General features: G+C 62.9%; 53 protein-coding genes, 1 tRNA gene, 1 pseudogene and 1 riboswitch (1 of these 56 only partly in view). Of the genes and pseudogenes, 37 read left to right on the top strand and 18 right to left on the bottom strand.

The features are described 5' to 3' along the window. The 9 genes from ACTIFE_RS17590 to ACTIFE_RS17550 all read left to right on the top strand — a co-directional run. On the top strand, window positions 1–462 hold the 3' portion of the coding sequence (locus ACTIFE_RS17590; protein ID WP_439530459.1) for a methyl-accepting chemotaxis protein. The gene continues 1,719 nt to the left of window position 1, outside the view; only the last 462 of its 2,181 coding nucleotides appear in the window; the start codon falls outside the window, past its left edge; its stop codon occupies window positions 460–462. Between the two features lie 102 nt (window positions 463–564). Further along, on the top strand, window positions 565–2,007 hold the full coding sequence (locus ACTIFE_RS17585) for a DegQ family serine endoprotease (RefSeq protein WP_439530458.1): 1,443 nt from the start codon (window positions 565–567) through the stop codon (window positions 2,005–2,007). 3 nt (window positions 2,008–2,010) lie between these two features. Then, on the top strand, window positions 2,011–3,318 hold the full coding sequence (locus ACTIFE_RS17580; RefSeq protein WP_439530457.1) for a replication-associated recombination protein A: 1,308 nt from the start codon (window positions 2,011–2,013) through the stop codon (window positions 3,316–3,318). 102 nt (window positions 3,319–3,420) lie between these two features. After that, a complete protein-coding gene (locus ACTIFE_RS17575) occupies window positions 3,421–5,805 on the top strand; it encodes a patatin-like protein (RefSeq protein WP_439530456.1) in 2,385 nt (794 codons plus the stop codon). Window positions 5,806–5,979: 174 nt separating this feature from the next. Then, window positions 5,980–6,771, top strand: coding sequence for a sterol desaturase family protein (locus ACTIFE_RS17570; RefSeq protein WP_439530455.1), 792 nt, complete (start codon window positions 5,980–5,982; stop codon window positions 6,769–6,771). Window positions 6,772–6,796: 25 nt separating this feature from the next. Then, complete coding sequence (gene crcB, locus ACTIFE_RS17565) at window positions 6,797–7,174, top strand: fluoride efflux transporter CrcB (protein WP_439530454.1); 378 nt, start codon at window positions 6,797–6,799, stop codon at window positions 7,172–7,174. Window positions 7,175–7,364: 190 nt separating this feature from the next. Next, entirely contained in the window at window positions 7,365–8,366 is a 1,002-nt protein-coding gene (locus tag ACTIFE_RS17560; RefSeq protein WP_106755184.1) for an RluA family pseudouridine synthase, read from the top strand. Between the two features lie 37 nt (window positions 8,367–8,403). Then, complete coding sequence (locus tag ACTIFE_RS17555) at window positions 8,404–9,084, top strand: HAD-IA family hydrolase (protein ID WP_439530453.1); 681 nt, start codon at window positions 8,404–8,406, stop codon at window positions 9,082–9,084. After that, entirely contained in the window at window positions 9,084–9,869 is a 786-nt protein-coding gene (locus ACTIFE_RS17550) for an ATP12 family chaperone protein (RefSeq protein ID WP_439530452.1), read from the top strand. Before ACTIFE_RS17555 ends, ACTIFE_RS17550 begins: the two co-directional genes overlap by 1 nt. A 68-nt stretch (window positions 9,870–9,937) precedes the next feature. On the opposite strand, the gene ACTIFE_RS17545 is transcribed toward ACTIFE_RS17550, so the two are convergent. Genes ACTIFE_RS17545 through ACTIFE_RS17530 form a run of 4 tightly spaced genes read right to left on the bottom strand, consistent with a single transcriptional unit; the run spans window position 9,938 to window position 13,934 of the window. Next, entirely contained in the window at window positions 9,938–10,669 is a 732-nt protein-coding gene (locus ACTIFE_RS17545) for a peptidase (protein ID WP_439530451.1), read from the bottom strand. A gap of 40 nt (window positions 10,670–10,709) precedes the next feature. After that, window positions 10,710–11,528 carry a transglutaminase family protein gene (locus tag ACTIFE_RS17540; protein ID WP_439530450.1) on the bottom strand — a complete coding sequence of 273 codons (819 nt, stop codon included), beginning with the start codon at window positions 11,526–11,528 and terminating at the stop codon, window positions 10,710–10,712. Between the two features lie 32 nt (window positions 11,529–11,560). After that, window positions 11,561–12,505, bottom strand: a complete 945-nt coding sequence (locus tag ACTIFE_RS17535) for an alpha-E domain-containing protein (protein WP_439530449.1) — start codon at window positions 12,503–12,505, stop codon at window positions 11,561–11,563. 4 nt (window positions 12,506–12,509) lie between these two features. After that, entirely contained in the window at window positions 12,510–13,934 is a 1,425-nt protein-coding gene (locus ACTIFE_RS17530; protein WP_439530448.1) for a circularly permuted type 2 ATP-grasp protein, read from the bottom strand. 230 nt (window positions 13,935–14,164) lie between these two features. On the opposite strand from ACTIFE_RS17530, the gene ACTIFE_RS17525 reads away from it, so the two are divergent. Continuing rightward, the gene (locus tag ACTIFE_RS17525; RefSeq protein WP_439530447.1) at window positions 14,165–15,697 is read left to right on the top strand and encodes an acyl-CoA carboxylase subunit beta; all 1,533 of its coding nucleotides are present in this window, start codon (window positions 14,165–14,167) and stop codon (window positions 15,695–15,697) included. Window positions 15,698–16,047: 350 nt separating this feature from the next. Here the strand turns inward: ACTIFE_RS17525 and ACTIFE_RS17520 are convergent, their stop codons facing one another. From ACTIFE_RS17520 to ACTIFE_RS17505, 4 genes are all read right to left on the bottom strand, one after another. Further along, the gene (locus tag ACTIFE_RS17520; protein WP_439530446.1) at window positions 16,048–17,838 is read right to left on the bottom strand and encodes a methyl-accepting chemotaxis protein; all 1,791 of its coding nucleotides are present in this window, start codon (window positions 17,836–17,838) and stop codon (window positions 16,048–16,050) included. Between the two features lie 309 nt (window positions 17,839–18,147). Next, complete coding sequence (locus ACTIFE_RS17515; RefSeq protein WP_439530445.1) at window positions 18,148–18,489, bottom strand: hypothetical protein; 342 nt, start codon at window positions 18,487–18,489, stop codon at window positions 18,148–18,150. Window positions 18,490–18,608: 119 nt separating this feature from the next. Next, the gene (gene folB, locus ACTIFE_RS17510) at window positions 18,609–18,974 is read right to left on the bottom strand and encodes a dihydroneopterin aldolase (RefSeq protein WP_439530444.1); all 366 of its coding nucleotides are present in this window, start codon (window positions 18,972–18,974) and stop codon (window positions 18,609–18,611) included. Window positions 18,975–19,117: 143 nt separating this feature from the next. Beyond that, complete coding sequence (locus ACTIFE_RS17505) at window positions 19,118–19,579, bottom strand: hypothetical protein (protein WP_439530443.1); 462 nt, start codon at window positions 19,577–19,579, stop codon at window positions 19,118–19,120. 227 nt (window positions 19,580–19,806) lie between these two features. Here ACTIFE_RS17505 and ACTIFE_RS17500 point away from each other — a divergent pair, with 227 nt between their 5' ends. The 4 genes from ACTIFE_RS17500 (at window position 19,807) to ACTIFE_RS17485 (ending at window position 24,686) form a co-directional block, all read left to right on the top strand. Then, window positions 19,807–21,819, top strand: a complete 2,013-nt coding sequence (locus ACTIFE_RS17500; protein ID WP_439530442.1) for an acetyl-CoA carboxylase biotin carboxylase subunit — start codon at window positions 19,807–19,809, stop codon at window positions 21,817–21,819. Then, window positions 21,816–22,496 (top strand): HAD hydrolase-like protein, encoded by a 681-nt coding sequence (locus tag ACTIFE_RS17495; protein WP_439530441.1) that lies wholly within the window; start codon window positions 21,816–21,818, stop codon window positions 22,494–22,496. The genes ACTIFE_RS17500 and ACTIFE_RS17495 overlap by 4 nt, the downstream gene beginning before the upstream one ends. A gap of 57 nt (window positions 22,497–22,553) precedes the next feature. Next, window positions 22,554–22,730, top strand: a riboswitch (FMN riboswitch). A 136-nt stretch (window positions 22,731–22,866) separates the two neighbouring features. Further along, complete coding sequence (locus tag ACTIFE_RS17490) at window positions 22,867–23,715, top strand: DMT family transporter (protein ID WP_439530468.1); 849 nt, start codon at window positions 22,867–22,869, stop codon at window positions 23,713–23,715. A 119-nt stretch (window positions 23,716–23,834) separates the two neighbouring features. Beyond that, window positions 23,835–24,686, top strand: coding sequence for a hypothetical protein (locus ACTIFE_RS17485; RefSeq protein WP_439530440.1), 852 nt, complete (start codon window positions 23,835–23,837; stop codon window positions 24,684–24,686). 503 nt (window positions 24,687–25,189) lie between these two features. Here the strand turns inward: ACTIFE_RS17485 and ACTIFE_RS17480 are convergent. The 4 genes from ACTIFE_RS17480 to lipB all read right to left on the bottom strand — a co-directional run bounded on the left by ACTIFE_RS17480 (window position 25,190) and on the right by lipB (window position 31,145). After that, entirely contained in the window at window positions 25,190–27,154 is a 1,965-nt protein-coding gene (locus ACTIFE_RS17480) for a methyl-accepting chemotaxis protein (RefSeq protein WP_439530439.1), read from the bottom strand. 240 nt (window positions 27,155–27,394) lie between these two features. Continuing rightward, window positions 27,395–28,036, bottom strand: coding sequence for a hypothetical protein (locus tag ACTIFE_RS17475; RefSeq protein ID WP_439530438.1), 642 nt, complete (start codon window positions 28,034–28,036; stop codon window positions 27,395–27,397). Window positions 28,037–28,213: 177 nt separating this feature from the next. Beyond that, entirely contained in the window at window positions 28,214–30,229 is a 2,016-nt protein-coding gene (locus ACTIFE_RS17470) for a bifunctional metallophosphatase/5'-nucleotidase (RefSeq protein ID WP_439530437.1), read from the bottom strand. Between the two features lie 202 nt (window positions 30,230–30,431). Then, entirely contained in the window at window positions 30,432–31,145 is a 714-nt protein-coding gene (lipB, locus tag ACTIFE_RS17465) for a lipoyl(octanoyl) transferase LipB (protein ID WP_439530436.1), read from the bottom strand. Window positions 31,146–31,273: 128 nt separating this feature from the next. Between lipB and ACTIFE_RS17460 the strand changes: the two genes are divergently transcribed. From ACTIFE_RS17460 to ACTIFE_RS17410, 11 genes and pseudogenes are all read left to right on the top strand, one after another. Next, on the top strand, window positions 31,274–31,540 hold the full coding sequence (locus ACTIFE_RS17460; protein ID WP_439530435.1) for a FliM/FliN family flagellar motor switch protein: 267 nt from the start codon (window positions 31,274–31,276) through the stop codon (window positions 31,538–31,540). A gap of 197 nt (window positions 31,541–31,737) precedes the next feature. Further along, a tRNA-Leu gene (locus tag ACTIFE_RS17455) sits at window positions 31,738–31,822 on the top strand. 139 nt (window positions 31,823–31,961) lie between these two features. Beyond that, on the top strand, window positions 31,962–32,297 hold the full coding sequence (locus tag ACTIFE_RS17450; RefSeq protein ID WP_439530434.1) for a YARHG domain-containing protein: 336 nt from the start codon (window positions 31,962–31,964) through the stop codon (window positions 32,295–32,297). Window positions 32,298–32,455: 158 nt separating this feature from the next. Beyond that, complete coding sequence (gene mgtE / locus ACTIFE_RS17445) at window positions 32,456–33,871, top strand: magnesium transporter (protein WP_439530433.1); 1,416 nt, start codon at window positions 32,456–32,458, stop codon at window positions 33,869–33,871. A 559-nt stretch (window positions 33,872–34,430) separates the two neighbouring features. Further along, window positions 34,431–34,841, top strand: a complete 411-nt coding sequence (locus tag ACTIFE_RS17440) for a MerR family transcriptional regulator (protein WP_106755324.1) — start codon at window positions 34,431–34,433, stop codon at window positions 34,839–34,841. Beyond that, complete coding sequence (locus tag ACTIFE_RS17435; RefSeq protein WP_439530432.1) at window positions 34,838–35,308, top strand: PaaI family thioesterase; 471 nt, start codon at window positions 34,838–34,840, stop codon at window positions 35,306–35,308. The genes ACTIFE_RS17440 and ACTIFE_RS17435 overlap by 4 nt, the downstream gene beginning before the upstream one ends. A 51-nt stretch (window positions 35,309–35,359) precedes the next feature. Next, window positions 35,360–36,532 (top strand): isovaleryl-CoA dehydrogenase, encoded by a 1,173-nt coding sequence (locus ACTIFE_RS17430; protein WP_439530431.1) that lies wholly within the window; start codon window positions 35,360–35,362, stop codon window positions 36,530–36,532. A 254-nt stretch (window positions 36,533–36,786) separates the two neighbouring features. Then, window positions 36,787–37,209 (top strand): annotated as a pseudogene (locus ACTIFE_RS17425) (DUF2867 domain-containing protein); the annotation flags it as partial. 137 nt (window positions 37,210–37,346) lie between these two features. Then, window positions 37,347–37,580, top strand: a complete 234-nt coding sequence (locus ACTIFE_RS17420; RefSeq protein WP_439530430.1) for a hypothetical protein — start codon at window positions 37,347–37,349, stop codon at window positions 37,578–37,580. Continuing rightward, a complete protein-coding gene (locus ACTIFE_RS17415; protein WP_439530429.1) occupies window positions 37,544–38,557 on the top strand; it encodes a GGDEF domain-containing protein in 1,014 nt (337 codons plus the stop codon). The genes ACTIFE_RS17420 and ACTIFE_RS17415 overlap by 37 nt, the downstream gene beginning before the upstream one ends. Before the next feature lie 194 nt (window positions 38,558–38,751). Beyond that, complete coding sequence (locus ACTIFE_RS17410; protein WP_439530428.1) at window positions 38,752–39,366, top strand: ATP-dependent Clp protease proteolytic subunit; 615 nt, start codon at window positions 38,752–38,754, stop codon at window positions 39,364–39,366. A 121-nt stretch (window positions 39,367–39,487) separates the two neighbouring features. Here ACTIFE_RS17410 and ACTIFE_RS17405 read toward each other — a convergent pair whose 3' ends face one another. Together ACTIFE_RS17405 and ACTIFE_RS17400 are read right to left on the bottom strand one after the other, a co-directional pair. After that, on the bottom strand, window positions 39,488–39,865 hold the full coding sequence (locus tag ACTIFE_RS17405; RefSeq protein ID WP_439530427.1) for a hypothetical protein: 378 nt from the start codon (window positions 39,863–39,865) through the stop codon (window positions 39,488–39,490). Between the two features lie 134 nt (window positions 39,866–39,999). Then, window positions 40,000–40,608 carry a thiamine phosphate synthase gene (locus tag ACTIFE_RS17400; RefSeq protein ID WP_439530426.1) on the bottom strand — a complete coding sequence of 203 codons (609 nt, stop codon included), beginning with the start codon at window positions 40,606–40,608 and terminating at the stop codon, window positions 40,000–40,002. A 57-nt stretch (window positions 40,609–40,665) separates the two neighbouring features. Between ACTIFE_RS17400 and ACTIFE_RS17395 the strand changes: the two genes are divergently transcribed. Further along, on the top strand, window positions 40,666–41,466 hold the full coding sequence (locus ACTIFE_RS17395) for a YdcF family protein (protein WP_439530425.1): 801 nt from the start codon (window positions 40,666–40,668) through the stop codon (window positions 41,464–41,466). 127 nt (window positions 41,467–41,593) lie between these two features. Continuing rightward, window positions 41,594–42,838 (top strand): adenylate/guanylate cyclase domain-containing protein, encoded by a 1,245-nt coding sequence (locus ACTIFE_RS17390; RefSeq protein ID WP_439530424.1) that lies wholly within the window; start codon window positions 41,594–41,596, stop codon window positions 42,836–42,838. Here the strand turns inward: ACTIFE_RS17390 and ACTIFE_RS17385 are convergent. Next, window positions 42,721–43,479: a DUF599 domain-containing protein gene (locus ACTIFE_RS17385; RefSeq protein ID WP_439530423.1), complete on the bottom strand. Its 759-nt coding sequence runs from the start codon at window positions 43,477–43,479 to the stop codon at window positions 42,721–42,723. The two genes, ACTIFE_RS17390 and ACTIFE_RS17385, sit on opposite strands and share 118 nt — an antisense overlap. Window positions 43,480–43,735: 256 nt before the next feature. On the opposite strand from ACTIFE_RS17385, the gene ACTIFE_RS17380 reads away from it, so the two are divergent. Further along, window positions 43,736–43,870 carry a hypothetical protein gene (locus ACTIFE_RS17380; RefSeq protein ID WP_439530422.1) on the top strand — a complete coding sequence of 45 codons (135 nt, stop codon included), beginning with the start codon at window positions 43,736–43,738 and terminating at the stop codon, window positions 43,868–43,870. 83 nt (window positions 43,871–43,953) lie between these two features. Here the strand turns inward: ACTIFE_RS17380 and ACTIFE_RS17375 are convergent, their stop codons facing one another. After that, window positions 43,954–44,508, bottom strand: a complete 555-nt coding sequence (locus tag ACTIFE_RS17375) for a hypothetical protein (protein WP_439530421.1) — start codon at window positions 44,506–44,508, stop codon at window positions 43,954–43,956. A 55-nt stretch (window positions 44,509–44,563) separates the two neighbouring features. Next, window positions 44,564–45,913 carry an NAD-dependent epimerase/dehydratase family protein gene (locus ACTIFE_RS17370; protein WP_439530420.1) on the bottom strand — a complete coding sequence of 450 codons (1,350 nt, stop codon included), beginning with the start codon at window positions 45,911–45,913 and terminating at the stop codon, window positions 44,564–44,566. A 135-nt stretch (window positions 45,914–46,048) separates the two neighbouring features. Between ACTIFE_RS17370 and ACTIFE_RS17365 the strand changes: the two genes are divergently transcribed. The 3 genes from ACTIFE_RS17365 (at window position 46,049) to ACTIFE_RS17355 (ending at window position 48,081) form a co-directional block, all read left to right on the top strand. Then, window positions 46,049–46,483, top strand: coding sequence for a DUF1489 family protein (locus ACTIFE_RS17365; protein ID WP_439530419.1), 435 nt, complete (start codon window positions 46,049–46,051; stop codon window positions 46,481–46,483). A 138-nt stretch (window positions 46,484–46,621) separates the two neighbouring features. Continuing rightward, a complete protein-coding gene (locus tag ACTIFE_RS17360; protein WP_439530418.1) occupies window positions 46,622–47,368 on the top strand; it encodes a VWA domain-containing protein in 747 nt (248 codons plus the stop codon). After that, on the top strand, window positions 47,368–48,081 hold the full coding sequence (locus tag ACTIFE_RS17355) for a DnaJ domain-containing protein (protein ID WP_439530417.1): 714 nt from the start codon (window positions 47,368–47,370) through the stop codon (window positions 48,079–48,081). Before ACTIFE_RS17360 ends, ACTIFE_RS17355 begins: the two co-directional genes overlap by 1 nt. Before the next feature lie 16 nt (window positions 48,082–48,097). On the opposite strand, the gene ACTIFE_RS17350 is transcribed toward ACTIFE_RS17355, so the two are convergent. Then, window positions 48,098–49,681: a serine hydrolase gene (locus ACTIFE_RS17350; RefSeq protein ID WP_439530416.1), complete on the bottom strand. Its 1,584-nt coding sequence runs from the start codon at window positions 49,679–49,681 to the stop codon at window positions 48,098–48,100. Window positions 49,682–50,014: 333 nt separating this feature from the next. Between ACTIFE_RS17350 and ACTIFE_RS17345 the strand changes: the two genes are divergently transcribed. The 6 genes from ACTIFE_RS17345 (at window position 50,015) to ACTIFE_RS17320 (ending at window position 56,117) form a co-directional block, all read left to right on the top strand. Further along, window positions 50,015–50,347, top strand: coding sequence for a phasin family protein (locus ACTIFE_RS17345; protein ID WP_106755309.1), 333 nt, complete (start codon window positions 50,015–50,017; stop codon window positions 50,345–50,347). Window positions 50,348–50,934: 587 nt separating this feature from the next. Beyond that, window positions 50,935–51,264: an ATP-dependent Clp protease adapter ClpS gene (gene clpS / locus ACTIFE_RS17340; protein WP_106755308.1), complete on the top strand. Its 330-nt coding sequence runs from the start codon at window positions 50,935–50,937 to the stop codon at window positions 51,262–51,264. Between the two features lie 12 nt (window positions 51,265–51,276). Beyond that, window positions 51,277–53,709 carry an ATP-dependent Clp protease ATP-binding subunit ClpA gene (gene clpA / locus ACTIFE_RS17335; RefSeq protein WP_439530415.1) on the top strand — a complete coding sequence of 811 codons (2,433 nt, stop codon included), beginning with the start codon at window positions 51,277–51,279 and terminating at the stop codon, window positions 53,707–53,709. 566 nt (window positions 53,710–54,275) lie between these two features. Beyond that, complete coding sequence (locus ACTIFE_RS17330) at window positions 54,276–55,049, top strand: AzlC family ABC transporter permease (protein ID WP_439530414.1); 774 nt, start codon at window positions 54,276–54,278, stop codon at window positions 55,047–55,049. Beyond that, window positions 55,046–55,396, top strand: coding sequence for an AzlD domain-containing protein (locus tag ACTIFE_RS17325; RefSeq protein ID WP_439530413.1), 351 nt, complete (start codon window positions 55,046–55,048; stop codon window positions 55,394–55,396). Before ACTIFE_RS17330 ends, ACTIFE_RS17325 begins: the two co-directional genes overlap by 4 nt. Window positions 55,397–55,466: 70 nt before the next feature. Beyond that, the gene (locus tag ACTIFE_RS17320; RefSeq protein ID WP_439530412.1) at window positions 55,467–56,117 is read left to right on the top strand and encodes a glutathione S-transferase family protein; all 651 of its coding nucleotides are present in this window, start codon (window positions 55,467–55,469) and stop codon (window positions 56,115–56,117) included. The last annotated feature ends 253 nt before the right edge of the window (window positions 56,118–56,370 follow it).

Raw genomic sequence — 56,370 nt, 5'->3', positions numbered from 1 at the left:
CTCCTGGCACTCAATGCCACAATCGAGGCCGCGCGCGCAGGTGAAGCCGGACGCGGCTTTGCGGTGGTTGCCTCCGAGGTCAAGGAACTGGCCTCCCAGACAGGTAAGGCTACCGGTGAAATCCAGCAGCAGATCGACGCGATCCGCTCGGCGACGGATGATGCCGTCTCTGCCATTTCCGATATTCAGGAGACAATCAACGAGATCACCATGTCGGTGACCGAGGTGTCTTCTGCAGTCGAGGAGCAGAGCGCTGCCACGCAGGGCATTGCCAACAACACCCAGCGCGCCGCGCGCGGCACGGCGGAAGTGTCCTCCAACATCCGGCGCGTCAACGAAGTGACGGATCGCACCGGGACGGCGGCGAGCGGATTTGTCGCCTCTGCCGACGAACTGTCGCAGCAGGCCAGTCATCTCGACCAGGAAGTGCGGGCCTTCCTGTCTCAGGTGCGGTCGGCCTGACATTCTCCATCCGCGCTTGGCATTGCGTCCGCGCGTTCCTATCTGGCATGTATCGAATCCGGCCTTGGCGGCCGGATTCGTCGTTCTGGAAGGAGAGTGTCGATGCGACTGGCCAAAACGATTGCGTCGGGTCTGAAGCTGACAGCTTGTGCCATCCTGGCGCTGGCGAGTGTCATTGCCGATCAGGTCCCCGCGTTTGCGCAGGAGCGGGTGGTTCCGGTCTCCGAGGCGCAGATCACGCTGTCCTTTGCCCCCATCGTCAAGGGCGTCGCTCCGGCGGTGGTCAACGTTTATGCCAGCCGTCTGGTGCAGCAGCCTGTATCGCCCTTCCTCGATGATCCCTTCTTCCGCCGTTTCTTCGGCGACCAGGTACCCGGTGGCAACCGGCCGCGGCAGCGGATGGAGTCCTCGCTCGGATCCGGCGTCATCATCTCCGCCGATGGCGTGATCATTACCAACCACCACGTCATCAAGGATGCCGACGAGGTGCGCGTCGCGCTTGCAGACCGCCGCGAATTCGACGCTGATATTATCCTGAAGGACGAGCGGACCGATCTTGCCGTCCTGCGCATTCGCGACGGGCAGGATGATTTTCCCAACGTTGAGTTCGCAGACTCCGACTCACTGGCTGTCGGCGACATAGTGCTGGCCATTGGCAACCCCTTCGGTGTTGGCCAGACTGTCACACAAGGCATCGTTTCGGCACTGGCCCGCACCCGGGTTGGCATCACTGACTACCAGTTCTTCATCCAGACCGATGCGGCCATCAACCCGGGCAATTCGGGCGGGGCGCTGGTCGACATGCAAGGCCGTCTGGTCGGCATCAACACGGCGATCTTTTCGCGCGGCGGCGGTTCCAACGGCATCGGCTTTGCCATTCCGGCCAACATGGTCAAGTTCGTCGCCAATTCCGCCGTCACCGCCGGCAAGATCCAGCGGCCCTGGCTTGGCGCCACCGTGCAGGTGGTCAGCGCCGAGATCGCCGAGGCGCTGGGGCTCGACCGGCCGCGCGGCGTGCTGGTGACCCGTGTCTTCCCGGGCGCACCGGCGGACAAGGCCGGGCTCAAGGTGGGGGATCTGATCACCGCCGTCGACGGCGTCGAAGTGCTCGATCCGGATTCCTTCGGCTATCGCTTCGCCACCAAGGCTGTCGGCGGAGAGACACGCTTCACGCTGCGCCGGGCCGGCAAGGACAGCGAGGCGGTGGTCGCCTTGAAGGTCGCGCCGGAAACCACGCCAAGGGATGCAAGGCTGATCCGCAGCTATTCGCCCTTCGAGGGCGCAACGGTGATGAATCTGTCGCCGGCAGTGGCGGAGGAACTGGGTCTGGAGGCGCTGGAGCAGGGCGTGGTCATTGCCGAGGTTGCGGACGGATCGCCGGCAGCGCGGGTTGGCCTGCAGGTTGGCGATATCGTCCTTGCAGTCAACGAGGAACGCATTGAGACAACGGCGATGCTCGAACGGGCGTCCAAACGCCAACCCCGGCTGTGGCGGCTGGATGTGAAGCGCGGCGGAGAAGTCTCTCGCCTCGTCTTGCGCAGCTAGGCCATGGGGGACCTGTTCGCCGCGCCCGAAGGACCCAGCGGCCCGAGGCCGCTTGCCGACCGGCTGCGCCCCCGGCGTCTGGACGATGTCGTCGGGCAGGATCACCTGCTCGGCCCCGATGGCACCTTGTCGCGCATGCTGCGCACCCGGACGCTTGGCTCTCTGATCTTCTGGGGGCCACCTGGCACCGGCAAGACGACGATTGCGCGGCTCTTGGCCGATGCCACGGATCTCGGCTTCGAACAGGTCTCGGCGATCTTCACCGGCGTTGCCGATCTGAAGAAGGTGTTCGAGACGGCACGGGTGCGGCGGCTCGCCGGACGCGGAACGCTGCTGTTCGTCGATGAGATCCACCGTTTCAACCGGGCCCAGCAGGACAGTTTCCTGCCGGTGATGGAAGACGGCACGATCACGCTGGTGGGGGCGACGACGGAGAACCCGTCCTTCGAGCTCAACGCGGCGCTGTTGTCCCGCTCCCATGTGATGACCTTCCGTTCGCTGGATGCGGAGGCCATTGGCAAGCTGCTGGACCGCGCGGAGACCGAGGAGGGGCGCCCGCTCCCGCTGGACGCTGAGGCACGGGCTGTCCTGATCCGCATGGCCGATGGCGACGGACGCTCTTCCCTGACACTGGCAGAGGACGTCTGGCGGGCAGCGCAGCCCGGCGAGGTGTTTGATGCGGCCCGGCTGCAGGACATCGTGCAGCGGCGCGCCCCGATCTACGACAAAGGTCAGGACGGCCACTACAATCTCATTTCGGCACTGCATAAGTCCGTGCGCGGGTCTGACCCTGATGCGGCGCTCTACTGGTTCTGCCGCATGCTGGATGGCGGCGAGGATCCGATGTATCTCGCCCGGCGCCTGATCCGCATGGCGGTCGAGGATATCGGCCTGGCCGATCCCCAGGCGGTGGTGCAGGCGAATGCGGCACGCGATGCCTATCAGATGCTCGGCTCTCCCGAAGGGGAACTGGCGCTGGCGCAATGTGTCGTCTATCTTGCGACGGCCCCGAAATCCAACGGCGTCTATGTGGCCTACAAGGCGGCGGTGCGGGCTGCCAAGGCCAATGGGTCGCTGCTGCCACCCAAGCATATCCTGAATGCGCCGACCAAGCTGATGAAGACCGAAGGCTATGGCGAGGGGTATGCTTATGACCATGATGCTCCGGACGGGTTCTCCGGTCAGGACTATTTTCCGGACAGCATGGGCCGGCAGACCTTCTATGATCCGCCGGAGCGCGGCTTCGAGCGGGAAATCCGCAAGCGGCTCGACTATTGGGCAAGGTTGCGCCGCGAGCGTCGCCGGGACTAGATTTTTCCACTCTTAGCAAAGCCGAAATACCCGCCGTGGCTAGATAGGGCTGGAGGAGGAGGCGCGCCGGGGGGCGCTGCATCCTTGGGATCGGGGGCCATCATGAAGCAGATCGAGATCCGCCTGGCGCTGGTCTTCTACGGCGGCGTATCGCTGGCGATCTACATGCATGGGGTCAGCCGCGAGATCCTCAACCTGGTCAAGGCGTCGAGCTGCCATGGCGCGCGCGAGCCGCTCGACCTCGAGGATGAGGCAAGCTGCTCTCTGCTGTCTCCCACGACACGCGCCTACATCGCGTTGCTGCAGGCCTATGATCCGGATATCAACGTCCGGGTGGTTGTCGACACGATTGCCGGCGCATCTGCGGGCGGGGTCAACGGCGTCATGCTGGCCCGAGCCATCGCCCATGACCTGCCGCTGGATGCCCATCGCAACCTGTGGCTCGAGAATGCCGATGTCACCAGGCTGGCGCAGCCGCAGGACGGATTGTCGAGGTTCCTCAAAAGCGGCATGTCGCCGGTCATTGACCGGATGATCACCTCAGGCCTCAAGGCGCAGATCACCAGCGCCGAGACGCGGGAGAAGCTGCGGCTCCTGACCCAGTCGCGCTGGTTCACGCCGCCCTTTTCCGGGGAACGCTACATTGGCTGGATGCTGGATGCCTGCCGCGAGATGGACAGGGACTGGCGCTCGAAGGCAACGCTGGTGCCCAATGGCCAGACCCTTGATCTGTTCGTGACGCTGACGGACTATCATGGCCGCAGCCAAAGGATCCGCATTGACGAACCCGTCTATATCGATGAACGCGAGCATCGCCGGATCCTGAAGTTCTCCTGCCATCACCGGACACCGGGCGTTCTGGACAGCCAGTTCACACCGGCCTTCGCACCGGCACATGTCTTTGCCGCAAGGGCAACGTCCAGCTTCCCGGGCGCCTTTCCGCCGGCGACAATCGGCGAGATGGACAAGGTTCTGGCCGAGCGTGGCGAGACCTGGGACACCCGCATGTCCTTCCTGACCGGCATCCTCGGCGGAACCGAGGATGATCTCCTGCGCCGTGCCTTTGTTGATGGCAGCGTCGTCATGAACAAGCCCTTCGCACCGGTGATCGCAGCCATTGGCGAACGTCCGGCAACGCGTGAAGTGGCCCGGCGTCTGGTCTATGTCGATCCAGTGCCATCAAGCGGCGAGCGCGGCAAGCTGCCTGACGGCGACAGCGTGCCCGGCTTTTTCCGGGTGATCCTGTCGTCTCTGGCTCATATCCCGCGCAATGAGCCGATTGGCGATGATCTGCGGGCCATCGAGGCGCGAAATCGTCGCGCCCGCCGTCTTGCCGAGGTGATCGCCGATACGGAACCGATGGTTGAGCGCGAAGTCGCGCGGATCCTGCCGGATGCCGGCGATAAGCCTTTGACCATCGAGGAACTGACCCAGTGCCGGACTGCCGCCAATGAAGCTGCACATCGTCAGGCCGGCTACGCGCATCTGGGCTACCAGACGCTGAAGCTGCAAGCGTTGGCGGAGCGTGTTTCCAGCCTGATTGCAGCGCTTTCGGCGCGTGCAGGTGTGATCCTTCAGGAGGAGGATGTCATCGAAGCCATGCGGACGTTTCTCCGCGACGCGTCCGTCGTTGAGGGGCAAGGCCACGGCCGATCGAAAGCGGAACCGCCTGCACGCCCGGACCGGATCATCGCCTTCCTCAGGTTGCTTGATGTCGACTACCGCATCCGTCGCCTGCGTTTTGTCGTGCGCAAGCTGAACAGTTTCTATCAGTCGCGGGCGCATGAGGTTGCAGCCCAGAAGCCCGATGACCTCGATGCGTTGAAGCGCGAACTCTATGAACAGATCGACAAGCTGCAGGGTTGCTGGTCGGCGCAGTCCTATCCGTTCGAAATCGCCGAGGCTGCGGCCGAACTGGCGGTGGGAGGTGGCAGCATCGACCTGTCGCATCTCGAAGCGGTGATGGAGCAGATCGGCCGCCACATGGGGCTGGTCAATCTGGACCGGCTGCATGATGACGTCTTTGCTGTCATGTCGTTCACTTATCTTGTCCCGCTGCTGCGCCGCGAACTGACGCGTGCCTATATCGGCTTTGCCTTCTACGACCTGATCACGTTGCCGGTGTTCCAGCGCAATGATTTCTCCGAAGTCAACGAGACCCTGGTCGACCGGATCAGTCCACGCGATGCCAGTTCGTTGCTGGACGAAGGGTTTCAGTTGAAGGGCTCGGCGCTGAACACGTTTGGTGCCTTTTTCAACCGGTCCTGGCGCGAGCATGATTATCTCTGGGGGCGGCTGACGGCCGCTGATCGGCTTGTCGCGATCCTTCAGTCGTCCATTCAGGTCAAACGCCTGCCGGAAGACCAGGTGCGTGGTCTGCGTCGCCGGCTGTTCCAGGCAATTATCGAGGAGGAGAGGCCGTTCCTCGCCTCCGATCCGGAGCTGATCCCGTCAATCGAGGCTCTGATTGCAGCCCGGCTGGACTGAAGACGACAGGCTTCGCCGGCCGTGGCAGCCGGTTTTACGCTCGTATGGCCTTTTCAGGTCTGCTTTCCCCGGTCTATGAAGGACACAGGATCGGCAATGACCTGAGTGTCCTGTACCGGACGGCCTTGTGATCCGGCACCGGGCCTGTTGCGGGCGGACGAAGAGGCAGAGCGGATGACTGGACTGACGAGTGCCGGCGGAGTTTTACTCGAATTCCTGCCCTATTGGGCGGCCGTCTACGCCATCAATGTTGCGCTCTATTTTCTGACCGGGTGGGTTCTGGTCGCGATCCAGAATCGCCATCCGGACCGCCGGATCCAGCAGGGCCGGCGCGGGGAAAAGCGCAAGGCGCGGGAAATCCGCCAGAGCGTGATCTCGCTGCTGGTGACAGCCGGCTGCATGGCGGGCGGCATCTTCCTGTCGGTAAAGGGCTATACATTCGTGACGCCGCTGGACCTGTCATGGTGGTCGGTCATCGTGATGTTTGTGGTGTCTGTGGTCGTCTTCGATGCCTGGTTCTACTGGGCGCACCGGTTCATGCACACGCCGCTGATGTACCGGTTCCATGCCGAGCATCATCGCTCCGTCGCCCCGACGGTCTGGAGCACCTACAGCGACGACCTGGTCGATGCGTTCGTGATGCAGAGCTATTACCTCTGGGCGCCGCTGGTCCTGCCGATTCCGGTGGAAGTGCTGATCGCGCACCGGCTCTGGGACCACTTCAACGGCACGATTGGACACTCCGGCTTCGAGTTCTATGCCTCGCCCTTGTCGCGCATGCCCTCGCCGATGGTCTGTGTGACCTTCCACGACCAGCATCATTCGCGCTTCAAGTACAATTACGCCAACTTCTTCTCATTCTGGGACCGGATTTGCGGCACCATCGACCCTCGCTATGATGAGACCGTGAAGACCTTTGAAGCTGCGTCCACAACGGACGGGAATGTGGGAAAGGCTCCGGACTGAGCCGGTTTCGAGAGACTGGAACAACGTGGACTATCTTCTGGTGATGCTTGGCGGGGCGATTGGTGCAGGGCTCAGACATGGGGTGAACACCCATGTGCCGCGCCTGCTGGGCACGGGCTTTCCCTATGCGACGCTGACCGTGAACATTGTCGGCTCGCTGGTCATGGGCCTGTTCATTGGCTGGCTGACGCGCCAGACCGGCGGCCTGCCAACCGGTCTGCGGTTGTTCTTTGCGACCGGAGTTCTTGGCGGGTTCACCACTTTCTCCGCCTTTTCCCTGGATGTTTCAGCGCTTTGGGAGCGGGGCGATACGCATCTGGCACTCACGTACGTGCTCGCCTCTGTCGTGGTCTCCATCGCCGCGCTTTTTGCCGGTCTGGCCCTGGCGCGTGCCGTCAGTTGAGGCTTTCTGAGGAATTCCTTTGCCAATTTGCCCTTGCGCGCTTATGAGAGGCGCAATGACAATAGGCTGTGGCAGACCACGGTCGGGCATCGCTTTTTTCTAGCCCGGCTGCGACACTGGTCACAGCGCTGGACAGCGTCCGGTCTGGCGGCATGGGCTGCAAGGGCTGCCGCGTCACAATGAGATCCGTATGTCTGGTATTGAACTGAAAACCGTGTCCGCCGACGAGGCCGGCATGCGCCTTGACCGTTGGTTCAAGGTGCACTTCCCGGGTCTTGGCTTCGGCCACCTGCAGAAGCTGTTGCGCACCGGTCAGGTGCGCGTCGACGGCAAGCGCGCTGACAGCGCCACCCGGCTCGCCGTCGGGCAGAGTGTGCGCATCCCGCCGCTTGGCATCGAGCTGAAGGCCGACGACCGCATGAATGCGCGGCCGAAGTCGAGCAAGCTGATCGACGATGACCGCAAGGCCGTCGAGGACATGATGCTGTTCGAGGACAGTATGGTGATGGTGCTGAACAAGCCGGTCGGCCTGGCCGTGCAGGGCGGCTCGGGCCTGAAGCGGCATCTCGATGGCATGCTCGATGCCTTCACGGACAGCAAGGGCAACAAGCCGCGTCTGGTGCATCGTCTCGACCGCGAGACGTCGGGCATCATTCTCGTGGCCAAGACCCGTCAGGCGGCGCAGGAACTGACGAAGAACTTCCGCCATCGCAACACGCGCAAGATCTACTGGGCGATGCTCGCCGGTGTTCCCCGGCCGCGCCAGGGCCGTATCTCGACCTTCCTGGCCCGGGACGAGAGCGAGGAGCGGATGAAGATTGCCCGGCATGGCGAGGACGAGGCGCAACACGCCGTGTCGCTCTACAATGTGGTCGAGCAATCAGCGCAGAAACTGTCCTGGGTGACCATGAAGCCGGTCACCGGCCGCACGCATCAGCTGCGTGCCCATGCGGCGCATATCGGTCATCCGATCATCGGCGACGACAAGTACTTCAACATCGAGAACTGGGAGCTGCCCGGCGGCATCCAGAACCGGCTGCACCTGCTGGCGCGCCGGATCATCATCCCGCATCCGTCCGGCCACGGGAAGATCGATGTGTCGGCGCCGTTGCCGCCGCATATGCAGCAGACCTGGAACCTCCTGGGCTTCGACGTCGGCGACTATGTCGAAGAGCAGGACGAAGTGGACTGAGCCGCCGTCCTCCGGCCTGAGGCATGGACCTACCCGCATGTATCTCATCCTGTTTGATTGCGATGGCACGCTGGTCGACAGTCAGGAGACCATCCTGCATGGTCTTGAGGTCGGATTTGCTGCCGTAGGCCTTCCCATGCCCGGCAGGCGGGAGGCCCTGTCGATCGTCGGACTGTCGCTGGAACGGGCCTTTGCCCAACTGGTCGGTCCCGAGCATCAGGACAAGGTGTTGCCGATGGCGGCCGCCTACCGTGCTTCGAAGCGGGAGCGGCGGGAGCAGGGGCTGGACTTTGATCCGCTCTATCCTGGCGCACGCGAGGTCGTCGAGCGGCTTGGCGCGCGCAGCGACGTCTTGCTTGGCCTTGCCACCGGCAAGGCGCGGCGCGGCGTTGCGCATCTTCTCCAGGTGCACGGTCTGGAGGGGCGCTTCGTCACCATCCAGACGGCCGATACGAGCCCTTCAAAACCCCATCCGGACATGATCCTGCGGGCCGTTGCCGAGACAGGCGCCGAGCTTGCCCGGACCGTGATGATTGGCGACACCAGCTTCGACATGCAGATGGCCCGTGCCGCCGGGGCTCATGCGATTGGCGTCACCTGGGGTTACCATGAGGGCGCCTTGCTCGCAGAGGCCGGCGCGGATCTCATCATCGATACCTTTTCGGCCCTTGAAAGCGCGCTGGCAAGCCAGCTCGGCTGGGCCATGGAGAAAGCCTGATGCGCGATATTTTCGAGGATCTGAGCGCGGATCTTGCCAAATATGATCCGGTCGAGCGGGCCCGGGAACTGTCCCGGCGGGATCTGCCCAAACGCTTCTACACATCAGTCGGTATTGCGGAAGTTGAAGGCGGCTTTGCCGTCACGCTGGATGGTCGCCAGGTCAAGACACCGGCCCGCAATTTGCTCACCCTGCCTGCCCGGGCGCTGGCCGAAGCTGTGGCTGCCGAGTGGGAGGCGCAGGAGACCGTCATCAACCCGGGCGTGATGCCGCTGACCCGCATGGCAAATGCCGCCATCGATGCCGTGTCGATCCGTTTCACCGAGGTTGCCGACGAGATTGCCCGCTATGCCGGCAATGATGCGCTGTGCTACCGGGCCAGCGACCCTGAGCGTCTGGCCGAACGCCAGCGACTGACCTGGGATCCGCTGCTGGAAAGGGTAGGGGGGACCCTCGGCGGCCAGTTCCGCCTGATCGCCGGTGTCACCCATGTGGCGCAGGATGATGCCCTTGTCGCAGCCTATCGCCGGCTGCTGGATGGTTTCACCCCGCTGCAACTGGCGGCCCTGCACACGGTGACCTCGATCACCGGGTCAGCCGTCATCGGCTTCTTGCTGGCGCGCGGCGAGCATCCCGCCGAGGCCTTGTGGGCGGCGGCGCATGTGGATGAAGACTGGAATGCGGAGCTGTGGGGCGAGGACGACGAAGCCAGGCGTGTTCGGACCTACAAGCGCACCGAGTATGACGCTGCGGCGCTGATCCTTGCTGCGGTTCGCTCTGCCTGACCGGTAGGCTGCTGCGGCCGCCCCACGCCTCTGGCGCAGGCTCTGGCGGACGAGCCTTCGCCCCCTGATCAGATCTCGAATTCCTCGATTTCCGTGAAGGCCTTGCGCAGGGCGCTCGACCAGGCGGCTGACAGGGTCTGGAAATAGGGATCGTCCTTGTGGATCCGCTTCTGGCGCTTGGTCGTGAAACTGTCCGTGTTGTAGAGCATCAGGTCGATGGGCATTCCGACGGACAGGTTGGAGCGCAAGGTGCTGTCGAAGGACAACAGGACCAGCTTGGCGGCCTCGCCCAGCCGCATGTCGCGGCGGGTCACCCGGTCCAGGATCGGCTTGCCGTATTTGTGCTCGCCGATCTGGAAGAACATCGTATCCGACGTTGCCTCGATGAAATTGCCGGCTGAATAGATCTGGAACAGGCGAGGGTCCTCGCCCTTGATCTGGCCACCAAGGATCATTGTCAGGAAAAAGCTCTCTGCGTTGGTCGCCAGCGCCTCGCCGTCGAGGGCGCGTACATCCCGCACCGCCTGGCCAATCAGCCGGGCGGCCTGGAACATGGTGTCGACGGTCATGAGATTCACCGGATTGAGCGTCGGAGATGCGATCTGTTCGCTCAGGATGGTGACCACGGACTGGGTGATCGCGAGATTGCCGGCGGTCAGCAGCGTGAAACAGCGCTCGCCGGGCAATTCCCATGTGTGCAGCTTCTTGAAGCAGGCGATGTTGTCCACGCCCGCATTGGTGCGTGTGTCGGCGGCGAACACCAGCCCCCGGTCCAGTTTTAGTCCGACGCAATAAGTCACGTATCGTCTGCCTCTGATAGCGGCGGCCCGGATGGCGCGGCTATTGCTGCTGTTGTTGCCCTTCCGCCCGGAGGACATCCACCTCGACGTGAAGGTTCTCCTCCTTGCCGCCAAAACGGATTCCCCGGATCGGAGAAGCGGAGCGCGAGTCTAGCCCCAGCGTCAAGCGGATATAGCGATCCGTCGGGCACAAGCCGTTGGAGACATCAAACCCGACCCAGCCCAGTCCTTCCAGCCAGGCTTCGACCCAGGCGTGATGGGCCTCCGACTCCTGCTGTTCGTCCAGATAAAGGTAGCCCGAGACGTAGCGCGCAGGGATACCGGCGGCGCGCGCGGCAGCAATGAAGATATGGGCATGATCCTGGCAGACGCCTTCGCCGGCGGCCAGGGCCTCGATGGCGGAGGCATGGGTTTCGGTGACCCCGATGCGATAGCCGACCTTGTCGCGAATGGCGTGCATCAGAGCGTGGCAGCCGGAAATCTGGTCGTCGGATGTGATCAGCTGCGACAGTTTGCGGATTGCCGGATTGGCTTCGGTCAGCGACGTGACACGCGTGTAGATCCGCACGGGCGCCTCGCCGGCCTCATGGCCGATGACGCCGGCAAGATCAGCGGTTTCCACCTCGCCGGACGCCGTAATCTCGACTTCCTCGATCGGCAGGCTCGAGGAAATCATGTGCACCAGGTTGCCAAAGGCATCGTGGTAGGCGGTGGCCCGGTCCATGCCCGGCGCTGTGATGGACCAGCTGAGAATCCGCTGGCTGGCACAGTCCGATGGGGTCAGCCGCAGCTGCTGCATCGCATTGGCGAGCGGACTGTCATAGCGGTAGCGGGTTGTGTGACGAACTGTGAGGCGCATGATCAGGGTTCCTCGGGCCGCGGCGGCAGGCCTCAGGCGAAATTGTAGTCGCGCGCGAGCCGGTCGGCGAACTTGTTGTTTCGCAAGGTGAAGTCGCTCAGGAATTCGTGCAGGCCACTGTCGAAGATGTCAGCCATCGAGCCGCTGCGCAGCTGCTCGTGGATCACGGCGGCCTGGGCCGCGCTTGGCATCTCGTCGCCATAGAAGGCGGTGAGGTCGGCCATGGTGCCCGTGATCCAGTCGTAGCAATGGGCCAGAGACCGTGGCATTTCCCGGCGCAGGATCAGGAAGTCCGCGACATTGACGCCCCTGATGCGGGAATCCGGATAGGCGAAGCGGTAGCTCCTGAGCCCTGACATGACCCGCAGGATCGAGGTCCACTGGTGGTGATGGGCACTGCCGCCAACATCGGTGTCAGGCAGGAAGATCCAGTAGCGCGTGTCCAGCACCCGGGCGGTATGGTCTGCGCGCTCGACAAAGTGGCCGAGCTGCGAGAAGTGGTAGCCATCGTCGCGCAGGATGGTGCCGAGCAATGCGCCGCGAAACAGCAGCGCCCGCTGGCCGATCCAGGCGACGAACTCCGGCAGCTTGTCCTGGGACACGGTCTGCGGCTTGACGTCGGCAAACTCGATCCAGGTGGTGTTGATCGCCTCCCACATGTCGGAGGTGATGCCGGTGCGCACCGAGCGGGCATTGTTGCGGGCGGTCTCCAGTCCGGAATGGATCGAGGACGGATTGCTCTTGTCGAACAGCATGAAGTTGACGACGCCGCGCTGGGTGATCTCGCCGACCTTTTCCAGATAGGCGGCTTCGCAGCCTGCCCCGACAAGAACGGAGCGCCAGTCGCCGGCAGGATCGGTGCCAAGATGCGGCAGCATGGCGGTGCGCCAGGCTGCTTCGAGCAGCCGGGCAGTGTTGTGGGCGCGTTCCTGATAGCGCGACATCCAGAACAGGGAGGAGGCGGTACGGCCAAGCATGCGATCAGTCCTCCAGAACCCAGGTATCCTTGGTGCCGCCGCCCTGGCTGGAATTGACCACCAGGGAGCCGTTCTTCAGCGCGACGCGTGTCAATCCGCCCGGCGTGATGCGCACCTGATCGCCGATCAGCACGAAGGGGCGCAAATCGACATGGCGCGGGGCGACGCCCGAGGCCACATGCGTCGGGCAAGCGGATAGTGCCAGCGTTGGCTGGGCAATGTAGTTGGTCGGATTGGCCTTCAGAATCTCGCGGAAAGCGGAGACTTCTCGTTTCGAGGCGGTCGGGCCGATCAACATGCCATAGCCGCCCGAGCCATGCACTTCCTTGACGACGATGTCGGCGAGGTTGTCGAGCACATAGGCCAAGTCATCGGGCCGTGAACAGTTCCAGGTCGGCACGTTGTTCAGGATCGGCTTCTGCCCGGTGTAGAACTCGATGATGTCCGGGACATAGGCATAGATCGCCTTGTCATCGGCAATGCCGGTGCCCGGCGCATTGCAGATCGTCACCGTGCCGGCACGATAGGCATCGAACAGGCCCGGCACGCCCAGCATCGAGTCCGGCCGGAAGGTGAGGGGATCGAGGAAGGCATCGTCGATGCGGCGGTAGATGACATCCACCTGCTTCGGCTTGCGCGTCGTCCGCATCCAGACCTTTCCATTGTCAACGAAAAGATCTCTGCCCTCGACCAGTTCGACGCCCATCTGGTCGGCGAGGAAGGCGTGTTCGAAATAGGCCGAGTTGTAGATCCCCGGGGTCAGGATGCAGATGGTCGGATCCCCGTTCGCCCCCTCCGGCGCAACGCTCTCCAGCGTCTGCCGCAGCAACTCGGGATAACGCTCGATCGGGGCGACCCGGTGCATCTGGAACAGGTCCGGGAACATCCGCATCATCGTTTCCCGGTTTTCCAGCATGTAAGAGACGCCGGACGGGGTGCGGGTGTTATCCTCCAGAACATAAAAGTCATTCTCGCCAACGCGAACGAGATCAGTGCCAATGATATGAGAATAGACACGCCTCGCCGGGGTGAAGCCGACCATCTCGGGCAGGAAGGCGGCGTTCTGGAGTATGAGGTCGGCGGGGATGCGGCCGGCGCGGATGATCTCCTGTCGGTGATAGATATCATGCAGGAAGGCATTGAGCGCGCGCACGCGCTGGTCGATGCCGGCCGACAGGCGCCGCCATTCCCCGGCCGACAGGATGCGCGGGATCGGATCGAAGGGGATCAGCCGTTCCGTCGCCTCCTGCGCGCCATAGACGGCGAAGGTAATGCCCAGCCTTCGGAAAATGGTCTCCGCCTCGCGGTTCTTGCGCGACAGAAAGCCCTTTGGCTGTTTGTCCAGCCAGTCAGCGAGCCGGGAATAGGCGGGACGGACAACGCCGTCCGTTCCCAGCATTTCGTTGAACACCACCCGGTCAGCGGCCATGTTCTCCCCCGTCGTCGTTTGCCGATCATTTAGGCAAGCATTGCAAATCACTTGGGTCTGCAAAAGCGCAATCTTCACGCTTGGCTGCCTTCCCTTTAGGCACAATGTCGGGCTTGCCTGACTGTCCATGGCCCGCTAGAGGCCCGGCGTCCATCTTTGTGCTGACTTTCCGGGCTTTGCGCGCTCATGATAGACCGATGCCAAAGCACGTCATGCCAAAGGGGCACACCATGAAGGAAATCCTTGCCGAACTGGAACACCGGCGCGAAACCGCGCGGCTCGGCGGCGGATTGAAGCGCATCGACGCCCAGCACGCGCGCGGCAAGCTGACCGCCCGCGAGCGCATCGATATTTTCCTCGATGAAGGATCCTTCGAGGAATTCGACATGTTCAAGCAGCACCGCTGCACCGACTTCGGCATGGACGAGGCGCATATCCCCGGTGACGGCGTTGTCACCGGCTGGGGCACTGTCAATGGCCGTGTCGTCTATGTCTTTTCCAAGGATTTCACGGTCTTCGGCGGATCGCTGTCCGAAACCCATGCCCAAAAAATCATCAAGATCCAGGACATGGCGCTGCAGAACCGGGCTCCGATCATCGGGCTGTTTGATGCCGGTGGCGCGCGCATCCAGGAAGGCGTGGCGGCGCTTGCCGGCTATGGCGAGGTGTTCCAGCGCAACGTGATTGCCTCGGGCGTGATCCCGCAGATCTCGCTGATCATGGGCCCCTGCGCTGGCGGCGATGTCTATTCGCCGGCGATGACCGACTTCATCTTCATGGTGCGCGACACGTCCTACATGTTCGTCACCGGCCCGGATGTGGTGAAGACCGTGACCAATGAAACGGTGACGGCCGAGGAACTGGGCGGGGCAAGCGTTCACACCACCAAGTCCTCCATCGCCGATGGCGGTTTCGACAATGACGTCGAGGCGCTTCTGGAAATGCGCCGCCTCATCGACTTCCTGCCGATGAACAACGCGGCCGATGTGCCAGAAGTCGATTGCCACGACGATCCGTCGCGGCTCGACCTCAGCCTCGACACGCTGATCCCGAACAATCCGAACAAGCCCTATGACATGAAGGAACTGGTGCTGAAGACGGTCGACGAGGGCGACTTCTTCGAGATCCAGGCCGGCTTTGCCAAGAACATCATTACCGGCTTCGGCCGCCTCGAGGGCCGGACGGTCGGCATCATTGCCAACCAGCCGATGGTGCTCGCGGGGGTTCTGGACAGTGACGCCAGCCGCAAGGCCGCGCGGTTCGTGCGCTTCTGCGACTGTTTCAACATCCCGATCGTCACCTTCGTCGACGTTCCGGGCTTCCTGCCGGGCACGGCGCAGGAGTATGGCGGCCTGATCAAGCATGGCGCCAAGCTGCTGTTTGCCTATGCCGAAGCGACCGTTCCGAAAGTCACCGTCATCACCCGCAAGGCCTATGGCGGCGCCTATGACGTGATGAGCTCCAAGCATATCGGCGGCGACATCAATTACGCCTGGCTGACGGCCGAGATCGCGGTGATGGGGGCCAAGGGCGCGGTCGAGATCCTCTACCGCTCGGAACTGGCCGACAAGGACAAGATCGCCAAGCGGACCAAGGACTACGAGACCCGCTTCGCCAACCCCTTCGTTGCAGCCGAGCGCGGCTATATCGACGAAGTGATCATGCCCCATTCCACCCGCAAGCGCGTCTCCCGCGCGCTGGCGCTGCTGCGTGCCAAGAAAGTGGCAATGCCGCTGAAGAAGCACGACAACATCCCGCTCTGAGCCGCAATGCCGGACAGGCGCATCACGACGCTGAATGAAAAAGGGCGGATCCTGGGATCCGCCCTTTTTCAGACAAGACACCGTCATTCCGGACAAGGTGAGCATGAGCGAACCGCAGATCCGGAATCCAGCACATCAGTGCGAGCGTGAGCGAGCTCATAGCAATGATGATCTCAAAGTCTCCGCTGCATCTGGCTTGTCGCGCTTCGCGCGGCTGATTTCTGGATCCCGGCTCGGCACTTCGCTTGCGCTCAGTTGGGCCGGGATGACGTGATGGGGCGCTTGAATGAAAAAGGGCGGATCCGCGAATCCGCCCTTTTTTGATGTCTGCGCGTCTTTCGGTCAGGCCTTCAGGCAGCCTTGACGGAAGTCTCGGACACGAAGGCTTCGATGGCCTGCTGCAACACGGATGCGCGCTGGTTGAGGGTGTGGGCCTCTTCCTGCAGCTTGTCGGCGAGGCGGCTGTTGTCCTGGGTCATCGCGCCAACCTGGTTGACCGACTGGGTCAGGGTGTCGGTGTTGTGGGTCGAGACCTGGGCGGCACGGGCGATTTCGCCGGTTGCCTCTTCCTGCTGGGCAATCGAGAAGGCGAGATCCTCCACGAAGCCTTCCATTTCAGTCAGGATGCCGTTGATCGAGTTGATCGAGGAAACCGAACTGGAGGTCGAGCTCTGGATCGCCTCGATCTGGGTGCGGATGTCGTCGGTTGCCCGGGCGGTCTGGTTGGCGAGCGTCTTCACTTCGGCAGCCACGACCGCGAAGCCCTTGCCGGATTCGCCGGCGCGGGCGGCCTCGATGGTGGCGTTGAGAGCCAGGAGGTTGGTCTGCTCGGCAATGTCCTGGATGAGGCCGATGACGGTGCCGATGCTCTCCGCCATCTTGTCGAGCCGCTCCATGTTGGTGCTGGCCTCGGACGAAACTGAACTTGCAGCGCCGATACGCGTCTTCACATGGGTGATGCGCGAGGTGATCTCTGACAGGGACGAGGTCAGCTCGGTGGTCGCAGATGCCACAGTCTGGGCGGCGGAGCCGGCCTCGGACGTCGCCACCAGCGAGCGGCGGGACTGCTCGTCCGTTGCGCTGGCCGAATGCTTGAGCTGGCCGGAGATGCCCTGCAGATCCTTCACCGAGCCCGACAGATCGCCAAAGATGCCGGCGACGCGGTCATTGAACGACATGGCAATGCTGCGCCGTTCAGCGGCAATCCGCTGGTTCACGGCTGCGGCTTCTTCGGCCTGGCGGCTTTCCATCGCCCGCTTCTCGATCAGGGACTGGCGGAAGCTTTCCAGGGCGGTGGCCATGTCGCCAATTTCGTCCTTCCGTCCCAGAGCGGCGATCTGCATGTCGATAGCGCCACTGGCGATTGTCGTCATGTCCTTGCCCAGCCGGTTCATGCTGCGCAGCATGCCGAAAAAGACGAGCGCAACCAGCCCGAACAGTGTTGCAAGGGTAATCGCGATGGAAATGTTGAGGATCAAGCTCGCTGTGCGGTCTTCTGCCTGGGCAGTCTCGATAGCCGTCTGGGTGCGCTGCTCCATCAGTTCGTAAAACTGGTCGACCGGCTTCATGATATTGGCCTTGAAGCCATGATACTGGGTGCTGTGCAGCATCTTGATCGGCTTGCTCGGGTCGTCGGCCGCGATTGGCTTGCCGTCCTTGTCGAGGCCCTTGACGTAGTTCATCGCCTCGACTTCGAGGTTCACCAGGCCATCGGAGTTCTTTTTGGCTTCGTCAAGCAGCGCCAGTTCCGCCGGGGTGAAGCCGGCCTCAACCATGCGGTCAAGCAAGGCGCTGGTCTCGCCGTCCGGACGCGGCTTGGCCGTGCCTGCGGCGACGAAGTCCCAGTAGATACGGTGATAGCTCTGTGGCGTCGGCTTCTCGCCATTGCGGATGGCAAGGATCGCATTGTACTGCGCCTCATACTGGGCTTCGCCGGTCACCACATAGGTGCGGGCAAGGCGCGTCAGGTCATCCGAACTCTGGCGCAATTCGTCGGCCAGCAAGTATGACTGGTACTTGCCCTCGATGGCCTCCTCGAGATGTACGTTTGCGAGGTGAGCTTGCTGCAGCGCAAACACGAGACCAGCGCCAGCTGCTGCAGAGATACCGGCCGCTATGAAGACAAGTGTGGAAATCCGCATTACAATCTCTCCGAGAAGGCAGTTTTGCCGTAGGGGAAGATTGAGCGCGCCGCGTAAATGAACGATTAAATTTCAATAATTTGAAAATTTTAAATCGGGCGCACTTGCATCAAGGGTTGTATTATTATGAAATGAAATGGATAATTGATTTTCTATTTTTGATCTAAGTACATGTCTTCTGAATAAGTGAGATGGAAGAAATTTTTTCTTGATCTATTTTTTTGACTTTTGAGACTTGAGTGGTGGTGTTAGGTGCACAGCAGTAAAATTTATTTTGTTACTGTCATTACTCTCAGGCTTTCGTCATTCTTAATCGTCGAAAAGCCGTCCGCCGCGACGAAACAGGGGCTCTTCACACTGGAAACCGATCTGGCATTGTGGTGCATCGCGGGTTTTTTGATAGGCCGGAACGGCCTCTTCCCAGCTGTCGCAGTAGGCGCGGCTGGTGACAAAGCGGTCATAGGTGTTCGGGCCGGTGGTGAACACGACGGCGCCATTGCGCAAAAGAGTCTGCTGCGCCTCGCGGCAGGTCATCTGGCGCAGGTCTGGCCGGGCAAGGCTTGCCGTGGTGGTGGCGAAGAGCGTGGTGAGTGCGACGGCAATGCAGGCGATGCCTGGCCGGGTTTTCGTGCGAAGTGATGGGATGGGCATGGGCTGCTCCAATAAACGGCCTCTGCCGCAGGCTGGGTCATCAAACTGTGACGGCCAGACCCGGGACCAGAGCACATCTTTAAAATAAGCAGAAAAGGGCCAGTAGTAAGGCCCTGGCATTAACTTTCGCGTGTACGCTCGATCTCGACACTGGCCCGGCCGGAGGAAATTGGCAGCGGGGCGCCCGGTTTGTGCACGCGGATGCGCACCTTGTCGATGCGTGGATCGGCGGCCAGCACCGCTTCGGCAATAGCTCCGGCGAGCCGTTCAATGAGTTTGAAACGCGAACCGGTCACCACGCCTTCGATCACCCGGGTCAATGTTCCGTAGCAGACGGTCAGGGCGTAGTCGTCCTCGCGGCTGGCAGGCCCGAGATCGAGCCAGCAGGTGAGGTCAACATGGAACCGCTGTCCGAGCCGCGTCTCTTCCTCATAGAGCCCATGGTAGGCAAAAAAGGCGAGGTCCTCGAGATAAATGACGTCCATGCGTCCGGCTCCTGCAATGGCGGGCGGGCAAAGGCGGGCAGGCGCCCGCGCCGGCGGGGGCGCAGGCGCCTGCGTCATAGGCCAGAGCCTTGCAGAAATCCAGTCGCCGAGTGACGGCGGTTCCCTTCAAGTGTGCACGCGCCTCAGGAACTGCGTCCAGGCGCGCAAGGGGAGCCCTTCAGCACTTCGCGAACCCCGCGCAGGGAGAATTGTGAATAGCTCTCGTCGGAGAACCGGACGGCCAGGTTCTTGGCCCCTTCGAGCTTTTTCCAGAGCATTTCCGACCGATCGGCACAGGCCGGACAATCCGATTTCACATAGCCCTGCTCATCGGCGGCCACGTCAAAGGCCGAGCGGTCGAGCACGATCTTGATCGTCTTGCGGGCCGGGGCGTTGTGGCCCTTGATGTCGATGTCGAGGATCGCGCCGGCAAGCCCGCGCGCTGGATTGCACCAGATGATGAAATGGGAACCATCCTCTGTGGACGTATAGTATTTTTCAAAGCCCTGCACGGTTTCATGGCGCCAGTAATGCTCTTCTGCCAACGCTGCCGTTGCAGATGTTATGGTCAGTGCCGCCGCTGCGGCCAGGATTATTCCCCTCATTGGGTCCCCCGTATTTTTATCCATAGGCACTTTCTTCGATATTCACTAAAAAATCCTTCGCCGACCTCAGATTGATCCAGAGGAATCCACGCGCTCAAGTGGCGCTCTGACTTCCAGTCGAGATCAGGGATGTCATCCTTTGGTGATATTGCGCGGCAGGTGGCCAAGCGCCTACAACCAGAGCACCCAACACCACAGAGCCAATGAATAGGCGGGGGCAGACGCGCATGTTTTCCAAGATCCTGATCGCGAACCGCGGCGAAATCGCATGCCGTGTCATCAAGACCGCGCGGCGGATGGGGATCAGGACCGTTGCGGTCTACTCGGATGCGGACAAGGACGCGCTGCACGTGGAAATGGCCGATGAGGCCGTGCACATCGGGCCGGCGGCCGCGGCAGAATCCTACCTCGTGATGGACAAGATCATCGCCGCCTGCAAGGCGACCGGCGCCGAGGCCGTGCATCCGGGCTATGGCTTCCTGTCCGAGCGCGCTGCCTTCCCGAAGGCCCTTGCGGAAGCCGGCATTGTCTTTATCGGTCCGAACCCCAAGGCCATCGAGGCCATGGGCGACAAGATCGAATCGAAGAAATTCGCCAACGCCGCCAAAGTCAGCACCGTGCCGGGCTATCTCGGGGTCATCGAGACGCCGGAACATGCGGTGGAGATCGCCACCGAGATCGGCTTCCCGGTCATGATCAAGGCCTCGGCCGGCGGCGGCGGCAAGGGCATGCGCATTGCCTGGAACGCCGGTGAGGTGCACGAAGGCTTTGCCCGCTCCAAGTCGGAAGCGGCGTCCTCCTTTGGCGACGACCGTGTGTTCATCGAGAAGTTCATCCAGAACCCGCGCCACATCGAGATCCAGGTGCTGGGCGACAAGCACGGCAACGTCATCTATCTCGGCGAGCGCGAATGCTCGATCCAGCGGCGCAACCAGAAGGTCATCGAGGAGGCCCCGTCGCCGCTGCTCGATGAGGCCACCCGCCGCGCCATGGGCGAGCAGGCCGTGGCGCTCGCCAAGGCCGTCAATTACGACAGCGCCGGCACGGTGGAATTCGTCGCCGGTCAGGACAAGAGCTTCTTCTTCCTCGAGATGAACACCCGCCTGCAGGTCGAGCACCCGGTGACCGAACTCATCACCGGCATTGACCTCGTCGAGCAGATGATCCGCGTCGCCTATGGCGAGAAGCTGGCCATCGCGCAGTCCGATGTGAAGCTGAACGGCTGGGCGGTCGAGAGCCGCATCTATGCCGAGGATCCCTATCGCAACTTCCTGCCGTCCATCGGCCGTCTCGTGCGCTACAGCCCGCCGGAGGAGAAGTCGGAAGACGGCGTGACCGTGCGCAACGACACCGGCGTCGTCGAGGGCTCGGAAATCTCGATGTTCTACGACCCGATGATCGCCAAGCTCGTCACCCATGCGCCGACGCGCGGGGAGGCGATCGAGGCCATGTCGGAAGCGCTCGACGCCTTCTATGTCGATGGCATCCAGCACAACGTGCCGTTCTTGACCTCGCTGATGAGCCATTCGCGCTGGCGCGCCGGCACGTTGTCGACCGGCTTCATCGTCGAGGAGTATCCTGACGGCTTTACTCCGGCAGTTCCGGATGCCGAGGCCAAGGCGGTTCTGGCTGCGGTGGCGCTGACCATGGAAACCCTGCGCCGCGAACGCCTGGATCATCTGCCGGGCCGGCTGCGTCCGCACACGGGCGCCGTGCGCGAGCAGTGGACCGTGAAGATCGGCAAGGACTACATCCCGGTTCGCATCGCTGAGGGCTATCCGGCAGCGCCGCTGGAAATGGATATTGCCGTTGACGGCGGAGATGTCGTTACCGTCACCTCGGACTGGGTGCCGGGCGACCGGCTGTGGCGCGGCACCATTGGTGGCCGCCGCGTGGTGGTGCAGGTGCGCCCCGTCACCTCCGGCTACCGGCTCGACTGGCAGGGCTACTCGGTCATTGCCAAGACCATGACCCCGCGCACGGCGGAACTCGACGCCCTGATGCCGGAAAAGCTGCCGCCGGACACCTCGAAGTTCCTTCTCTGCCCGATGCCGGGTCTCGTCGTCTCCGTCATGGTCAGCGAAGGCCAGGACGTGAAGGCCGGCGAAGCACTCGCCATCGTCGAGGCGATGAAGATGGAAAACGTGCTTCGCGCCGAACGCGATTGTGTTATCAGCCAGATCAAGGCCAAGCCCGGCGACAGTCTCGCCGTCGATGCCGTGATCATGGAGTTTGAATGACGCGAGGCGCGAAGGGGATCGACACGGTCCTGTTCGATCTGGACGGGACGCTGACCGATCCCTTTGTCGGCATCACCCGCTCGATCCAGTATGCCCTTGAGAAGCTCGGCGCGCCGGTCCCGGCGGCCGAGGAACTGGGCTGGTGCATCGGTCCGCCGCTGTGGGAGAGTTTTGCCGTGCTGCTCGCCAGCGACGGCACTCCCGCCGTGGACAAGGCGCTGCTTGACCGGGCCGTGGCGCTTTACCGTGAGCGCTACACGGATGTCGGTCTCTACGAGAACGAGCTGATCGCCGGCATTGCGCCGCTGGTCGAGGCGCTCACCGGCGCGGGCCTCACTCTCTATGTTGCCACATCGAAGCCCCATGCCTATGCCGGAAAGATCGTCGAGCATTTCGGGCTCATGCCGCAGTTCCGCAAGGTCTATGGCTCGGAACTGGATGGCACCCGCTCGGCCAAGACCGAGCTGATTGCGCACCTCCTTGAGCAGGAAGCACGCGATTCCGGCAGCTGCGTCATGATCGGTGACCGCAAGCATGACCTCATTGGCGCGCATGCCAATGACAAGCGGGCCATTGGCGTCACCTGGGGCTATGGCGGCTACGAGGAACTGGCCGCCGAACACCCGGCCCTGATCGCCCGTCTGCCGGATGAAATCCGCGCTTGGCTTTCAGTATGACTGAAAATCACTGCTTGCGCCGGTCCCGGATGCCGGTTTAGTCTCTCCGCACCAGAAACAGGTCCTCGGGGCGGGGTGAAACTCCCCACCGGCGGTGATTGCCTTGAGGGACTGTCCGAGAGGATGGACCCAAGGCCGCAGCCCGCGAGCGCCTTTCAGCTGACGCTGGAAGGGACAGCAGATCCGGTGCAACTCCGGAGCCGACGGTTACAGTCCGGATGAAAGAGAACCTGGCCAGTCCACGCTGCGCGCCGTCCTTGTGGCCGGCACCGGCCTGCGCTTGGCTTTGCCCCGGGTCCATTGCCACAGGATGGCCCGTGCCGTGCAGACTTCGTCGTTCCCTTCAAAGCCGCTCGTTGCCGCTGCCTGCATGATCGGGGCCGGGGCGAGCTTCGCCCTCGTCAATGTCTGCCTGCAGGCGGCAACCATGCAGCTCGGTCTGCCGGCCGCCAGCGCCGCTTTCTGGCAATATCTGGTGGCGCTGCTGTTCGCACTGCCCTGGATCCTCCGGCGGGGCAGGGCGGCGCTCGTGACGCGGCAGCCGAAGCTGCATGCGCTGCGCATTCTTCTGGCTGTCGGCGGCGTGCAGGCCTGGGTGTTTGGTCTGGCTCATGTGCCGATCTGGCAGGCCATCGCCCTGATCATGACCTCGCCCTTTTTTGTCATTCTTGGCGCGCGGGTCTTCCTGAAGGAACAGGTCGGTCCCCTGCGCTGGCTGGCGACGCTGCTGGGCTTTGCCGGCGGCATGGTGATCCTTGCCCCCTGGAGCGAGCGGTTCGAGCTCGCCGCGCTGCTGCCGGTGCTGGCCGCCGCGCTCTGGGGCGGGGCTTCGCTGGTGACCAAGCGCCTCACCGGGGCCGAATCCGCCGATACCGTGACGCTCTATCTTCTCCTGCTGCTGACGCCGGTCAACGGCGCGCTGGCGCTGATCGATGGCGCAGTCGTGCCAACCGGCCTCAGCCTCTATCTGGCGCTGGGCGCAGGGCTTTTCACGGTCGCGGCCAACTACCTCCTCACGCTCGCCTATGCCCGCGCCGATGCGGCCTTCGTCCAGCCCTTTGACCATCTGAAGCTGCCGCTCAACATCCTCACCGGCTGGCTCGCCTTCGGCTTCATCCCAGACGGCTACCTCTGGCCCGGCGCCGCCCTCATCCTCACCGGGTCTTTCCTTGTCCTGATGGAAGACCATCTCGCCCGGCGGCAGATGGTGGCGGGGTGAGGGGAGGGCTGCATCAAAGGCGCTGGCTACAACCAGTGCGAATGTCCCGGTTGATTGTCACGCGTGGCGCGGGCTGCTATCCGCAGTATTGACAGGATAGCAGGGCGCAAGGGGACGTGATGCTGATGACGCCAGTCTCGGCAAGGCATTTTTGCCAGTTTCTTTTGCTGGCCGTGGTGCTCGCTGGCTGCGGTGAGCCGCAGCTATCGCCTTATGTTCAGGAACTAGTTAGCAAGTACTGGGCTTTGACTAAAAAGCCCTTTGTCTTCAACCCGGAGGAATGCGCCGATCCGCAGGATCGTCGCCTTTATGTCCGCTTGGGTTCGGGACATGCCTTTGTGCTTGAGTATCACCCACGTTTTTACACGCTGGGAGATTTCGATCCGCCGTTGACGCCGCCCCTGAACCCGGAAGCGGGCGAAGGCTGCCGAGAAAACCCGGCCCAGTTGCGCCCGATGTTCGGTCCAAGTCTTTTGCCGAACAGCGAGGCCTGGCAAGCCGAGTTGAAGTCCCTCGGCATTTCGGTCCCCGATCCGGGGGTTATGCTGATTGGCGACGGAGGCGGAGATACCTTCTGGAGAGGCTATCGCAACCGTTTTGAGACGAACTGCACGCCGGGCAAGCCCCTGGTTCAAGTGACGCCGGAGCTGAAAGGCTGCGTGATCCCAACGGAATTTCCGTGGGAGGGCAAGGACGACTGGCCGATCTATCTGACCACGGAGGGCAGCGGCTATCTCACGCCCAAGGGCCAGCCCCTCTACATCAGCTGCGTCAGCCGGGTCCATCCGCCGCGGCAATGCGCTTTCGGCTACGACTTCGAACCCGGTCTAAGCCTTTGGGTCCATAGCGTTCCGGTGACCGAAGTGCCGCTCGACAAGCTGATTGCCCTGGACAAGGCCCTGCGCGCGCGGTTCTCCGCCTACCGGGTGCCCGAGCTTGATGTTGTTGTGCCGCGCGAGCGGAAGGACTGAAGCCTGGCGAGTATGCGCCATGTACAAAGAGGCCGCCGCTGAGCCGCGACCGGTCCGATAGCCTATTGCCCCATCGCAGCGGTCATCCCCGCCTTGTGCGGGGATCAGCTCCGCACGCTTGGGCTGGCCAGAATCGCTCCAACGGTCGCCACGCCCGTATGGATCCCCGCACAAGGCGGGGATGACTGCCCGTGGGGGAGGGGCATCCGTGGCAGGCTTCTCATGGGGATCTTGCACTCCAGACACAACAACGGCGGCCACATGGGCCGCCGTCAGACTGCTGTCAAACCTTGACCCACCAAAGTCATCCCGGCCAAGCGCAGCGCGGAGCCGGGACCGGAGAGTCGAGGCGTCAATGTTTCAATGAGTGAATACCGAAGAGACCTTGGCTCTCCGGTCCCGGATCTCCGCTTTGCTGCGTCCGGGAAGACAATAGAGGGTTTGTCATATACTTACGGCGGCCACCTGGGCCGCCGTTTCCCGTTTCTTTAGCTGCGATGCACTCAGGCGGCGCGGATTTCGCCGAAGAAGGCGTCGATGCGCTGGCGCAGATTGTCGGTCTGCTGGGTGAGCTGGGTTGCGACCGAGAGCAGGGTCTGGGCGCTGTCGCCGGTCTCGTTGGCCCCGCGCGACACGCCGGTGAGGGTTTCGGAGACGTTCTGCGTTCCGGTCGCCACTTCATGCACCGAGCGGGAGATCTCGGTGGTGGCGCCGCTCTGCTGGGTGACGGCGGCGGAGATTTCGGTCGAGATGTAGTTCATCTGGCCGATGACCTCGCCGATGCTCTGGATCGCCACGGCGGCCTGGTTGGAGACGGCCTGCATCGCCTGGATCTGGGTGGCGATTTCTTCCGTCGCCGAAGCGGTCTGGTTGGCGAGCGACTTGACTTCGCTGGCGACGACCGCGAAGCCCTTGCCGGCATCGCCGGCCCGCGCTGCCTCGATGGTCGCGTTGAGGGCGAGGAGGTTGGTCTGGGCGGCGATGTCGCTGATCAGCTTGACGATCTGGCTGATCTTCTCGGTCGTCTGGACGAGGCTCTGCACCGTGGCGTTGGTTTCGTCAGCGGCCGAGGACGCCTTGGAGGCAATCTGGTTTGAATGCTCGACGCGGCGGGCAATCTCGGCAATGGACGAGGTGAGCTCTTCCGAGGCAGCGGCAACCGAGCGGACGTTGGCGGCGGCTTCCTCGGAGGCAGCGGCGGCGTGGTTGGCGCCTTCCGAGCTGGCGACGGAGGTCTGGCTGAGCTGCCGGGCGGTGGAGACCACGTCCTGGGTTGCGCCGGTTACGGTGCTGAGCGAGCCGCTGACATCCTGGGCAAAGTGGTTGATCAGGCGGTCGACGGCTTCGGCGCGGCGCTGCTTGGCCGCTTCTTCAAGGCGCTGTTCTTCTTGCAGGCGTTCGCGTTCGACGGCATTGTCCTTGAACACCTGGACAGCCTCGGCAATGGCGCCGATCTCGTCCTTGCGGCCAAGGCCGGGGATGCCAACCGTCAGGTCCCCATTGGCGATGCGGCTCATGGCTGAGGTGATCGAGGCCAGCGGGCGCGCCAGCAGGCGCTGGAACAGCGTGCCCAGGATGCCGAGCATGATGACAATGGCGGCAACCACCGCGATGATCGCCGACTGGCGGAATTCGGCGACCTCGGCATAAGCCACAGCCTCGTCGATGGACATGCCGACGTACCACTCGACGCCGGGCAGGCCGGAGATCGGAACGAAGGAGAGGATGCGGGTGCCATCCGGGCTGCCGACCGACTGCAACCGGTCCGTCATGGCGACCTGTGACCCTGAGAACAACTCCGAGAGGCTCTTGCCGACAGCATCGCGGGTCGGGTGGATCAGGACCTTGCCGTCCTTGTTGGCAATGAACAGGTAGCCGAGATCACCAAGATTAGACTCCTTCAGCATCGTCTCGATGGTTTCGATGGAGAAGTCCGAGCCGATGACGCCCGCCGTCTGGCCGTCCAGCTTGCGCGGTGCGGCGACGGTTACGGTCAGGGAGCCAGACGAGGCATCGAGATAGGGCTCGGTGATGGTCAGGCCGTTCTGGGCGACGGCATCTTTGTACCAGGGACGTACGCGCGGATCATAGCCGGCGGGCATGTCCGCGAGAGGCCACATGAGGAATGCGCCTTCCGAGGTGCCGAAATAGGTCATGGCGAAGTTCTGCGCCAGCGCCGGCTTGTTGAAGTCCTCGTTGGTGACTTCAGCGTTGGGCCGGTTGCCGAGGGTCTCGACAGTGAGTGCGGTCAGCGCCAGCCGACCCGACAGCCAGTTCGACACGCTGCGCGACATGGCCTTGCTGATGAGGCCCAAGTTCTGCTCGACGCGGGTTTCAACTTGGCCGCGCTGGACGCTGTCATTGTAGAGGGCAAACCCTGCAAAAATCAGGACGATGACGGCCGTGGCAGCGGCCAGGATCTTGGTGATCAGGCTGCGCCCTGACAACGTGGTGGCGGATGCAGACATGGTGGGCTCCGGAGCAAATCTGTGCCGTTGAGGCATTTCATGTCCGAAGCTAGGCTTTATTCGTGATTAAAGTATTGACTGAGTCAGAACTGTCGGGATGTCGTGAAATGCCGTAGGGACGCTTCAGATTTGCAGGTCGCGGTATTGTCAATATGACCTAGAGCAGCCTAAATCATCAGCTGCATGCTTTCCGTAGAATAACTTTTGAGTGTATTTTTGTAAGGGGCGAGGCGCAACCCGTCAGGCTTCGCTTTCAGCGCTGCGTTCGCGAATGGCGCGGGCGCGCTTGGCCAGCGCATTCATGCCGCCGTCGTCCGGCTCGTCGCTGACGCTTCGGCGGGACTTGATGGTCTTGCCCTGTTCGGGGGCTGGAGCTGTCTCGCTGAACCGTGCCGAGCGGGGCAGTTCGAACTTCTCGCGCAGCTGCGCCGCAATGTCCTCGGCAACACCGCCGGTCTCGTAGCTGGCGAAGGTCAGCGGCACCCGCCGGCCCGCGACAATCATCACCGGCCGCTGCCAGACTTTCTTGGACATGAAATTGTGCAGGAAGCCGGCGCGTTCCAGCACGACATTTTCCAGATGCGACAGTTGCAGCCGCTCGCTGCCCATCAGCCGCCCGCCCGGCGTGCGGTGTTCCAGCAGCAGCCGGTCGTTGGCCTTGTCGAAGATGACCTTGGTGCGGGCGCATTGACGGTGCAGGCGCAGGATGACCACGCCGGCGATGACGGCGACCAGAAGGGCCGGCCAGAAACTGTCTGCGACAAGGCTGCCGACGACGCAGGCGATGCCGCCGATGCCGATGATGAAGCTGCCGACACGGGTCTGTGCCTTGTCATCGTGAATGTATTCGACGCGAGTTGGTGTCGGATTGACCAGATCCATGCCCCTGCCATCCCTGAACGTCCGGCCGCTTTGGCCCCGGTTTCGGCCCGCGTGGCCGTTTGCACCGGTATTAGTGACGAGGAAGCTTGTGGCAGGCTTGTGCCCTGGTGCAGCGCGGGAAGGGCAAATGGATCAGCCAGGGGCGGGGCCCCTGGCTGCAGGTCGTTTGCGCGGAAATCAGCCGGCGATGAGGCGTCCGTCGAGACGGGCGCCGGTTTCGGCGGTGATCACCTTGAGATCGCGAATGTGGGCGATGATCTCGTTGCGATAGACGAGGCCGGTGTGGTCATAGTCCAGCTTGCGCAGGTCCATGCTGGCGATGTCGCCGGCAACGCCGCCGGAGATCGGCTTGCCGTTCCACGCTTCCCCGAAGGCGCCCAGCGACACATAGGTGTTGAAGGCGACCTTGAAGGTCTTGTCGAGGACGGTGTCGATCGGTGCACCGGCGATGGTGATATCTACTGCGCGGGCTTCTGCTGCCGAGGCGCCGAAATCGACCTTGTAGCGCAGGGCGCTGGAGAAATGCAGCAGGCCGCGCGACACGAACTGCGTCAGGTCGAGCGAACCGGAGGCCAGTTCTTCCGGACGGACAAACCGCTTGGCGTTGCTGTCCAGCATGTCGCGGATCTGGGCGCCGGTCATGGTGGCGACATGCACGTTGTCGGCGTAGGGCATGACGTCATACCAGGCCTTGAACGTCAGCGCGCCCTTGCCGATGCCGGTCTGCAGGCCGGTGGCGTTGAACAGGGCGATGTCGATCTGGCCGCCCGGGAAGGTTGCCGAGCGTTCAACCAGTGCATCATTCATGAAGTTGGCGATGGCCACTTCGCGAATGTAGCGGTCGGCGATGGTGCGCTCGGTGGAGACCAGTTCGTCATCGGCCACCTGGCCGATTTCCTCGGCAAGCTTGGACTCCAGCGCCTTGAGCAAGGGGGCAATCGTCTCGGCTTCGAAGGCCGCATCAAAGTCGCCATCATGCTCGAGGCTGGCAAAGGTCGGGTCGTCCGCCTTGACGCGGTCATCGCGGTTCTTCACCGGATGCAGGCTGACGGACGAGAACCAGGCCTTGCGCCCATTCTCGGCGGCGATCGACATGGCAATGTCGCCGAGATACTTGCCGTTGGCTTCCGCCTGGGTGATCAGCACGCCGTCGACGACATTGTCGGCGTCGATGCCATCGCTGTTGAGCTTGGTGTGCGAATGGCCGCCGAGCAGGACGATCGGCTTGTCGGTCAGCGGACCGGCAGCGGCTGCGATGTCGAGGTCACCTTCACCGATCATGCGCGCAGCGCCGGCCTTGCCCGAGCGGTGCGAGCCGGAACCGAAGCCGCAATGGGACAGGATGACGACGACATCGCAGACTTCTGCCACGGCCGGCAGCACGTTGCGGATGGCTTCGACCGGGCTGGCGACGGCGAGCTTCGGGTCGGACGGCTGGCCGACGCGGGTGTCGACGGCGGTGGTCAGGCCGATGAAGCCGATGCGCAGGCCCTTGGCCTCGGCAATGGCGGCGCAGACATAGTCTTCGTCACGGGTCATGAAGGCCGAGCCGTGCACGTTGGCGGACAGGACCGGGAAAGTGGCATCCCGCTTCAGTCCCATGCGCAGCAGTTCCGCACCACGGTCGAACTCGTGGTTGCCGAGGACGGCAATGTCGAGACCGGCGGCGGAGTAGGCGCGGTAGGCCGGATCGGTGACGAATTCTTCCGGCGACCAGCCGACGAGTTCGTCAAAGACTGAACCTGTGTGGTCATCGCCGACGGAGACGAACAGCACGACTTCCTTGTCGCCAGCTGCCGAGCGGGTCTGGCGCAGCTTCTGCACCATCTGGGACAGGCGATGGGTGTCGCCTTTCTTGGCATGCTGGTCCGTCAGGTGGTTGTGCATGTCATTGAAATGCATCAGGCGCAGCACGCGCCGGTCGCCGGGGGCGAGTGCCGGTGCGGGAACCGGGTTGCCTTCGGCGGTGACGATGCGGGTCACCGGGCCTGCCAGCGGATCGCCCTTCAGCAGGAACAGGCGCTCGAAGGCGCCATTCGGGTTCGGCGTTGCCGGGGACATCAGCAGTTCCCCCGGACCAGCGGCGGCATTGGCGCGGAACACGATCATCGGGGAGAGGGCTGCAACACCGGCAGCGACGGTGGTCGACTTGAGGAAGTCGCGGCGGCTCATGTTGCTCTTGGGCGTCGACATGAGGGTAGCTCCTTGGCTATTTGCTCACGGAATAGTGAGCGTTGCACAGCTAAGCGGAGCGGATAACAGTTTTGTGACAGTTTTGAGTGAGTGGTGTAACAGGTATACTCTCTGGGCTCGAATAAAATTCGTTCATTGGAATTGCCGTATAGTCAAATCAAGCGCTCGATCCTGTTGGATACATCGCATCTGATTTGTAAGTTTATTCACTTACAATTCTGGTTGCTCCGAATACATCTTCAAACTGCTGTCTTAGGATTATATCAACCTCAGGTAGAGTGATTGGAATGCCGAGGTCGACCAGGCTGGTCACGCCGTGCTGTTCGACGCCGCAGGGCACGATGCCGGAGAAATGTTCCAGATCCGGATCGACGTTCAGGCTGATGCCATGAAACGTGACCCACTTGCGCACCCGGATGCCGATGGCGGCAATCTTGTCCTCCCGCTCGGCACCCTTGTCCGGCCGGCGGACCCAGACGCCAACGCGGTCCTCCCGCCGTTCGCCGCGAACATGATGCTGCCACAGCGTACCGATGACCCAGGCCTCCAGTGCGGCGACAAAGGCGCGGACATCCGGCTGGCGCCGCTTCAGGTCGAGCATGACATAGGCCACGCGCTGGCCAGGACCGTGATACGTGTATTGTCCCCCGCGTCCGGCGGCAAAGACCGGGAAGCGGTCCGGTGTCAGCAGATCCTCCGACTTGGCGCTGGTGCCGGCGGTATAGAGCGGGGGATGCTCCAGCAGCCACACCAGTTCCGGTGCCGTTCCCTCCGCAATGGCCGCGACGCGTGATTCCATGACGGCGAGGGCGTCTTCATAGGCAACCGGTGTGTCGGAGATCAGCCAGTCGACAGGCGCGGAGCCATCTTGCGGCCGAAAATCGGGGACGAGGGCTTCGCGGGTGGCTGTCGGCATGGCGCTGTGGCTGCTTTGCGATGGCTTTGATGCCGGGTTTGGCGTTACAGTCCGTGTCAGGACCTTGCCGAACCGGGCAATGGCGGCCAAGGTCCTGAGGCGTCGTTACATACAGGCGGACAGGCGTGATGGCCACCTTTGATGACATCAGCATCGATATATCGGTTGTTCTCGGCAAGACGACAATGCCGGTGCATCAGCTCCTGCGCATGGGACGCGGTGCGGTGATCGATCTGGATGTCGCCGAAGAAGACGATGTCAGCATCTATGCCAACAAGACGCTGGTGGCGAAGGGGCAAGTGGTGCTGCTTGGTGACAAGATCGGCGTTTCCATCACTGAAGTGCTGCTGCGTGCGCCGGAGGTTCGCCCGATGCGGACCGACGGGCCGCTGTGATCGGCTGACATCAGTGGTAGGCTGGGTGCGACGGGCGCGGGTTTCCACGCCTTTTTTGTTGTTTCACATGAAGTTACCCACAGGCGATCCGGCCCTGATGCGATTTGTCGGCAAAGGGTGAGAAGGCCCTTGCGTGGCAAAAACCGATTTGCTACATGGTGCGCCTCGACGCTGATTGGCGCCGGGAACAAGAAAATGCGGTCGTGGCGGAATTGGTAGACGCGCAGCGTTGAGGTCGCTGTGGGGCAACCCGTGGAAGTTCGAGTCTTCTCGACCGCACCATTTTCTTGATGAAAGGCTCTTGCCGATACCTTCTTGTGAGGTGCCTGCAAGGGCCTTTTTCATTTTTTGGGGCTCTCGCCCGGCAAATGCCACAAGCAGGCGTTTATCATTTCGCTTGGCTGCGAAAGGGGGCGTCCCGATGATCCAATTTGCTGTTTGCCGGCGATTAGTCCCGATTGCGCTCCTGTTGACCGGCCTTTGCCTTGCTGGCTTCACCTCGCCGGAGCAGCAGCGCAACATCAGCCGGCCCGCGCATGAACTGGAGCAGATGACCTGCAGCCAGCTCTGGTATCTGGGTGAAAAGATCCGCGCCGACGGCGGGGTCTGCCCGCGCGATGACCGGAGCCGGCAAGCCTTCTTCCGCAACCGGACCTGCGTGTCGCAGGACGAGCGGGTGCTGGTGGGTGAGGTCAAGGCCTATCTGGCGGCCTTGCGCCGGATCGCTGCGGACAAGGGCTGCCCGGATCTCCCGTAAGCCACGGCTGTCGGCACCGGACAAAGACGCAAGAACTGCACCGACAAGCGCAAAATCAGCCCGAAATTCAATAGCCAAAGAGCCAAGTCGCAGATAGGTGTGGGGCATGTTGTGCGGGGCTGAGGCGCCGGCGCCACGTGAACCGACAGGAGGGGCTCATGACCGAACCCGAGTTTCGCGAACAAGCCGCCGAAGTGGCCACAGAGATCCCCGTGCATGACGCGGCCGGCTGGCTCACCGACGCTTTCATCTCGGCCGTGCATGCGGCCGTTGAAGCCGGTGACAGCGATGAAGTGCGCCGCCTTGCCGGGGACATGCACGAGGCCGATATGGCCGATCTGGTCGATGCGCTGCCGGCCAGCGACCGGGCGGCCTTCGTCCAGCTCATGGGCAACCTGTTCGACTATGCCGCCCTGACCGAGATGGACGAGGCGGTGCGTGTCCGGCTTCTGGAAGACCTGCCGACGGCCGACATTGCCGAGGGCCTGGGTGAACTGGATTCCGACGACGCGGTCTATATTCTGGAGGACCTCGACGAGGAGGACCAGGCGGCGATCCTTGACGAACTGCCGCTTTCCGAACGCGCGCAGCTCGAACGGGCGCTGGATTATCCGGAAGAATCGGCCGGTCGGCGCATGCAGACCGATTTCATCGCCGTGCCGCCGTTCTGGACTGTTGGTCAGACGATCGACTATCTGCGCGAGGACAGGGATCTTCCGGACACGTTCTACGAACTCTATGTGGTCGATCCCGGCTTCCGGCTGGTCGGTTCTGTCGCACTCGACCGGATCCTGCGCACCCAGCGGGCGGAAAAGATCTCCGCGATCATGGAGGAGGATCCGCATTCGGTGCCGGTGAAGGAAGACCAGGAAGAAGTCGCCCGTCTGTTCGAGCGGTATAACCTCGTCTCCACCGCCGTCGTCGATGACGGCAACCGTCTCGTCGGTGTCCTGACCGTTGACGACATCGTTGACGTCATCCAGGAAGAGGCCGACGAGGACATGAAGGCGCTGGCCGGTGTGGGCGATGAAGAAATCTCCGACAGCGTGCTGACCATCGCCCGGTCGCGCATTGTCTGGCTGCTGTTCAACCTAGGCACCGGGCTTCTGTCCGCCACGGTGATCTCGCAGTTCGAGGGCACCATCGAGGCGATGGTCGCGCTCGCCGTCCTGATGCCGATTGTCGCTTCGCTCGGCGGCAATGCCGGCACCCAGACGATGACCATTGCCGTGCGCGCCATCGCGACCGAGGAACTGGATACGCGCAACATCTGGCGGGTTCTGCGCCGCGAGGTGATGGTGAGTTTCCTCAATGGCTCGCTGCTTGCCTGCCTGATCGGCGCCACGGCCGGGCTCTGGTTCTTCAATCACGGCCTCGGTATCGTGATCGCCTGTGCCATCATCATCAACATGTTCTGTGCCGGCCTCGCCGGCTTGATGATCCCGATGAGCCTGCATCGGTTCAAGATCGATCCGGCCATCGCCTCCAGCGTCTTCGTGACCATGGTCACCGACGTCATCGGCTTCTTCGCCTTCCTCGGCATCGCCACGCTCTGGTTCCGTTTGCCGATGTGAGGGCGGGGGCGCTGCTGCCCATGTCCTGCCACGCCAGCATCGCCCTTCATTTTCGTCATGCCATGGCTCGACCATGGCATCCATGCCGTTGCCTTTCCGTGCAGGCACGGCCTGACGAGGGGCGGCCTTCTCTGACGCTGGTCGTGATGAGAGGTCACGGCGTGGATGCCATGATCAAGTCATGGCATGACGAATACGGACAGGATTTTGGGCGGTGCAGGAAGGGGCCTTTCGGGAACGGCCTCGCAGCAGTCCTCCAGCACCAGACACGCTGCTTTCCCTCTCCATCCTCGTCATGCCATGGCTCGACCATGGCATCCATGCCGTTGCGTCTCCGTGTGGGCACAGCCTGACGAGGGGCGGCCTTCTTCGACGCCGGTCGTGAGGTGAGGTCACGGCATGGATGCCATGATCAGGTCATGGCATGACGAATGCGGTTGCGCGCGATCATGTGGCGAGGGCCGATAAGAAAGCGTAGTATATATATGAAAAATAACAAGAATATCAAAGTAATTGACTTTGACGTAAAAGGCAGAAGATGATGCCCGTGGAGGGGATGATGCAGCAGCGGCTCTACACCATCACACAGCTGACCCAGGAGTTCGGGATCACGACCCGGACGCTGCGCTTCTATGAGGCGCAAGGGCTGATCACGCCGCAGCGGCGCGGGCGGCAGCGGCTGTACAGGCCGGCCGACCGGACCCGTCTGAAGCTGATCCTGCGCGGCAAGCGGCTTGGCTTTGCCCTCTCCGAAATCCGCGAAATCATCGACATGTACGGCAAGGCGCCGGGCGAGGCGGGTCAATTGCGCCTGCTCATGGACAAGATCGCGCTGCGCCGGGCCGAACTTCTGGACAAGCTGAAGGACATAGAGATGTCGCTGGCCGATCTGGACGAGGTGGAAGCCGGCTGCCGGGCGCGCATGGAGGCGCTGGGCGTCGCGCACGAGGCAGGAGAGGAGGGCGCATGACAACAGCGTTGCAAACCGGTGCCAGTGGCTTTCAGCCGCGCGATCCCGACTGGGACGCGCGCGTGCGCGCCAGCTTCGCCCGCCAGCCCTACATGGCGCATCTGGGTGCCGCGATCAGCCATCTGGCTCCGGGCGAGATGGATCTGACGCTGCCCTTCGCGCCGCATCTGACCCAGCAGCATGGCTTCTTCCACGCCGGATCGACCACATCCATCGCCGACAGTGCCGCCGGCTACGCCGCCCTGTCGCTGTTCCCGAAGGGCACCGGCGTGCTCTCGACGGAGTTCAAGATCAACCTGCTCAACCCGGGCCGGGGCCGGGAGCTGGTGGCGCGGGGCCGCGTGATCAAGCCGGGCAGGACGCTGACCATCTGCAAGGCCGATGTCTACGGACTTCTCGACGAGGGCGAGGTGCATGTCGCCACCGGCCTGTTCTCGATGATCTGCATGGTGGGCATGGAGGACTGAGGTCCGGTGCCTGCGAATTCAACTCATGTGAAAGTAAACGGGAGGAACGCCATGATCCGCAATGACATTCAGGGGTTTAACTTCAAACTGGGCGAGACTGCCGACATGCTGCGCGACACCGTGCGCGGCTTTTCGCAGGACCGTATCGCGCCGCTCGCGGGCCGCATCGACCGCGAAGACTGGTTCCCGCGCGAGCTGTGGCCTGAGATGGGCGCGCTGGGCCTGCATGGCATCACCGTCGAGGAAGAATGGGGCGGGGCCGGCCTTGGCTATCTCGAGCACTGCATCGCCATGGAAGAAGTCAGCCGCGCTTCAGGCTCCATCGGCCTGTCCTACGGCGCCCATTCCAACCTCTGCGTCAACCAGCTGCGCCGCTGGGGCAATGACGATCAGAAGCAGCGCTATCTTGGCAAGCTGATCTCCGGCGAGCATGTCGGCGCGCTGGCCATGTCCGAGCCGGGTGCCGGGTCCGACGTGGTGTCGATGAAGCTGCGGGCCGACAAGAAGGGCGACCGCTATGTCCTCAACGGCAGCAAGATGTGGATCACCAACGGTCCCTGCGCCGACACGCTGATCGTCTATGCCAAGACCGATCCCGCTGCCGGATCCCGTGGCATTACCGCGTTTCTGATCGAGAAGGATTTCAAGGGCTTCTCTGTCGCCCAGAAGCTCGACAAGCTCGGCATGCGCGGCTCGGAAACCGGTGAACTGGTGTTCGAGGATTGCGAGGTGCCGGAGGAAAACGTGCTCGCCGAAATCGGCAAGGGCGTCAATGTGCTCATGTCCGGCCTCGACTACGAGCGCGCGGTGCTGGCCGCCGGCTGCGTCGGCCTGATGCAGGCGGCCATGGATGTGGTCATGCCCTATATCCACGAGCGCGAGCAGTTCGGCCAGCCGATCGGCACGTTCCAGCTGGTCCAGGGCAAGGTCGCCGACATGTATGTGTCGATGAATGCCACCCGCGCTTATGTCTATGCGGTGGCGCAGGCCTGTGACCGCGGCGAGACCACCCGCGAGGACGCCGCCGGTGCGATCCTTTATGCGGCCGAGACGGCAACGAAGGTGGCGCTCGATGCCATCCAGCTGCTGGGCGGCAACGGCTACATCAACGACTATCCGACCGGCCGGCTGCTGCGCGACGCCAAGCTCTACGAGATCGGCGCTGGTACCAGCGAGATCCGCCGCATGCTGATCGGCCGGGAGCTGTTCAACAAGACGAAGTAGCATTGGCCGATCGGTGTTGCCGCCAGCGGGCACTGGCGGCATAGCCGGATTTGAGCAAGATGAACGGACGGCATCCGGGAGTGGTTGTTCCCGGTGCCCCTCTCTGCGGCGATGCGTCCGGGGGCGGCGGCCCCGGAAGGCTGCTATCCAGTGCTTTGGACGGCATGAGGGGTGCGGGTCCTTTTGCGGAGGCTGCCATGCCTGAGCCGATCAGCTATCTCATCGCACCACGTGCTTAGCTTGATTTTTTTGACGAGCGGAGCACGCAAACCGGTCGCCCCGTCACGGTGCTTGAGGGCTGGAACCTGATCCGCTCCGAGCCATCGCCCTTGTTGGGGCTGGCCATGCGGTTGCGCGATGTCCTGTCGGCGCCGTTTGACGTGCAGCCGATTTCCGGCCGGGCCACCCGCCGCCGCGACAGTGTCACGGCTGGCGACAAGCTCGACTTCTTTCTGATCGAACACGCGGATGATACGGATCTGGTCCTCACGGTGCGCGACAGCCACCTAGATGTGATGACCTGGCTGTCAGCGCGCGGAACGACCTACACGGTCACCAGTTCCGTCAAGACGCATAACCTGGTCGGCCGGATCTACATGCTGCCCGTGGCACCCGCGCACAAACTGATCGTTGCGTCGGACCTGAGGCGGCTTCGACGCCTGACAACGAGTATCTGAAATTGACAGCCTAGGATATCTCCGCACCGCAGATTTAACGAGCCTGTAAAGACTCCCGATCTAAGATCCGCGCCATCAAATCAGGCAGGCCTCCCATGGCGGCATGCCTGACCCCGGCGTTCATCGGGATGTGCCCAATGGTTCTCGACAGTCTGACCATTCTGTTTGCGCTGGCTCCGCTCAGCCTGATGGTCGGTGTCGTTCTCTATCTCGTGTGGCGGCGCGAGCGCGCGGAGCCCGGGCTCCGGCTTTGGGCGTTCAGCCTGATGTTGCGGGTTCCGGCTTTTCTCCTGTTGTCAGCCCGGGACCAGATTGCCGATGTCTGGTCGATGCGGTGGCCAACGGGATCCTGCTGGTCGGCGTCGGCCTAGGCATCAAGGCAACCCGGTGCTTTGGCCGTCGCACAACCCCTACAGCCGTTGTTCTCCTGCCGGGCCTGATCTGGGGCGTGATCTGCCTCCTTCCCGGCATCTACGACCATGACCAGGTCCGGCTTGTCGCCGTCACGCTGTTGCAGGCAGCCTGCAGTGGCATCATCGCCTTCGAATTCACCCGCAGCGTCGTCGGAAGTCGCAAGGTCTGCCTCGCCCTGGCCGGCCTGATCGGTGCCATGACCCTGGTCCAGTTTGTACGGATTGGCATTGTCCTGACATCCGAGGAGCCGATCCTGCTGGCCGCCGCCAATGCACCGCTGGCAGCAACCATCTATCTGCAATTGATCGCCGTGTTTCTGGGCGGCCTGTTCGCGGCCACGGTTTTTCTGGAGGTCCAGTTGAAGGACTTGCGGCGGCAGGCGAGCGAGGACAGTCTGACGGGTGCCCTGAACCGGGAGGCGTTTCAGTCGCGCAGCGAAGCCGCTCTGGCCGAGGCGCAACGGGAGGGGGCGGAGGCCGTGCTGCTTGCCATTGACCTCGACCGCTTCAAGGCCCTGAACGACCTCTTTGGTCATGGCGAGGGAGACCGGGTGCTGGCCCTGTTTGGCGACCGCCTGCGTGGTCTCCTGCCACAGGGGGCCTTGTTCGGCCGCATCGGCGGCGACGAGTTTGCAGTGCTGGTCGTTGGGGAGGCAACGCGGCTGGCAACCGGCCTGGCAGCCAGGGTCTGCGGCCTGCTGGGGCGCAGCACCCGGGAGCCGGAGCATCGCGGGACGCGGGTGGTGACGGCCAGTGTCGGACTTGCACGCGCTGAAGCTGGGGAGAGCCTGGCCATGCTGATGGCCCGTGCGGATGCTGCCCTTTATGACGCCAAGAGGGACGGCCGTGGGCAGGTCAGCATCGCGCACATGCAAACACCGCGCGGCGACGTGATTGTCGGGGATTTCGGCAGTCTCCAATCTTTGCCCGGCTGACCTTTAGCCGCTTCTGCAGAGCTGAAGTTGCGATTGGGGCTTGCCGAATGTCCCGGCGTTGCCCAGTTGATAACCCTTGCCGGATAAAACTGGCTTTCCGTGTTTGCGGCGCGCGAGCGCATCGCATAAGTATGGGCCAGAAGGAACTGCGTCGGCCTGAGCCGGCGAGAAGTCACAAGGGAGCTTCCCAGCGCATGAGCCATCTCAACATGTCGGTGCCCGCTCGCCTCGAGGATGACGAGGAAGAGAAGACCAAGACGCCGCAGTCGATCCCCGTCGACAAGCATCTGTTTGACGCACGCACCGTGCTGATCACCGGCCCGATCACCCAGGAACTGGCGCGCGACGTCTGTTCGCGCCTGCTGGCGCTGGCACAGGTGTCGAATGATCCGATCACCGTGATCGTGTCGTCCCCGGGTGGTCATGTCGAATCCGGTGACATGATCCATGACACCATCCGTTTCATCCGTCCGCAGGTGCGTATCCTCGGCATGGGCTGGGTGGCGAGCGCCGGTGCGCTGATCTATGTCTCGGTGGCGAAGGAACTGCGCTTCTGCACCCCGAACACCCGCTTCCTGCTGCATCAACCGTCCGGTGGTGCCGGTGGCATGGCGACCGACATCGAGATCCAGGCCCGCGAGATCCTCAAGATGCGCGACCGCCTGAACAAGATCTTTGCCGATGCCACCGGTCAGCCGATCGAGCGCATCGAGAAGGACACCGACCGCGATTACTGGATGGGCCCGGAAGAGGGCATCGAGTATGGCCTGGTCGGCAAGATCGTCGCCAATGTCGATGACATGAAGTAAGCGACAGCTGCTGTCGCGAACAGGAAAAGCCGCGCAACCTCGTCAGGTTGCGCGGCTTTTGTCTGTCAGGATTGAAGTCCTGGCGCATGCTGGCACCGCGTGCCTGCAATGTGCTGGCGCTTCAGCCGAAACGGGGATGCTGCACGGCCACGGGCGCTGCCGACAGTGCGACAGGATGGGGGCCGCGCACGGCATGGCAGCGGATCTGCTCAAGCGTCCTGCGCACATCATGGTCGAGCGGCCTGGTCTGCGGCGACCGGATCAATGCGCGGGTCAGCGCGTCGGCGAGCCGGTCGAAACCGGTATGATCGCGGCAGACGGGCCCGAGAGTCTGATGCAGGGCCGGCCCCTCATAGACCGGCGCACCACCGAACAGGAACACCAGGAGTTCGGTAAAATCCTCAGCCGTGCCGGGCTGGGTCGCATCCGTGCCGGCGAGGGCCGCGCTGACGGCGTTCAGGATGGCAGTCCGGCCGCCAAGTTCCAGGTAAAGTGTCATGATCATGTGCCCCGATGTGAGAATCCTGTCTCCACATCGCGACAGTGGAACGGAACGCGGTCTGGACATGTGATCTGGGTCACGACTTGCCGCAATCCGCCAGGCTGTCGCCTCATGTCAGTTCGCCGGTTCCCTCAGACCCGCGGCCAACTCTGGCGGGCCGTCAGCCATGCGGTGCAGCGGGCCTCGGGGTCGGCAGCTCCAAGCACATCGGTAATGACGCAGACGCTGTCAGCGCCGGCAGCAAACACCGCCGGGGCAGTGTCGAGTGTGATGCCGCCGATAGCGACGAGCGGGCAGGATACGCGCTGCCGCCACTCGCCGATCCTGGCCAGCCCTTGTGTCGGATAATCGACCTTCTTGCCCCTGGCTTCATAGATCGGCCCGAGGGCAACATAGTCGGGAGCAAAGGCAAGCGCCCGGTCCAGCTCGGCTGGCGTGTGGGTCGAAATGCCGATCCGGATGCCGGCTGCGCGCAGGGCTGGAATGTCGGCGGTGTCCAGGTCCTCCTGGCCGAGATGGACCCAGTCAGCGCCGCAGCGAATGGCCGCCTGCCAATGATCGTTGACAATCAGCGTTGCACCAGCCTGTCTGCACAAGGTGAGCGACCGGCGGATCTCCGCGTGCGTCCCTTCTTCGTCGAGATCCTTGACCCGAAGCTGGACGAGTGGCAAGCCGACCGGCAGAAGGCGTTCGATCCAGCTGGCCGAGTTCACGATGAGATAGAAGCGGTCGAGGGTCACACAGCGGCTCCGGTCGCGGCACATTGGAATGGCACATAGCAGATTTGGCCGGGTACCATGTTCTTTTATCTGTCGAAATTGTTCTTCATGCTGGTTCGGCCGTCGAACTTCCTTGTCCTGATGCTGCTCGTCGGGGCGTTTGCGCTGCTGTTTTCAAGGACGCGTCGCATCGGCCGGGGCCTGATGATCGCAGCGGCGCTCGGTCTTGCTGTGGCCGGATATTCGCCGCTGGCCAATCTGGTGCTGCTGCCGCTCGAGAACCGCTTTTCCCAGCCCGATCCGCTTCCCGAACAGGTGGATGCGATCATTGTCCTGGGGGGAGCGATCGACACGGTGGTGTCCGGGGCGCGGCCCTATCCGGCGATCACCACCGCCGGGGAGCGTCTTACCGTGGTGCCGGAACTGGCACGGCGGTATCCGCAGGCCCGCATCGTTCATACCGGCGGGCAGGGGGTCCTGTTCGGCAATACAACCACCGAGGCCGTGGCGGCCGGGCGGATCTTCGACGGTTTCGGTCTCGACCCTGCGTTGGTCGTGCTGGAAGACAAGTCGCGCAACACCTGGGAAAATGCCATGGAAACCCGGGCCCTGCTGCGGCCGAAGGAGGGCGAGACCTATCTTCTGGTTACCTCCGCCATGCATATGCCGCGCGCCATGGGCGTCTTCCGCCAGGCGGGCTGGACCGGGCTTGTTCCCTATCCGGTCGACTGGCGCACGCGTGGGGATGAAGATCGCTGGCTCGGCTTTGATGCGATCTCCGAGGGGCTGACCCGGCTTGATCTGGGCGTGCGCGAATGGATCGGTCTCGTGGCCTATTGGGCAAGCGGACGCAGCAGTGCCCTGTTTCCCGCTCCCTGAGCCAGGCATCCGGGATCCAGCCATTGTTCTTTGCCGGTGAACAGTCGTTTTCCGGTCCTGGTGTCTTTCAAGCAGGGCGAGCGAGCCCTATCTTCAGGGTTGGAAATCAAAATGTGAGGAACCGGCCATGTCGCTGGAGGCACCGCTGATCGCAGCGCAAGTGATGCAATGGCTGTCGGGAGATGCGATTGGCATCAAGGACAGTCTGGTGCTCGTTGGCGAACTCGGCAAGCGGCTGAACGAGGCGAAGGTTCCGGTCGACCGGATCACCACGGGCATCACGCTGCTGCACCCCAATGTCCGCGCTGAAAGCGCCATCTGGACGACGGACGGGGAGCGGGCCTTGCGCCGTTACCTGGAAGCAGAGAATCTCGAAGAGGCTTACAACAGCAGCCCGCTCAAGGTTGTCTATGTCGAGGGCCGTGCCGTGCGTGTGCGCATCACGCCCGAGCCGGAAGCCTGGGAATATGGCGTTATTCCCGACCTCAGGGCGGCGGGCTATACGGACTATCTTGCGCTGCCGATGCCCTTCAGCGACGGCTCCACCAAGGCGCTGACGCTTGCGACCAGAGCGCCGGGCGGCTTTACCGTATCGCATATTGCCGTTTTCGAGACCATCGTGCGGCCGCTCGGGCTGATCTGTGAACTCAACACCCTGCGCCGCACGGCCGAGACCGTGCTCAACACCTATGTCGGCCCGCGCGCCGGCAGCAAGGTGCTGAACGGCAGCATCAAGCGCGGCGAAGGTGAGCTGATTTCGGCGGTAGTGACCTTTGCCGATCTGCGCGGCTTCACGCAGCTGTCCAACAAGTTGCCGGGCGACAAGCTGATTTCGCTGCTGAACAATTATTTCGGAGCGATTGCCGAGACCGTCGAGGCGCATGGCGGCGAGGTGCTGAAATTCATCGGCGACGAGGTGATGGCGATCTTTCCCTACACCGATCAGGTCGAGGCCCGGGATGCCGCAGGCCGGGCGCTGCTTGCAGCGCGCGATGCAGTGCTGCGGATTGCGGATGTAAATGCCAGTTGCTGTGAGGAAATACCGCAGATCCGGGCCGGCATTGCCCTGCATGCCGGGGATGTGTTCTTCGGCAATGTCGGCAGTGCGACACGGCTCGACTTCACCGTGGTTGGTCCGGTTGTCAACCTTGCCTCGCGCGTTGCCGATCTCGCCAAGCATCTCGACAGGGATATTCTGGTCTCGGACGCGGTCGCCGACCTGATGGGATGCCGGCACAAGCTGCACGGAACCTATTACGTGAAAGGATTCGAGGACCCGGTGTCGGTGTTTGCCCCGGACGTCTCGTTGATCGGCACGGAGGGGGCCTGTTCGGAATCGCTGATCGCCTCAAGGGCGTTTGACGCGAACTGACGCCGCAGGAGCACGATCAGGACCGCGAGGGTGGTGACCCCCAGCGCATGCGGCCCGGCGAACCAGCCCATGAAACCGATCGAAAAGAAGAATGCGCGTTGGCCACGGTTGAAATGCCGGCCGGCCAGCGCGTTCAGCTTGCCGGCCTTATGGACGGTGCTGGCCAGACCCTCGCGATCCGTCGTCGCTGCATCGGGCACCGATCCCATGACGATGCTGGCGTAGTTGAAAAGGCGATAGGCCCAGCTGAACTTGAAGAACGCATAGGCGAAGATCAGCATCAGCCCCAGCACCTTGACTTCCCACAAGGTCCGGTTGGCAACGACCGGGACGGAGAGATCACCGGCAATCTCGACGATGCGGTCGGCCGCATTGAGCAGGGTAAAGGCCCCGCCGATGGCCAGCAGCGCCGTTGAGGCAAAGAACGCCGTGCCCTGCTGCAGCCCGGTGAGGATCGCGGTGTCCATGATTCGCACCTGCCGGCTCGCCATCATCCGCATCCAGCTATAGCGATAGGCTTCCATCCGCATTGACAGTGTGCGCGTCTTCAGCGGTGAAACCTCGACAATCAGGTTGAAACCCATCCAGGCCGTGAGAAACCAGCCAACGGCGATCCAGTCGAGCGGGGCAAGTGCGGTCATCAAATCGTCCTACTCATTGCGGATTGGTTAAATCGATTCAACAGCGATCCCGATGGCTGCATTTTATCAACGGGACACCGCGAAACGGCAAGCGTTTGATCCCATTGGGGCAATTGCAAGCAATGCATAGCCGGCGCATCAGATGCCCTGTTTTTGCGCTTGCGAAGGTATTAGGAAGTCATTAAATCTCATGCCGCAAAGCCGCCATATTCGGGTCCTGCGGGAGCCGGGGGCGGCGCGGATCACAAGGGTTTTCATGGACGAAAACGTACAGAAGTCCTGCTGGGGCGTTACCGTTTGGACGGTACTCGTTCTCGGGGGCATGCTGGCTCTGGTCATGCTGTTCGCCGACGTTGAAACTGCCAAGACGGCAGTCACCGTCGTCCGCTGAACCCGGCTTCCGGACATCCAGTTTGACAAAGGCGCGGAGCACTCCGCGCCTTTCGTCTTTTGAGGCATGGGGATCCCGGCAGGTCAGCGTCCACGGGCGGCGCGGGGGCGGCTGGCGAAATAGCGATGGGCTTCCATCTGGCGCACGATGGTCCGGCCGCCTGGCTTGCTGATTAGGAACCCGGCAAAGCTGCTGCCACCTGCCTCGAACATAACCAGGGTTGCCGGCCCGACGCCTGGCCAGTCGATCCGCGCGCCGAAGGTGTCGACCTGCTCCAGCGTCTCCTTGCCGGTCAGCGTCAGGATATCCTCGCGGCGCAAAGTGATCGCGCCGCTGCTGCCCCAGTCCACAGCCGCTAGGCCGTTCCACAGCCGCGGCAGCGTCAGGCGCATTGTCTCGAACGTCAGCACCATTACCGTGCGATCGCGGGTCAGATCAAGCAGGACCTCGACGGACCGAAGATCGGTCGGCAGGTCCTCGCGCTGTCCGTCGGCATCCGTTGCGAACCCGGCAGTGTTGACCACCTGATACGGACCAAGCGCAATCAGGTCCGACGTATGCTCCTCTGCCCCGACGCGCAATCCCGTCCCCACGAGCAAGACGGCTGCAACGAAAAAGGCAGCGAGGCGACGTGGCATGGCTACGGGCTCCGGGGCGCGTATCGGCCCAATGACGCAGCGTAGCGAAGCCCCGTTACGGTTTCGTTTCCGGGGGAAGCCTATCGTCCATAGACGCGTCTACTGGTTCGTCCACATCGGCAGCGTCCAGCGGTTGTTCGTCCAGGAGATCGATTAACCCGTCTGCGTCCGGGGTGAGGAAGTCCGGGTCGACCTCCCGCACCAGTTCTGGAAGCCTGTCAGCCTCCAGGTCCTCCGGCTGCGTTGGCAGGGTCTCCAAGTCGTTCGAGAACGGTCCTGCCGTCTCAACGTCCGGTCCCACTGGCCGGGAGCGCAAGGGGAGGGGCGGCAACTCATCCTCGGCCCAGGCATCCGGGGCAACGTCTGCGTCAGCGGGCAAGGGCGGCGCTGTCATGGACGGTTCTGTCGCCGTCTCCGGGGCGCTGATCGCCTCGGTCAAAGGCGCGGCAACAGCAACGGCCGCTGCGGCCTGAACTGGGAGTTGAACCGGGAGTTGAACCGGGAGCGGAACTGCCGAAGAACGCGGCGCAGCCGGGATCGGCCCGACGGCAACCTCAACCAGTGCCGTCAGGCTGTTGCAGACGGGACGCCAGCCCAGCATACGCTGGGCTCGCAGCGACGACGCCATCTGCGAACGGGCGTAGCCGGCGGCAAAATCGTGATGCGGATCGCCGTCCGGGGCAGGTGCCGTTTCAATGGCGACGGAGGCACCGCAGGCCTCTGCAACGCAAGCGGCGATGTCGGACAGGCTTGCGCCGGCAAGTCCGGCTCCGATCAGGCTGAGACGGAACTGCGACGAGGCCAGCGCCCGGAGGTAGAGATCGGCCAGATCATCGGCATCGACGAGGGGCCAGATGGTGTCAGTCCGGGCGCGGGTCACGAAGGGCTGGCCGCTGACGGCGGCTTCGGCCATTTCGGCAAGCGGGCCGCGTCCGGGCGCCGAAACCAGCGCCGGATGAATGACCGCGACACCCATGCGCGGGATCGTCAACAGCGAGCGCGTCAGTTCGCCCAGATGCGAGAAGGCCGGCAGCGGGTCGAAGGCGGCGCTTTCGCTGATTGGTTGATCCGGACTGGCGGGGAAGGCCCAGATGCCTCCGGTATAGACCAGTCTCGGCGGTTCCGGCAGGTCGGGCACCATGCGCCGCAGCAGCGAGACAAACCGGCGTTCTTCGCCGGCCATGTCCGGGCCAAAGCTCGCGCCGGTGTGAATGATGCCACGACAGGCGACCGCAGTCGCGATCCACGCGTCCGGATTGGCCAGGTCGCCGGCGATGGGCGTTGCGCCCGAATCGGCCAGCCACCGGGCGCTGGCAGCAGACCGCGCGAGCGCGGCAACGGTTTTCCCGTCCGCCAGAAGGCGTCTGAGGATTGCGCTGCCAATGGTGCCGGTTCCACCGGTCAAGAAAACATCCATAAGATCAATCATGCTGCGTCGCCGGGGAAAGGCAAGGGGGCGGGGTGGCGGGCCTGTGCATAAGCCCGATATGGCGGGAGAGGGGGCTTTGCCCGATCAGAGCCGCTTGTTAGGGAAATGGTCATGGCATTGAACATCGTCAAACTCTGCGTCGGCGCGGACAGCGTAGAAGACCTCCAGGCGTGGATCGACTTCCGCATGGATCAGCTGGCTGCGGCCGGCCTGCCACGCGAACAGACCCATACCACCCGCATGGTGCCGACCCGGCGCGAGGAGATCCTGGGTGGAGGATCGCTCTACTGGGTGATCAAGGGTTACATCCAGGTGCGGCAGCATCTTGTCGATATCCGGCCTTTCAAGGATGCAGACGGCATCAACCGTTGTGATCTGGTGCTGGAGCCGCGCCTGATCCTGACCCAGATGCAGCCGCGCCGCCCGTTCCAGGGCTGGCGCTATCTCAAGGCCGAGGAGGCCCCCGCCGACATGCGCGGCGGCTCGGGCGGCCAGGAGTTGCCCGAAGACATGCGGCGGGATCTGGCGGAGCTGGGGCTTTTGTAGCCGTGACGGCATTTGCGACCGGGGAAGTCGCTGTCAGGCGATAACCGGTCTTGCCTTCGCGGCAAAGGGCTCCAACCTTAGGGCAAGGGCTTGAATCCGGACAACACACGCCCGGACAGTCGCGAAGGGTGGAGCCGCATGGACGAGACCAGCAAGCGCACGAAGCAGACTATCGCGACCGGTTCCGGGGCGGGCGGCGCGGTCGCCGCAAAATCCGCGCCGGCCGAGATCGCCGCTTTCCTGAACCGCGCCACGATGCCGGCTGCAACCGGCGCTCCGTCCGTCCGTCTCATGTTCGCCCTCGATGCCACCATGAGCCGCCAGCCGACCTGGGATCGGGCCCGAGACCTGCAGGCCGCGATGTTTGACGAGGCCGCCCGCGCCGGTGGCCTTGAGGTGAAGCTCGTGTATTTTCGCGGGTTTGACGAATGCCGCGCCTCGCCCTGGGTTCCGGACGCCAGGGCGCTTGCACGGATGATGGACAAGGTCACCTGCCAGGGCGGCCACACCCAGATCCGCAAGGTGCTCTCCGCCGCAAGGGACGCTGCCGGGGCCGGTGGGTTGAAAGCCCTTGTCTATGTCGGGGATTGTGTCGAGGAGGATGTGGATCTTCTCTGCGCGCGGGCGGGGGAGCTTGCCTTGCTCGGCGTGCCGGTGTTCCTGTTCCAGGAAGGCGCCGATCCTGACGCCAGCATCGCCTTTGCGGAAATCGCCCGGCTGACGCGCGGCGTGCATCTGCGGTTCGATGGCCGTGCGGCGGCGGAACTCGGCGCCTTGCTTCGGGCGGTCGCGGCCTATGCCAGCGGCGGCCTGGACGGATTGCGGGCGCTTGAGGCGCGGGGCGCAGGCGGTGCACGGCTGCTGCTGCAACAGATGGAAATTTGATGGTTTATCTCATTGCCGGGGCCGCCCTGCTTCTCGCCTATGTGTATTTCGGCAAGAAATTCATTGCGGCCAGTCCGGCCAGTCTTGCCCGCAATCTGAAGACGACCGCAGGCGTCCTGCTGCTGGCAGTCGCCCTCGGGCTCGGTTTCACCGGCCGCTTCGGGCTGGCTGTGCCGGCGGCCATTTTCGGGGCTACCTTGCTGGGGCTGATCGGAGGGGCGAGGGGTTGGCCGATGTCGCGCGGAAATTCTAAGCCGGCGAGTGGGCAAAAGTCTCGGGTGCGAACGGCCCTGATCGAAATGGAACTGGACCATGACAGCGGCCGGATGACCGGCGTGGTGCTCACCGGGTCCTACAGTGGCCGTGACCTTGACAGCCTGTCCCCGCAGGAATTGAGAGGTCTGTGGCGGGAGGCCGCCACAGACGCGGATAGCCTGGCCTTAGCTGAAGCTTACCTCGATCGCAGGCTTGCCAGCTGGCGTGTAGACTTCGAGGCGGATGCCGCAGACCGGCAGGGCAGCACGGCGGGCGCGGGCGCCATGACAGATCAGGAGGCCCACCAGATCCTGGGGCTTGCGCCCGGCGCCAGCGAAGCGGAAATCCGAGCTGCGCACCGCCGGCTTATGAAGCGGCTCCACCCCGACCAGGGGGGAAGCACCTTCCTGGCTGCGAAACTCAACGAGGCTAAAGACAAGCTTCTCGGAGGACATTGAACCACTCCAAACGCGATTACTGGTAAACGGCATAGCAGTTGAACTTGGCCTTCTTCAGCGTCTTGCACGCCGAGAGAGCCGAGTTCTTGTCGTCGAACCCGACGAAACGGGCGCGGAACAGAGTTTGACCATTGCTGTTGACCGGCTCGGTGTGCGGGTCATTGCGGCGCAGCACGGATCCGGTTGCCTCGCGCGCCTTTTTCAGCAGGCCGATGGCCGCAGTCTCGGATTCAGCGGCGCCAATCTGCACCTGCCAGCCGGGCGCGGCTTCAGATGCATTGTTGGTCGCGACCGTCACCGTGGTGTCTTCAGACTTGACCTTGCTGCGCAGCGGCGCGGCCGGCGCGATAGCGGCGGTCTGTGTTTCCGGAGCCGGGACAGTCTCGACCGGGGTCTCGGCGACAGCATCGAAGGCAGCTGCAAAACGCGGGTTCGGGATCGAGCCAGTGGTCAGGGCAGCGGTCTCGGCCGGCTGCTGCGGCACAGGAACCGGAATGGCGGCAACAGGGGCAGCGGGAGCCGGGACCGGGATCGCAACTGCGGCTACCGGCGCCTGCGGGCTGCGCGGGGCTTCCTTCGGAGGCGTTACATTTGCCAGTGCGACAGCCACCGGACGCGGTTCAATCTCCGGCTTCACGCCCGGAATGGGGGCCTTCAGCGGCGCGCGGACCTTGAGCGGAGCGGACGGCTTGGTCTCGGTCATGGCCGCAACAGCCAGGGGACCCGAGCGCGACACGATGGCTGGTGCGGTCCGGCGGCCGGTGCTGGCCTGCTTCATATAGGTGTTGATCAGTTTGACCATCTGCGCATCGCGCGATCGACCAGTGGTTCCGCCGATCACGACGGCGACGATGTGGCGGCCATCCCGTTCAACCGAGGTGACGAGGTTGAAGCCCGAAGCGCGGATGTAGCCGGTCTTGATGCCATTGACGCCCGGGACAGCGCCCAGCAGGCGGTTATGATTGCCATAGGTGCGGCCCCGGAAGACAAAGCTGCGGGTCTTGAAGAACTCGAAATAGCTCGGGAACCGCTCGTTCAGGGCGCGGCCAAGCAGGGCCATGTCGCGCGCCGTGGTGCGCTGGCCGGCATTAGGCAGGCCGTGCGGGTTCTTGAAGGTCGACTTCTTCATGCCGATCTGGCGCGCCGTCCGCGTCATGCGATCTGCAAAGCGCGCCTCGCTGCCGCCGACATTTTCGGCGATCACCAGCGCCACGTCATTGGCAGACTTGGTGACCAGGGCGAGAATGGCGTCCCGGACCGAGATGGTGGATCCCGGCTTCAGGCCAAGTTTCGACGGCGGCTGTGCTGCCGCGCGGGCCGAGACCCGCAGAGGCGTATCGAGTTTGATCCGTCCGGCCTCCAGATCCTCGAAGACGACATAAAGCGTCATCATCTTGGTCAGGCTGGCCGGATATCTCAGTTCGTCGGCTGCCGCTGAATAGAGCACTTCACCGGTTTTTGCGTCGACAACGATGCCTGCATATTTTGGATTTGCCTGAACCGTGGCCGTCCCCGCCACGATGAAGGCGGAGAAGGTCGCTACCTGGACAATTTTCCGTGCAAATTGACCAATCGAAAACGCCGCCAAAAATCTACGCATACCGTCCGAACTCTCGCCGTCCCCATTCTTGGGGGCTAACCCACTGACACGAAACTCTTTGACAGCACTGCCCCCCGACAATGCGTCTGCTTCGTGCACCCTACTGAGAGCACTGTGACGGCAACGCGGTTACGAATGAGTAAAACGCCGGTTCATTTTAAACTCTCGTGAACCTTGCCAACCTGAACCTACGTGGTGACACGGATGCTTATGTTGCGGTGCAAAAAATTCATTGACTTTTTTGTGCGTTGCGTAATTATTACGCAGCTCGGCCGCTCCGGGACACCTACCGCGCTCCTGACGTTTGAGGGGCCGCAACATCGAGGGCAGGACATGATCAACAATCTTGAAGACATCCAGAAATTCAGCAAGGAACACATGGAACTGGCTGTTCAGACGGCTGGTGGCATGAGCAAGAGCCTGCAGGCGATTGCAGCCGAAGTTGCTGACTACCAGAAGAAGTCTTTCGAAGAAGGCACCGCTGCCGTCGAGAAGATCGTCTCCGCCAAGTCCCTGGACAAGGCGTTCGAGGCCCAGACCGAATATTTCAAGACCGCCTATGAAGGCGCTGTCAGCCAGTTCACCAAGATTGGCGAGATGTACACCGACCTCGCCAAGGACATGTACAAGCCGTACGAAGGCGTGCTCGGCAAGACTGCCAAGTAAGCAATCCGGCCATGACCGCCTGAGTTTCAGGCGGCCGTTTCAGGCGCCCGGGAACCCGATGGTTCCCGGGCGCCTTTGTTTTGACCACAGCCGGCTATTATGCTGCAGTGCAGCAGGCGTTAGGCCCTGAAGTCCCGTCAGGCGCGATCGCTGAGCGGCTGTGGCCAGTTCAGCCTCACTCAGGATTGATCTTCCAAAATGCAACGGCGCACCTACATTCGGTGTTGGGACGCAAGGGTTCGAGGCGCCGGGCGGTGTGCCTGCAAATGCAGCGATCTTGGTGAAACAGCCCATTGCGCCGGCGGCCGGGGCGGGTAAGGATTAGCATGTCGCCAGTCTTCGGTCGCATGCGTCGTGCGTTGCAATATCGGTGGGCGAGACCGATGGACATGAAGGGCTTGGTTACAATCACCGGGCTAGACTGAGGCAGGGCGAGCACAAGATTGGCGCTTCTCTTCTTTTGCGAAGAGCAAGCAGAGCTGTGATGCCCCCTGAGGCGGCGCCGGCCGGCCAAGGTCCTGAAAGGGCCGGTCAAGGCAGGGCTGCCGCGCAGGGCAGGCAAGGACGAAGAGGCAGACAGGCGAGGCATGGCAAGCGGATCACGCCGGGACGAAGACGATGAAGGCGGAACGGTTGTCGTCACCAAGACGAGAACTGTCACGAAACGGCCCAATCTCTATCGGGTGTTGTTGCTCAACGACGACTACACGCCGATGGAATTCGTCATTCATGTTGTCGAGCGTTTCTTCCAGAAGAACCGGGAGGAAGCGACCAGGATCATGCTGCACGTCCATCATCATGGCGTCGGCGAATGTGGTGTCTTCACATATGAGGTAGCTGAAACGAAAGTGACCCAGGTGATGGATTTCGCCCGCAAGCATCAACATCCGCTGCAATGCGTGATGGAGAAGAAGTAAGGGGACAAGCACGTGCCGTCATTCTCCCGAAGCCTTGAAAAGGCCCTGCACCAGGCGCTCGCCTTCGCCAATGAGCGACAGCAGGAATATGCAACTCTCGAGCATCTGTTGCTCGCCCTGATCGATGATCAGGACGCGGCTGCGGTGATGCGGGCGTGCAATGTCGATCTCGATATGTTGAAGCGTAACCTGATCGACTACATCGAGACCGAACTGGAAAATCTCGTCACCGATGGCGACGAGGACTCCAAGCCGACCGCCGGCTTCCAGCGGGTGATCCAGCGCGCGGTAATCCATGTACAGTCTTCCGGCCGGGAAGAAGTGACCGGCGCGAACGTGCTCGTGGCGATCTTCGCCGAGCGCGAAAGCCATGCGGCCTATTTCCTGCAGGAGCAGGACATGACCCGCTATGACGCTGTGAACTACATCTCGCACGGCATTGCCAAGCGCCCCGGTCTGTCGGAGCCCCGGCCCGTGCAGGGGGTCGAGGACGAAGCCGCCATGCCTGAGGACGTCGAGACCAAGCCGAAAAAGAAGACCGATGCGCTGGAAGCCTATTGCGTCAATCTCAACGAGAAGGCGAAGGTCGGCAAGATCGACCCCCTGATCGGACGCGACAGCGAGATTTCCCGCACCATCCAGATCCTGTGCCGCCGCTCCAAGAACAATCCACTGTTCGTGGGCGACCCGGGCGTGGGCAAGACGGCGATTGCCGAAGGCCTGGCCCTGCGCATCATCCGCAAGGATGTGCCGGAAGTGCTGCAGGATGCCACCATTTTCTCGCTCGACATGGGCACGCTGCTCGCCGGTACCCGCTATCGCGGTGATTTCGAGGAGCGCCTGAAGCAGGTCGTGAAGGAGATCGAGGACTATCCCGGTGCGGTGATGTTCATCGACGAGATCCACACCGTGATCGGTGCCGGCGCCACGTCGGGCGGGGCGATGGATGCCTCCAACCTCCTGAAGCCGGCGCTGGCTTCGGGCGCGATCCGCTGCATCGGCTCCACCACCTACAAGGAATACCGCCAGTTCTTCGAAAAGGACCGTGCACTGGTGCGCCGGTTCCAGAAGATCGACGTCAACGAGCCGTCGGTGCCCGATGCCATCGAGATCCTCAAGGGCCTGAAGCCCTACTTCGAGGACTTCCACAAGGTCAAATACACCAACGACGCCATCAAGACGGCCGTGGAACTCTCGGCCAAATACATCAGTGACCGCAAGCTGCCGGACAAGGCCATCGACGTGCTAGACGAGACCGGCGCGTCGCAGATGCTGCTGCCGGAAGGCCGTCGCCGTAAGACCATCGGCGTCAAGGAAATCGAGACCACGATTGCCACGATGGCCCGCATCCCGCCGAAGTCCGTCTCCAAGGACGACGCCGAGGTGTTGTCGAAGCTGTCGGAGGACTTGAAGCGGGTCGTCTATGGCCAGGACAAGGCCATCGAAACGCTGGCGAGCGCGATCAAGCTGGCCCGCGCCGGTCTGCGTGAGCCGAACAAGCCAATCGGCAGCTACCTGTTCTCCGGTCCGACCGGTGTCGGCAAGACCGAGGTGGCGCGCCAACTGGCGTCGTCGCTGGGCGTTGAGCTGTTGCGCTTCGACATGTCCGAATACATGGAACGCCACACGGTCAGCCGCCTGATTGGCGCGCCTCCGGGCTATGTCGGCTTCGACCAGGGCGGGTTGCTCACCGATGGCATCGACCAGCATCCGCATTGCGTGCTGCTGCTTGACGAGATCGAGAAGGCCCATCCGGATCTCTACAACATCCTGTTGCAGGTGATGGACCACGGCAAGCTGACTGACCACAACGGCAAGCAGGTCGATTTCCGCAATGTCATCCTGATCATGACCACCAACGCAGGCGCGGCCGACATGGCCAAGGCTCCGGTGGGCTTCAACCAGGTTCGGCGCGAGGGCGATGACCGCGAAGCCATAAACAAGCTGTTCACGCCGGAGTTCCGCAACCGGCTCGATGCCGTCATCCCGTTCGACAACCTGCCGATCGAAGTGATCCACCAGGTCGTCGAGAAGTTCGTGATGCAGCTGGAAGTCCAGCTGGCCGATCGCGGCGTGACCTTCGAACTGACCCCGGATGCCATCGCCTGGCTGGCTGACAAGGGTTACGACACCCAGATGGGTGCGCGTCCCTTGGGCCGCGTCATCCAGGAGCACATCAAGCGGCCGCTGGCCGACGAGGTGCTGTTCGGCAAGCTGAAGAAGGGCGGTACGGTCAAGGTCTCGGTCAGCGAGGACAAGGCCGGGCTGCTGCTGGAATCGGTCGAGGACAAGCCGCTGCGTCCAGCCCCTGCCAAGGCGGCTGCCAAGCCGAAGCGCAAGCGCAAGCCTCCGGTCGCCAAGAAGCTGGAACCGGTGGTGGAAGCCAAGGCGCCTCCAGCCCGGCCGAAGAAGAGCCTCGTCCCGAAAGTCCCGCTCGCGGACTGAGGCGATTGCGGCAGATATCAGAAGCCCGGCCGAAAGCGGCCGGGCCCAGACTGATCACAAACTCTCAATTGTCATCCCGGGCGCACCGAAGCGGAGACCCGCGACCGGAGAGCCAAGGTCTCTCGGTTACTAACTCATTGGGATATCGACACCTCGCCTCTCCCGTCCCGGCTCGGCGCTACGCTTGGCCGGGATGACTTCGTGAAGTCGGGGTTTGTCTTCAAGTTGAATCCGGCTGGAAACAGCCGGTTTTTTTGTTGCGCAAAGCGTAACGGTCAAACACCGCGCCGTCCCGGCCTTGAGCCGGGACCGACGTCCAATTCTGTCTGCGCCATCAGTGATCCGGCTGCCTTGCCAGCGTGACAGGTCCCGGCACAAGGCCGGGACGGCGCAGAAAACTCTTGCTCGCCCTTTTCTCCGCCAAACGCATACTCACTGTTCCCTGCTGAAGGGTGGCAGGGGCCGTGGGGCGGTGCTAGGCTTGATCTTCCTTCCGGAATCCGTCGGCGTGCAGCCTGTCTGCTGCGTCGATCGAGAAGCCTCACGCCTCCCAGTTGCACGGCCCCATGACCTCGCAAGCCTCTTCCGCCGCGCCGTCCCCGCCACCAGCCCCTGAGGCTGGCGCCCGCAGCTGGGCCCTCAAGGGCGCCAAAGCTGCCGTGTCGATTCCCGGCCTGATCCTCGTTGCCGCCTTCATCGGCTATGCCGGCCTTGCGCGGGAGAGTGGTCTCACACTGCCCGAAACCCTTCTAATGTCCGCGCTGGTCTGGGCGCTGCCCTCCATCGTGGTCTTGACCGGGGCCATGGCCGGCGGCGTCGGGCTGGTCCCGGCGGCCATCGCCGTTGCGCTCGCCTCGGTACGCCTGATGCCCATGACCATGGCGCTGGTGCCGATCCTGCGGGTCGAGGGCCGGACCAAGCGCTGGCACCTGCTGTTTGCCTCGCATTTCGTGGCAATCACCGCCTGGGTCTTTGCCATGCGCAACCTGCCGGACCTGCCAAGGGCGGCGCGTCTGCCGTTCTTTCTCGGCTTTGCCTGCACCTTGACGGGCTCCGTCTCGATTATCACCGGCATTGCCTATGTGATGGTCGAGCGCATGCCGCCGATGGTAGCCGGGGCGCTGTTCCTGCTGACGCCGGTGTATTTTCTCTGCTCGCTGTGGACTGCCGCCCGCCTATCGGTCGACAAGGCGGCAATGATTGTCGGGCTTGGCCTTGGGCCCGTCTTTGCCTTGGTCGCGCCGGAGATGGATCTGCTGCTGACCGGCATTGTCGGAGGCTGCCTTGCCTATGGCGGCACGAAACTTGCCCGGCATCTGGGCTGGGGGCGTGAACGATGAACCCAGACATGATCGCCGATTTCTGGCCCTATGTGATGATCGTTGTCGCAGGCTGGCTGGCAACCGACATCTGGCGCTGGCTTGGCGTCTTTGCCGCCGGACGCATGCGCGAGGACAGTGAGCTACTGGTCTTTGTCCGGGCCGTTGCGACGGCGCTGGTCGCCGGGGTGATCTCGAAGTTGATCCTGTTTCCGAGCGGGGCGCTGGACGCGACACCGATGGGCCTGCGCATTGCTGCAGCGGCAGCCGGGTTTGCCGCGTTCCTCATTCTGCGTCAGCAGGTGATCCTCGGTGTGATTGCCGCGGAAATCGTGCTGATTGGCGGATGGCTGTTGCTAGGCTCCTGACAGAAGGCTGTCAGGAGAGGGCTGCTAGAGGATCCTTCTCTGCCGCCCGGCACGACACCAGGAGCCCGACATGACCGACCGCAAGCTGACCCTCTACTACGCCCCCCGCAGCCGCTCCAGCACCACCCGCGTGCTGATGGACGAACTGGGCATGCTCTATGACCTCAGTGTCCTCAACATGCGCGCCGGGGAGATGCAGTCTTCGGCCTATCTGGCGATCAATCCGCTGGGCAAGGTTCCGGCCTTGCAGCACGGCGACACGATCGTTACCGAATCCATCGCCATCGCGCTTTATCTGGCCGATCTTTACCCCGAGGCCGGTCTGACGCCGGCGATCACCGATCCGCGCCGTGCCGACTACATGCGCTGGATGGTCTTCTATGCCGCCTCGTTTGAGCCGGCTGTCGTTGACAAGGCGGTCGGCAATGTGGTGCCGCCGGAAACAGCGCCCTATGGATCCTATGACAAGGTGGTCGCGATCCTGGCGGCGCATCTGGAAACGTCGCCCTACATGCTGGGAGACCGGATCTCGGTGGCGGACATCATCTGGGGCGCGTCGCTGCGCTGGCTGTTGATGTTCAATCTCTTGCCGGATCTGCCGGTGTTCAAGGACTACGCGGCCCGCATCACCAGCCGTCCCAGCTTCCAAAACGTCTTTGCCGATGAAGTGCGGCTGGATGCCGAGCACGAGGTGGCTGCCAAGGCGGTCCGGCCGATCTGAGGTTCTGGGCTTTTTTAAAAAAAACGGTGGGCCCCGCGTGGCCCGCCGTCAGACGACTGAGAACCCCCAACCGTCTTCCCGGACGCAGCGAAGCGGAGATCCGGGACCGGAGAGCCAAGGTCTCTCCGGGCTTAACTCATTGAATTATACAGACCTCGACCCTCCGGTCCCGGTTTGGCGCTGCGCTTGGCCAGCAACTGTATCGGTTGCTGTCAAGTTGGTTGATCGCTGAAGTCCCTTTTTTGTCCCATCA

The organism is Pannonibacter sp. (assembly GCF_051860505.1).
GTDB lineage: Bacteria > Pseudomonadota > Alphaproteobacteria > Rhizobiales > Stappiaceae > Pannonibacter.
The sequence above is the reverse complement of the archived record's forward strand: the minus strand, read 5'-3'. Positions and strand labels throughout refer to the sequence as shown.

Bases quoted from the DNA above. Each gene is read 5' to 3' on its own strand.
- ACTIFE_RS17535 (WP_439530449.1), bottom strand. From the start codon at position 12,505: ATGCTTGGCCGTACCGCCTCCTCCCTGTTCTGGATGTCGCGCTATCAG.
- ACTIFE_RS17325 (WP_439530413.1), top strand. From the start codon at position 55,046: ATGAACCCAGACATGATCGCCGATTTCTGGCCCTATGTGATGATCGTT.
- ACTIFE_RS17390 (WP_439530424.1), top strand. From the start codon at position 41,594: ATGTCGCTGGAGGCACCGCTGATCGCAGCGCAAGTGATGCAATGGCTG.
- folB (WP_439530444.1), bottom strand. From the start codon at position 18,974: ATGGACGTCATTTATCTCGAGGACCTCGCCTTTTTTGCCTACCATGGG.
- ACTIFE_RS17495 (WP_439530441.1), top strand. From the start codon at position 21,816: ATGACGCGAGGCGCGAAGGGGATCGACACGGTCCTGTTCGATCTGGAC.
- ACTIFE_RS17505 (WP_439530443.1), bottom strand. From the start codon at position 19,579: ATGAGGGGAATAATCCTGGCCGCAGCGGCGGCACTGACCATAACATCT.
- ACTIFE_RS17480 (WP_439530439.1), bottom strand. From the start codon at position 27,154: ATGTCTGCATCCGCCACCACGTTGTCAGGGCGCAGCCTGATCACCAAG.
- ACTIFE_RS17485 (WP_439530440.1), top strand. From the start codon at position 23,835: ATGCTGATGACGCCAGTCTCGGCAAGGCATTTTTGCCAGTTTCTTTTG.
- ACTIFE_RS17570 (WP_439530455.1), top strand. From the start codon at position 5,980: ATGACTGGACTGACGAGTGCCGGCGGAGTTTTACTCGAATTCCTGCCC.
- ACTIFE_RS17585 (WP_439530458.1), top strand. From the start codon at position 565: ATGCGACTGGCCAAAACGATTGCGTCGGGTCTGAAGCTGACAGCTTGT.
- ACTIFE_RS17470 (WP_439530437.1), bottom strand. From the start codon at position 30,229: ATGTCGACGCCCAAGAGCAACATGAGCCGCCGCGACTTCCTCAAGTCG.
- ACTIFE_RS17380 (WP_439530422.1), top strand. From the start codon at position 43,736: ATGGACGAAAACGTACAGAAGTCCTGCTGGGGCGTTACCGTTTGGACG.
- ACTIFE_RS17395 (WP_439530425.1), top strand. From the start codon at position 40,666: ATGTTCTTTTATCTGTCGAAATTGTTCTTCATGCTGGTTCGGCCGTCG.
- ACTIFE_RS17575 (WP_439530456.1), top strand. From the start codon at position 3,421: ATGAAGCAGATCGAGATCCGCCTGGCGCTGGTCTTCTACGGCGGCGTA.
- ACTIFE_RS17525 (WP_439530447.1), top strand. From the start codon at position 14,165: ATGAAGGAAATCCTTGCCGAACTGGAACACCGGCGCGAAACCGCGCGG.
- ACTIFE_RS17420 (WP_439530430.1), top strand. From the start codon at position 37,347: ATGGTTCTCGACAGTCTGACCATTCTGTTTGCGCTGGCTCCGCTCAGC.
- ACTIFE_RS17350 (WP_439530416.1), bottom strand. From the start codon at position 49,681: ATGCGTAGATTTTTGGCGGCGTTTTCGATTGGTCAATTTGCACGGAAA.
- ACTIFE_RS17375 (WP_439530421.1), bottom strand. From the start codon at position 44,508: ATGCCACGTCGCCTCGCTGCCTTTTTCGTTGCAGCCGTCTTGCTCGTG.
- ACTIFE_RS17435 (WP_439530432.1), top strand. From the start codon at position 34,838: ATGACAACAGCGTTGCAAACCGGTGCCAGTGGCTTTCAGCCGCGCGAT.
- ACTIFE_RS17530 (WP_439530448.1), bottom strand. From the start codon at position 13,934: ATGGCCGCTGACCGGGTGGTGTTCAACGAAATGCTGGGAACGGACGGC.
- ACTIFE_RS17430 (WP_439530431.1), top strand. From the start codon at position 35,360: ATGATCCGCAATGACATTCAGGGGTTTAACTTCAAACTGGGCGAGACT.
- ACTIFE_RS17555 (WP_439530453.1), top strand. From the start codon at position 8,404: ATGTATCTCATCCTGTTTGATTGCGATGGCACGCTGGTCGACAGTCAG.
- ACTIFE_RS17540 (WP_439530450.1), bottom strand. From the start codon at position 11,528: ATGCGCCTCACAGTTCGTCACACAACCCGCTACCGCTATGACAGTCCG.
- ACTIFE_RS17320 (WP_439530412.1), top strand. From the start codon at position 55,467: ATGACCGACCGCAAGCTGACCCTCTACTACGCCCCCCGCAGCCGCTCC.
- ACTIFE_RS17330 (WP_439530414.1), top strand. From the start codon at position 54,276: ATGACCTCGCAAGCCTCTTCCGCCGCGCCGTCCCCGCCACCAGCCCCT.
- lipB (WP_439530436.1), bottom strand. From the start codon at position 31,145: ATGCCGACAGCCACCCGCGAAGCCCTCGTCCCCGATTTTCGGCCGCAA.
- ACTIFE_RS17410 (WP_439530428.1), top strand. From the start codon at position 38,752: ATGAGCCATCTCAACATGTCGGTGCCCGCTCGCCTCGAGGATGACGAG.
- mgtE (WP_439530433.1), top strand. From the start codon at position 32,456: ATGACCGAACCCGAGTTTCGCGAACAAGCCGCCGAAGTGGCCACAGAG.
- ACTIFE_RS17365 (WP_439530419.1), top strand. From the start codon at position 46,049: ATGGCATTGAACATCGTCAAACTCTGCGTCGGCGCGGACAGCGTAGAA.
- ACTIFE_RS17355 (WP_439530417.1), top strand. From the start codon at position 47,368: ATGGTTTATCTCATTGCCGGGGCCGCCCTGCTTCTCGCCTATGTGTAT.
- ACTIFE_RS17475 (WP_439530438.1), bottom strand. From the start codon at position 28,036: ATGGATCTGGTCAATCCGACACCAACTCGCGTCGAATACATTCACGAT.
- ACTIFE_RS17460 (WP_439530435.1), top strand. From the start codon at position 31,274: ATGGCCACCTTTGATGACATCAGCATCGATATATCGGTTGTTCTCGGC.
- ACTIFE_RS17515 (WP_439530445.1), bottom strand. From the start codon at position 18,489: ATGCCCATCCCATCACTTCGCACGAAAACCCGGCCAGGCATCGCCTGC.
- ACTIFE_RS17550 (WP_439530452.1), top strand. From the start codon at position 9,084: ATGCGCGATATTTTCGAGGATCTGAGCGCGGATCTTGCCAAATATGAT.
- ACTIFE_RS17500 (WP_439530442.1), top strand. From the start codon at position 19,807: ATGTTTTCCAAGATCCTGATCGCGAACCGCGGCGAAATCGCATGCCGT.
- ACTIFE_RS17405 (WP_439530427.1), bottom strand. From the start codon at position 39,865: ATGACACTTTACCTGGAACTTGGCGGCCGGACTGCCATCCTGAACGCC.
- ACTIFE_RS17580 (WP_439530457.1), top strand. From the start codon at position 2,011: ATGGGGGACCTGTTCGCCGCGCCCGAAGGACCCAGCGGCCCGAGGCCG.
- ACTIFE_RS17345 (WP_106755309.1), top strand. From the start codon at position 50,015: ATGATCAACAATCTTGAAGACATCCAGAAATTCAGCAAGGAACACATG.
- ACTIFE_RS17440 (WP_106755324.1), top strand. From the start codon at position 34,431: ATGCAGCAGCGGCTCTACACCATCACACAGCTGACCCAGGAGTTCGGG.
- ACTIFE_RS17450 (WP_439530434.1), top strand. From the start codon at position 31,962: ATGATCCAATTTGCTGTTTGCCGGCGATTAGTCCCGATTGCGCTCCTG.
- ACTIFE_RS17560 (WP_106755184.1), top strand. From the start codon at position 7,365: ATGTCTGGTATTGAACTGAAAACCGTGTCCGCCGACGAGGCCGGCATG.
- ACTIFE_RS17360 (WP_439530418.1), top strand. From the start codon at position 46,622: ATGGACGAGACCAGCAAGCGCACGAAGCAGACTATCGCGACCGGTTCC.
- ACTIFE_RS17385 (WP_439530423.1), bottom strand. From the start codon at position 43,479: ATGACCGCACTTGCCCCGCTCGACTGGATCGCCGTTGGCTGGTTTCTC.
- clpS (WP_106755308.1), top strand. From the start codon at position 50,935: ATGGCAAGCGGATCACGCCGGGACGAAGACGATGAAGGCGGAACGGTT.
- ACTIFE_RS17520 (WP_439530446.1), bottom strand. From the start codon at position 17,838: ATGCGGATTTCCACACTTGTCTTCATAGCGGCCGGTATCTCTGCAGCA.
- ACTIFE_RS17490 (WP_439530468.1), top strand. From the start codon at position 22,867: ATGATCGGGGCCGGGGCGAGCTTCGCCCTCGTCAATGTCTGCCTGCAG.